Annotated in this window: 36 protein-coding genes and 5 pseudogenes; 33 read left to right on the top strand and 8 right to left on the bottom strand. The window is 40.4% G+C overall.

The genetic code is table 11. The features are described from left to right. Nucleotides 1–194 precede the first annotated feature (194 nt). The gene (locus HNQ34_RS00195; RefSeq protein WP_183250770.1) at nucleotides 195–863 is read left to right on the top strand and encodes a DUF2642 domain-containing protein; all 669 of its coding nucleotides are present in this window, start codon (nucleotides 195–197) and stop codon (nucleotides 861–863) included. Between the two features lie 33 nt (nucleotides 864–896). On the opposite strand, the gene HNQ34_RS00190 is transcribed toward HNQ34_RS00195, so the two are convergent. After that, the gene (locus HNQ34_RS00190) at nucleotides 897–2,219 is read right to left on the bottom strand and encodes an arsenic transporter (RefSeq protein ID WP_312856083.1); all 1,323 of its coding nucleotides are present in this window, start codon (nucleotides 2,217–2,219) and stop codon (nucleotides 897–899) included. 374 nt (nucleotides 2,220–2,593) lie between these two features. On the opposite strand from HNQ34_RS00190, the gene HNQ34_RS00185 reads away from it, so the two are divergent. The 10 genes from HNQ34_RS00185 to HNQ34_RS00140 all read left to right on the top strand — a co-directional run bounded on the left by HNQ34_RS00185 (nucleotide 2,594) and on the right by HNQ34_RS00140 (nucleotide 11,100). After that, entirely contained in the window at nucleotides 2,594–2,794 is a 201-nt protein-coding gene (locus HNQ34_RS00185) for a cold-shock protein (protein WP_183250769.1), read from the top strand. A 259-nt stretch (nucleotides 2,795–3,053) separates the two neighbouring features. Next, nucleotides 3,054–3,449 carry a gamma-glutamylcyclotransferase family protein gene (locus tag HNQ34_RS00180; protein ID WP_183250768.1) on the top strand — a complete coding sequence of 132 codons (396 nt, stop codon included), beginning with the start codon at nucleotides 3,054–3,056 and terminating at the stop codon, nucleotides 3,447–3,449. A 270-nt stretch (nucleotides 3,450–3,719) separates the two neighbouring features. Further along, on the top strand, nucleotides 3,720–3,953 hold the full coding sequence (locus HNQ34_RS00175; protein ID WP_183250767.1) for a hypothetical protein: 234 nt from the start codon (nucleotides 3,720–3,722) through the stop codon (nucleotides 3,951–3,953). After that, nucleotides 3,940–4,509: a DUF6036 family nucleotidyltransferase gene (locus HNQ34_RS00170; protein ID WP_183250766.1), complete on the top strand. Its 570-nt coding sequence runs from the start codon at nucleotides 3,940–3,942 to the stop codon at nucleotides 4,507–4,509. The genes HNQ34_RS00175 and HNQ34_RS00170 overlap by 14 nt, the downstream gene beginning before the upstream one ends. 260 nt (nucleotides 4,510–4,769) lie before the next feature. Beyond that, entirely contained in the window at nucleotides 4,770–6,134 is a 1,365-nt protein-coding gene (gene glnA, locus HNQ34_RS00165; protein ID WP_183250765.1) for a type I glutamate--ammonia ligase, read from the top strand. 499 nt (nucleotides 6,135–6,633) lie between these two features. Then, on the top strand, nucleotides 6,634–7,596 hold the full coding sequence (locus HNQ34_RS00160) for an MBL fold metallo-hydrolase (protein WP_183250764.1): 963 nt from the start codon (nucleotides 6,634–6,636) through the stop codon (nucleotides 7,594–7,596). Nucleotides 7,597–7,757: 161 nt separating this feature from the next. Continuing rightward, nucleotides 7,758–8,552: an SGNH/GDSL hydrolase family protein gene (locus HNQ34_RS00155; protein WP_183250763.1), complete on the top strand. Its 795-nt coding sequence runs from the start codon at nucleotides 7,758–7,760 to the stop codon at nucleotides 8,550–8,552. After that, nucleotides 8,549–9,457 (top strand): ABC transporter ATP-binding protein, encoded by a 909-nt coding sequence (locus tag HNQ34_RS00150; protein WP_183250762.1) that lies wholly within the window; start codon nucleotides 8,549–8,551, stop codon nucleotides 9,455–9,457. The genes HNQ34_RS00155 and HNQ34_RS00150 overlap by 4 nt, the downstream gene beginning before the upstream one ends. Next, nucleotides 9,450–10,430 (top strand): ABC transporter permease, encoded by a 981-nt coding sequence (locus HNQ34_RS00145; protein ID WP_183250761.1) that lies wholly within the window; start codon nucleotides 9,450–9,452, stop codon nucleotides 10,428–10,430. The genes HNQ34_RS00150 and HNQ34_RS00145 overlap by 8 nt, the downstream gene beginning before the upstream one ends. 49 nt (nucleotides 10,431–10,479) lie before the next feature. After that, on the top strand, nucleotides 10,480–11,100 hold the full coding sequence (locus HNQ34_RS00140) for an NUDIX hydrolase (RefSeq protein ID WP_312856082.1): 621 nt from the start codon (nucleotides 10,480–10,482) through the stop codon (nucleotides 11,098–11,100). Between the two features lie 48 nt (nucleotides 11,101–11,148). Here the strand turns inward: HNQ34_RS00140 and HNQ34_RS00135 are convergent, their stop codons facing one another. Then, nucleotides 11,149–12,033 carry a DMT family transporter gene (locus tag HNQ34_RS00135; RefSeq protein ID WP_183250759.1) on the bottom strand — a complete coding sequence of 295 codons (885 nt, stop codon included), beginning with the start codon at nucleotides 12,031–12,033 and terminating at the stop codon, nucleotides 11,149–11,151. Between the two features lie 124 nt (nucleotides 12,034–12,157). Between HNQ34_RS00135 and HNQ34_RS00130 the strand changes: the two genes are divergently transcribed. The 4 genes and pseudogenes from HNQ34_RS00130 to HNQ34_RS00115 all read left to right on the top strand — a co-directional run bounded on the left by HNQ34_RS00130 (nucleotide 12,158) and on the right by HNQ34_RS00115 (nucleotide 14,267). After that, the gene (locus HNQ34_RS00130) at nucleotides 12,158–13,045 is read left to right on the top strand and encodes a LysR family transcriptional regulator (protein ID WP_183250758.1); all 888 of its coding nucleotides are present in this window, start codon (nucleotides 12,158–12,160) and stop codon (nucleotides 13,043–13,045) included. Nucleotides 13,046–13,147: 102 nt separating this feature from the next. Continuing rightward, nucleotides 13,148–13,576 (top strand): annotated as a pseudogene (locus tag HNQ34_RS00125) (SRPBCC family protein). A 1-nt stretch (nucleotide 13,577) separates the two neighbouring features. Next, entirely contained in the window at nucleotides 13,578–13,949 is a 372-nt protein-coding gene (locus tag HNQ34_RS00120) for an ArsR/SmtB family transcription factor (RefSeq protein ID WP_183250757.1), read from the top strand. Nucleotides 13,950–14,000: 51 nt separating this feature from the next. Next, nucleotides 14,001–14,267, top strand: coding sequence for an iron-sulfur cluster biosynthesis family protein (locus tag HNQ34_RS00115; RefSeq protein WP_183250756.1), 267 nt, complete (start codon nucleotides 14,001–14,003; stop codon nucleotides 14,265–14,267). A 165-nt stretch (nucleotides 14,268–14,432) separates the two neighbouring features. On the opposite strand, the pseudogene HNQ34_RS00110 reads toward HNQ34_RS00115, so the two are convergent. Together HNQ34_RS00110 and HNQ34_RS00105 are read right to left on the bottom strand one after the other, a co-directional pair. Then, nucleotides 14,433–14,876: pseudogene (locus tag HNQ34_RS00110) on the bottom strand (putative iron-sulfur cluster-binding metallochaperone); the annotation flags it as partial. A 73-nt stretch (nucleotides 14,877–14,949) separates the two neighbouring features. Continuing rightward, nucleotides 14,950–15,175, bottom strand: a pseudogene (locus HNQ34_RS00105) (fructosamine kinase family protein); the annotation flags it as partial. Nucleotides 15,176–15,326: 151 nt separating this feature from the next. On the opposite strand from HNQ34_RS00105, the gene HNQ34_RS00100 reads away from it, so the two are divergent. Continuing rightward, nucleotides 15,327–15,878 (top strand): DJ-1/PfpI family protein, encoded by a 552-nt coding sequence (locus tag HNQ34_RS00100; RefSeq protein ID WP_183250754.1) that lies wholly within the window; start codon nucleotides 15,327–15,329, stop codon nucleotides 15,876–15,878. A 104-nt stretch (nucleotides 15,879–15,982) separates the two neighbouring features. Here the strand turns inward: HNQ34_RS00100 and HNQ34_RS00095 are convergent, their stop codons facing one another. Both HNQ34_RS00095 and HNQ34_RS00090 read right to left on the bottom strand, forming a co-directional pair. Next, nucleotides 15,983–16,879, bottom strand: a complete 897-nt coding sequence (locus tag HNQ34_RS00095) for a DMT family transporter (RefSeq protein WP_183250753.1) — start codon at nucleotides 16,877–16,879, stop codon at nucleotides 15,983–15,985. A 184-nt stretch (nucleotides 16,880–17,063) separates the two neighbouring features. Beyond that, nucleotides 17,064–17,837: an SDR family NAD(P)-dependent oxidoreductase gene (locus tag HNQ34_RS00090; protein WP_183250752.1), complete on the bottom strand. Its 774-nt coding sequence runs from the start codon at nucleotides 17,835–17,837 to the stop codon at nucleotides 17,064–17,066. A 328-nt stretch (nucleotides 17,838–18,165) separates the two neighbouring features. On the opposite strand from HNQ34_RS00090, the gene HNQ34_RS00085 reads away from it, so the two are divergent. The 4 genes from HNQ34_RS00085 to HNQ34_RS00070 all read left to right on the top strand — a co-directional run bounded on the left by HNQ34_RS00085 (nucleotide 18,166) and on the right by HNQ34_RS00070 (nucleotide 23,510). Further along, a complete protein-coding gene (locus HNQ34_RS00085) occupies nucleotides 18,166–21,009 on the top strand; it encodes a 2-oxoglutarate dehydrogenase E1 component (protein WP_183250751.1) in 2,844 nt (947 codons plus the stop codon). 23 nt (nucleotides 21,010–21,032) lie between these two features. After that, a complete protein-coding gene (gene odhB, locus HNQ34_RS00080; RefSeq protein WP_183250750.1) occupies nucleotides 21,033–22,265 on the top strand; it encodes a 2-oxoglutarate dehydrogenase complex dihydrolipoyllysine-residue succinyltransferase in 1,233 nt (410 codons plus the stop codon). A 55-nt stretch (nucleotides 22,266–22,320) separates the two neighbouring features. Beyond that, nucleotides 22,321–23,100: an NAD-dependent protein deacylase gene (locus HNQ34_RS00075; RefSeq protein ID WP_183250749.1), complete on the top strand. Its 780-nt coding sequence runs from the start codon at nucleotides 22,321–22,323 to the stop codon at nucleotides 23,098–23,100. 128 nt (nucleotides 23,101–23,228) lie between these two features. After that, on the top strand, nucleotides 23,229–23,510 hold the full coding sequence (locus tag HNQ34_RS00070; protein ID WP_246363619.1) for an alpha/beta hydrolase: 282 nt from the start codon (nucleotides 23,229–23,231) through the stop codon (nucleotides 23,508–23,510). A 112-nt stretch (nucleotides 23,511–23,622) separates the two neighbouring features. Here HNQ34_RS00070 and HNQ34_RS00065 read toward each other — a convergent pair whose 3' ends face one another. Both HNQ34_RS00065 and HNQ34_RS00060 read right to left on the bottom strand, forming a co-directional pair. Further along, a complete protein-coding gene (locus HNQ34_RS00065; RefSeq protein ID WP_183250748.1) occupies nucleotides 23,623–24,192 on the bottom strand; it encodes a Uma2 family endonuclease in 570 nt (189 codons plus the stop codon). Nucleotides 24,193–24,280: 88 nt separating this feature from the next. Continuing rightward, nucleotides 24,281–24,672: pseudogene (locus HNQ34_RS00060) on the bottom strand (IS110 family transposase); the annotation flags it as partial. 82 nt (nucleotides 24,673–24,754) lie between these two features. Between HNQ34_RS00060 and HNQ34_RS00055 the strand changes: the two are divergent. The 13 genes and pseudogenes from HNQ34_RS00055 to HNQ34_RS00005 all read left to right on the top strand — a co-directional run. Continuing rightward, nucleotides 24,755–25,105 (top strand): annotated as a pseudogene (locus HNQ34_RS00055) (DUF4351 domain-containing protein); the annotation flags it as partial. Between the two features lie 492 nt (nucleotides 25,106–25,597). Beyond that, nucleotides 25,598–28,831: a helicase-related protein gene (locus tag HNQ34_RS00050; RefSeq protein WP_183250747.1), complete on the top strand. Its 3,234-nt coding sequence runs from the start codon at nucleotides 25,598–25,600 to the stop codon at nucleotides 28,829–28,831. Between the two features lie 5 nt (nucleotides 28,832–28,836). Further along, the gene (locus tag HNQ34_RS00045) at nucleotides 28,837–29,598 is read left to right on the top strand and encodes a DUF4391 domain-containing protein (RefSeq protein WP_183250746.1); all 762 of its coding nucleotides are present in this window, start codon (nucleotides 28,837–28,839) and stop codon (nucleotides 29,596–29,598) included. Nucleotides 29,599–29,611: 13 nt separating this feature from the next. Further along, nucleotides 29,612–31,438, top strand: a complete 1,827-nt coding sequence (locus HNQ34_RS00040) for a site-specific DNA-methyltransferase (RefSeq protein ID WP_183250745.1) — start codon at nucleotides 29,612–29,614, stop codon at nucleotides 31,436–31,438. A 3-nt stretch (nucleotides 31,439–31,441) separates the two neighbouring features. After that, nucleotides 31,442–34,393, top strand: a complete 2,952-nt coding sequence (locus tag HNQ34_RS00035; RefSeq protein ID WP_183250744.1) for a type III restriction-modification system endonuclease — start codon at nucleotides 31,442–31,444, stop codon at nucleotides 34,391–34,393. Nucleotides 34,394–34,735: 342 nt separating this feature from the next. After that, a complete protein-coding gene (locus HNQ34_RS00030; protein WP_183250743.1) occupies nucleotides 34,736–36,040 on the top strand; it encodes an SIR2 family protein in 1,305 nt (434 codons plus the stop codon). Beyond that, nucleotides 36,028–38,115 carry an ATP-binding protein gene (locus tag HNQ34_RS00025; protein WP_183250742.1) on the top strand — a complete coding sequence of 696 codons (2,088 nt, stop codon included), beginning with the start codon at nucleotides 36,028–36,030 and terminating at the stop codon, nucleotides 38,113–38,115. Before HNQ34_RS00030 ends, HNQ34_RS00025 begins: the two co-directional genes overlap by 13 nt. A gap of 183 nt (nucleotides 38,116–38,298) precedes the next feature. Continuing rightward, nucleotides 38,299–40,323 carry a DUF262 domain-containing protein gene (locus HNQ34_RS00020; RefSeq protein ID WP_183250741.1) on the top strand — a complete coding sequence of 675 codons (2,025 nt, stop codon included), beginning with the start codon at nucleotides 38,299–38,301 and terminating at the stop codon, nucleotides 40,321–40,323. 289 nt (nucleotides 40,324–40,612) lie between these two features. Then, on the top strand, nucleotides 40,613–40,771 hold the full coding sequence (locus HNQ34_RS17335; RefSeq protein WP_312856073.1) for a PD-(D/E)XK nuclease family transposase: 159 nt from the start codon (nucleotides 40,613–40,615) through the stop codon (nucleotides 40,769–40,771). 23 nt (nucleotides 40,772–40,794) lie between these two features. Continuing rightward, nucleotides 40,795–40,965, top strand: a complete 171-nt coding sequence (locus HNQ34_RS17330) for an Rpn family recombination-promoting nuclease/putative transposase (RefSeq protein ID WP_246363617.1) — start codon at nucleotides 40,795–40,797, stop codon at nucleotides 40,963–40,965. A 227-nt stretch (nucleotides 40,966–41,192) separates the two neighbouring features. Further along, nucleotides 41,193–41,756: an NYN domain-containing protein gene (locus HNQ34_RS00010; protein WP_221277216.1), complete on the top strand. Its 564-nt coding sequence runs from the start codon at nucleotides 41,193–41,195 to the stop codon at nucleotides 41,754–41,756. Between the two features lie 234 nt (nucleotides 41,757–41,990). Beyond that, the gene (locus HNQ34_RS17980) at nucleotides 41,991–42,221 is read left to right on the top strand and encodes a hypothetical protein (RefSeq protein WP_458294266.1); all 231 of its coding nucleotides are present in this window, start codon (nucleotides 41,991–41,993) and stop codon (nucleotides 42,219–42,221) included. Further along, a complete protein-coding gene (locus HNQ34_RS00005; protein WP_409978342.1) occupies nucleotides 42,142–42,606 on the top strand; it encodes an IS630 family transposase in 465 nt (154 codons plus the stop codon). The genes HNQ34_RS17980 and HNQ34_RS00005 overlap by 80 nt, the downstream gene beginning before the upstream one ends. The last annotated feature ends 128 nt before the right edge of the window (nucleotides 42,607–42,734 follow it).

Here is a 42,734-nt window from a genome sequence, read left to right as displayed (position 1 = left end):
AAAAAGAAGAGAAAAAGGACGAAGAAAAGGACAAAGATGAGAAGAAAAAAGATGATGACAAGGATGAAAAAAAGAAAAAGGATGAAGAAAAAAACAAAGACGAGAAACGGAAAAAACAAGAGAAAGATGACAAGCATGATAAATAAAGTATGCCGTATGTTCGTCACTCGTTTGAAGTAAAAAGGATGGGGAACATGGATCAATTAAAATCATTACTTGGAAAACAAATAAAACTAGAAGTTTCTGGAGGAACGATTGTTCAAGGGGTGCTTGTTGATTTTGGTATTGATATTGTCGTGATTTATACAGGAAAAGAGTATTTGTACATTCCTCACTTGCATATTCATCACATTAAGCTTCATATTGACCCAACTATTCAAATCACAAGTCCTTTTCCAGAAGTTCCTTTGCACAACGAAGAAACGATGATTTCATATCGAAAAACATTATTGAACGCCAAAAGCCGTTTTGTGGAAATTTATGTAATTGGAAACAAATCAATCCACGGCTATATTACGAGCGTGTTAAATGATTATTTTGTGTTCTATTCTCCTGTATATAAAACGATGCTCATTTCGCTTAATCATTTAAAATGGTTCACTCCTTATCAAAAAAACATCACTCCTTACACATTAGGAAACGACGTATTGCCCGTACAGCCGACTTCTCTTGCCTTACAACGATCGTTAGAAGAACAGCTGAAAAAAATGGAAGGCCATTTAGTCATTTTTGATTTAGGGGATCACCCAATGAAAATCGGGCTGTTAAAACAAGTGCAAAACAACATTGTCCAGCTTGTCACCGCCAGCGGGGAATCGGTCTATTGGAAAGTGATTCACTTAAAAACTGTTCATTTTCCATAAACAAAAATCCCTCCTTTGACAAGGAGGGGTTCTTTAAATAAAAAGAAGGGAAACCCAAAGATACAGCATTACAAGCGTCAACACTACAGTAGGAGGAATCACAAGCAACGTGATTTTTATATAAGTCGACCAAAGAATGTGGTAGTGATATTTTTTTAAAATATGCATCCATAATAAAGTCGCTAACGTCCCTGTTGGCAAAAGCAATGAACCGATATCACTTCCGATAATCATAGCTAAATAGGCAACTTTTAAAATATCAGGCTCTATATTCATTTCTGTCAATGTCAACGTTCCAATCATTAACGCAGGATGGTTATTAAATACGTTCGATAAAATGGATAACGTGCTTCCTATAATGAAAGTTGACTGAAATAGGTTCGCAACATGTGGCTGCAATAGCTGCACTAAATAATATCCAAAGCCAATATGATTTAACCCATAAATAATGACATACATCCCAAACGCAAACACGAGTATATGCCAAGGTGCTTTGACTAACAAATCATACGGTTTCATCTTTAAAGCGTACCATCGCCAGCCTAACAACATAAACGACCCTGCGAGTGCGACGATTTCGACAGGAATGTGCATATAAGAAGCAACAAACAAGCTGATTCGAACGATTAAAACAAATAAGAGGATTAGCTTCATTTTCTTTTCCGACACTTTCATATAATCATGGACGGAACGATTTTTGAGAGGATGATGAAAGAACGAACGGGGCGTGATCGGAACAGTCATCGGGGGCAGCGTTTTTGGAATCTCGTTGTGAAAGACTAGAAATAACATACCTAGCAAAAAAAACAGTCCAAACATCGAAGGTACAAACATCATCGCTGTTTGTAAATATAAATTCATGTTGATCATTTTTAAGGAAATTAAATTCACCATATTGCTAACACCAATCGGAGCACTTGAGGCGGTCGCAATCAGTGCCCCGCTCATTAAATACGGGAGTTTTTCGTGTTTTTTTAGTTGAAAGCTATTTAAAAGCAATAACAAAATAGGGGTAGTAATCATGATGCTTCCGTCATTGTTAAAAAAAATCGTCATGAGAAAGCAAAGTGCATTCGTGTACCAAAACAGCCGAATGCCGGAACCGTTTGCCCGATTGGCAAGAATCGTAGCGATCCAGTGAAAAAAGCCGATGCTTTCTAAAACAAGCGCCATCACAAGAGTCGAAATAATTGTGATCGCTGCCCCGCTCACTTTTGTGCTAATGTCGATAAGATTTGAAATGTTAACCGCTCCGCCGACGATCACCATCACTGCACCGATCGTGGCTGGAATCGCTTCATTGATTCCTTTTGGCCTCCAATAAATAAACATCATCGTGAAGAAAAAGGCGAAGATCGTCATTACTGTCGTCATCCCAATCCCCCCTTTCTTTCCTGCTGTTTCAAAAATTTTTCATTTGTAACCATTCCTTTCAAACGTTTATATGGCGCGTTTGTACTGTATATATATGTGTCTTAAACAGAACTTGTACTACGCGATTCTCACAATTTCTACAAAATCCACATTCGTTCGCTATTGACTTTTGTAAATTTATCGTGTACTATTTACTAAGTACCATTCAGTTCGTTATATCAAGGATCGTTGTAAGTCGTGCCTCATCGGAAGAGAAGGCCCTCTTAGCAAGCCTTCCTTACGATGATGGCACGGCTTTTATGTTTTTATGAGTAATGAATGATGGTCAATCTTTAATTTGTTTTGGAGGAATTCACATGAACACAGGTACAGTAAAGTGGTTTAATGCAGAAAAAGGATTTGGATTTATCGAAATGGATGGCGGCAACGATGTATTCGTTCATTTTACCGCGATTCAAGGCGATGGCTTTAAAACGCTGGAAGAAGGACAAAAAGTGACATTCGATATTATCGACGGAAACCGTGGTCCGCAAGCGGCGAACGTACGAAAAGGATAAAAACTTGGTTACGAAAAGTGGTTCTGCTTTTGGCAGAACCGCTTTTTTTTTGGCATCTTAGGAAAACGGAATTCACACTGGCGCAGCTTCGGAGCTGTAAGGATGGATGAGAGGTAGGGCTTCCATTGTTTTACGTTTTTCGGTATGGTAATAATGGGTGAATCACCCTAGTAGAATATTCGGTTATCAAGGAACAAGTTTTTAAATGGAAATTCGATTAAAAAATCTTTCTAAACTTACTATACGAGGGGGAAGAAGGATGAGTGAACGAACGTATCGCGTATTTGTTTACGGTACGCTGCTGGTCGGCGAAGCCAATCATCATATCGCAGCTCCTTATTTGCAAAAGGTGCAACCCGGAAAAGTAAAAGGGCAGCTTTATGATGTCGGAGCGTATCCTGCGCTTGTTATTAGCGAAGAGGGAGAGGTCGTTGGTGAATGGCTGACGGTGACAGAAGAAGGAATCAAACAAATGGACATGTTGGAAGATTATGAAGAAGGCCGCGACAATAATGAATACGAGCGCGTTTGGATCAAAGACTGCGAGCAAGACATCGAAGGATATGTATACGTCTATACACGTGAAAAAGCAGCGCACCTTCCTCTTATCGAATCGGGTTCGTGGAGGGCGCATTGCAAGGCGAAGAAACAGTAAGAGGATGTCCCAAAAGTGACGGGACATCCTTTTTTACACTATATGCATACACTACATATACGTATGAATAACAACGAAAAAATCTATATGTTGTGTTCCGTTTAAGGGAAGGCGACCTTTTCAGTCAGCCTCTTTATTTTTTGTTGATCCTCACCGATATGTGACAGTGTATGCTCAAGCAGAAGGAATTCCGATGGAAAAGAAAAGGATTTGATATAAGGAAATTTTGATATAATAAGAATATAGCTAAAACCTTGGAGTGATTATTCGATGAAGAAAGTAGATTTTTCCGAATTAAATCAATGGATTTTTGAGAAAAAAAGCCATGTGGATCGGACAATATTAAGAACAAAAGCACCGGAGAGGAAAATACGTACCAGACCCCGCACTGCAGACGAAATAAAAATATTGGATGATCTATGTATGAAACGTTGGAAAAAAGCTGAAGAGGAAGGAAAGGTTAAATATTTAAAAGAGCGAGTGTGGTATTATGAATTCGATTGAAGAAGCAAAACAAAAAATTCGATTACTTGCCGCAAAAAACTCGTTTGAAAAAATGGTACAAGTAACGGCTATTTTGACAAAATTATTGGAACCTTATCGTATACGTCCCATTATTGTTGGTGGGTTAGCAGTAGAGATCTATACTAGAAGTGACTACACTACAGTTGACATTGATATCATTGTCAGCGATCGGAGACTTGCTAATGATATTCTTATTCAATTAGGGTTCATTCCAGAGGGACGTCATTGGTATCACGAGGAATTAATGGTAAGCATTGAAATTCCAAACGATATGTTAGAAGATGCTGATTATGATAAAATTATTGAGTTACAGATAGATGATCATTTAAAGGTATACGTCATTGGAATTGAAGATATTATTTTAGATAGACTACGAGCTTGCGTTCATTGGAAATCCACTTCTGATTGCGAATGGGGAAGAAGAATGCTTTTTCTTCATTTTGAACGGTTAGATTTAGATTATATGAGAAAAACAGCAAAAGTCGATCAAACAGTAGAACGTTTAGAGAAATGGATCAAGTCATACACAATGTAATAAAACCAACCTGATGTAGAAAGGTTGGTTTTACTATTTTTATAAAAAAATAAGCATAAATATGCATTTGTAACCAATGAAGGGTTTTGGAAGATATTTCTTATCAATAAAACGAATCAAACTTTTAGAATGAAAACGTTTTCTAAAAAAATTATAAAAATACAGAAAGATTTCTAAAAAAGGTATTGTCAAAATTGAAATGTTTCAATATAATAGAATCATGTTATAAAACTATACGTACGAATGTGAGGTTATGTGACATGTCTAAAGTTGTATCTTCTCAAACAAACGATCAGACAGCGGTTCTTGAGCAAATTAAAGAAACAATCAAACAAAAACATGTAGAACTTTTACATTTACAATTTGTAGACATTGAAGGCGTTTTAAAGCATGTGACGGTAACAGCTGAGCAACTGGACGATGTGGTGGAAGGAAAAATTATGTTCGACGGCTCTTCCATCAAAGGTTTTTCTCCGATCAACCGTTCAGACCTTTACCTTCTTCCTGATTTAAATACGTTCGCCGTATTGCCTTGGACAGTCGAAGAAGGATATGCGGAAGCGCGTTTCCTTTGTTCGGTAACAAATCCCGACGGAACATTGTTTGAGGGCGATCCGCGTAACGTATTGAAAAAAACAGTTGAACGTGCGGCGCAAAAAGGCTATACCATTTCAGTTGGTCCAGAGTTAGAGTTTTTCTTATTTAAAACAGATGAAAACGGAAATCCGACGACACAACCGCAAGATAACGGCGGATATTTTGAACCATCGCCAAAAGATCTTGGTGAGCGCGTTCGTTTAGAAATTTACCGCGCATTAAAAGCAATGGGCTTTACGATTGAAGCATCTCATCACGAAGTGGCAGAAGGCCAACATGAAATCAACTTCAAATATGCGGATGCGTTAGGTTCAGCAGATAACGCTACGACATACAAATGGGTCGTGAAAACGATCGCGAGCAAATACGGGCTTCACGCGACATTTATGCCAAAACCGGTGTTTGGCATTAACGGATCTGGTATGCATGTTAACATGTCTTTATTTAAAGACGGCGAAAATGCGTTCTTTGATCCGAGCGATGAAAACCAACTTTCGGAAACAGCCTACCAATTTATCGCTGGTTTATTGAAAAACGTGAAAAGCTTTGCTGCGGTAACTAACCCGTTAGTCAACTCGTACAAACGTCTTGTGCCGGGCTATGAAGCGCCGTGCTACATCGCTTGGTCAGCGTCGAACCGTTCAGCGCTCATTCGTATTCCAGCGAAGCGCGGTTTAGCAACTCGCGTCGAGCTTCGTTGCCCAGATCCATCATCGAACCCATACTTAGCGTTTGCGATTATCGCTGCGGCAGGTCTTGATGGGGTAGAGAAAGGATTGCAAGCGCCAGCTCCAATCGACGAAGATATTTTCCACATGACAGAAGAGCGCCGTGCGGAACTTGGCATCGAAAATCTTCCTGGCAGCTTAGGAAAAGCAATCGAAGAGTTTGAGAACGGCACGATCGGCCGCAATACGTTAGGCGATCATGTTTTCGGTGAATATGTGGCAATGAAAAAAGCAGAATGGGACAGCTACCGCACAGCTGTACACGCTTGGGAAATCGAACAATATCAAGCGAAATTCTAAAAAGAGAACGGCCACTGAAAAGATTGTAAAGTCAATCTTTTCAGTGGCTTTTTTTATGAACTTACTATATTACGTTTATTTGTATAGTTAGATGTGCTGATTAACCACTAAAAACTAGTTGATATCGCTATATTCCTAGCTTTTCTGCCGTAGTCGGCTAAGCTCAGCTTGCCGACTGGGCATGCGTACAGCATGCCCTCCTCGAACAATGAACACTTTGCGGGGCCCGTCGACGTTCTTGTTCGAGGAAAGAGGCAGAAAAGCTTGTGTTCAGCCATATGATTCTATGTTTTTTAGTAAAATAATGGATAATCAACACTAGTGTAGCAGAATAATAAAAAATTAATCACCACTCAATTAGTATGAGACATAAACGATAAATGATAATTAGCCTCCCTTGGTAATGCAATCGTTTATGTCTTTTTTTATTTGTTATTATAGAGATTATCTCTTTAATTTGGTAAAATATTCTGTAAATATAAAAACAGGAGATGGTATGATGCATAAACCCGTTGATTTAGGTCATGGCATTTCATTGATCGATTTGTTTGATTTAGGGGTTGCTAAGCGCACCGGTACATATGTGTTTCACGAAGAAGAGTTGACGATTATTGAAACGAGCGCAAGTCCATCTATACCTCATTTGTTGAAAGGGTTAGAAGCTTTAGGATTGAATGCTGCGGACATTCGAAACATCATCGTGACCCATATTCATTTGGACCATGCCGGCGGGGCAGGTTTGCTGTTGGAAAAATGCCCAAATGCCCGCGTCATCGTTCATCCAAGAGGGAAGCGGCATTTAGCCGATCCTTCAAGGCTCATTCAAGGGGCGAAAGCAGTATATGGCGAAAAGTTTGACGAATTGTTCGAGCCAATTGTACCGATTCCGGAAGATCGATTAATTGTCAAAGAAGATGGAGATACGCTGCAGCTTAGCGAACATCGCACGTTAACATTTTTCGATACACCGGGGCATGCGAATCATCATTTCTCTATTTATGATTCCCTCAGCAACGGAATTTTCACGGGGGACACGGTTGGAGTGTTTTATCCCCAACTGCTTGAATACGGAGTAGAGCTTTACTTGCCTTCGACTTCGCCAAACCAGTTTGATCCAAATGTTATGCTTCACTCAGCAAAGCGGCTAGAGGAAATGAAGCCGGACCGGATTTATTTCGGGCATTTTGGCGTGTCCGAACATCCAAGTGCAGTATTTGAGCAATTGCGCTACTGGCTTCCAAAATTTGTAGAGGCGGGCGAACGAGTCATGAATGAACAATCTCTCGCTTCGTTTGAAGAAAAAACAAAAGCGGTCACGAAGGAATTTTTGGAACTTGTGCAACCTTACTTGGATGAGCGTTGCGTGCCGCGCCACGCCGACGTTTACCAAGTCATCCATCTGGATTTAAGCGTTTGTGCGATGGGAATGGTTGATTATTGGCAAAAACGATTCGCCGAATGAAAGCGGTTGCGATATGCGCCGCTTTTTTTGATAAGAAAATCTTGAATCCCTGTCTAGATTCGGCTTCCAACCTCAGCTTTTCTTAATGGTGTATGATTATGCTTATAATAAGAAAGTGGTGTATGATGAAAATAACAGTTGTTTTCAGAAAGGGTGATTGTGTGAACAGCAACATCGTCAAAATCATTGCCATTCTTTCAATCGTCGCAAGCGGACTATGGATCTTTGGACTTGGCGTAATGGTTCAAGATCAATTTTTTCATAAAGCGACTCCGCTTCGAAAAGAAATTACTAGTCAAACAGAAACCGCCAACGATCAACAGCTCCATCTTGTTGCGCTTGGCGACTCATTAACGCGCGGCACCGGTGACGAAACAGGGAAAGGATATGTCGGATATATTTTGGACGAGCTGCGCACGAAAACGAAACAACCGATCCAAGTGACTAATTTAGCGATTAAAGGACAGCGATCCGCAGGACTTGTCAAACAGCTTCAACAAGCCGAAGTCCAGCGCCAACTCAAACAGGCGGATTTTGTTTTCATGACAATCGGCGGAAACGATTTATTTCAAGGAGGGGAAACGATCCGAAACTTTTCGATCGCCCGTATCAACCAAACGAAAGCATCTTACCTTCGAAATTTAGATGCGATTTTCCGAACGATTCGAACCGTCAATCCGCAGGCGATTGTTTTTTATATTAGCCTTTACAACCCGTTTAATCAGTTAAACAACGCCAAAACAACGTCTGCAATCGTGCGCCAATGGAATTATGATTCAGCGGAAGTAGCGGCACGCTATCCAAACATCATTGCGGTGCCAACATACGATTTATTCGAACTTCATGCGAACGAGTATCTTTACAGCGATCAGTTTCACCCGAACAAGGAAGGATACAAGCTCATCGGTGAACGGGTGGCCTCACTTATTACGTTCACGAAAGGGGAAAGAAAATGACAGACACATTGGTTGTTCAAGGTTTACGAAAAACAATCGGAAAAAAAGAGATCATTAAAGGGCTTTCTTTCACATTGCGCGAAGGGGAAGTGTTCGGTTTTTTAGGCCCTAACGGAGCGGGAAAAACGACCACGATCCGCATGCTTGTCGGTTTAATCAAACCGACATCTGGTCATATTTCCATTTGCGGGTATGATCTACGCCGCCAATTTTCGCAAGCGATTCGCCATATTGGCTGCATCGTTGAAAATCCGGAGTTATATCCTTATTTGAGCGGGTGGGAAAATCTTGAACATTTTGCGCGCATGGTGCCTAACATCCCGAAAGAACGGATTAGCGAAGTCGTGGAACTCGTCGGATTGCAAAACCGTATCCATGACCGCGTCCGCACGTATTCGTTAGGAATGCGGCAACGGCTTGGCATCGCACAAGCGCTATTAGGGAATCCGAAAGTGCTGATTTTAGATGAACCGACGAACGGACTAGACCCTGCCGGCATTCGCGAAATGCGGGAATTTATTCGGTTTTTAGCGGAGAAAGAAGGATTAAGTGTGCTCGTGTCTTCCCATTTATTAAGCGAAATTCAACTCATGTGTGACCGAGTAGCGATTATGTCCAAAGGAGAAATTATTCGCATCGACACTGTCGAAAATTTATTAAAGGAACAGGCCCGCGTCTATTGGAAAGCAGCGCCGCTTGATCAGGCAAAAAAAATATTAGCGGAACAAACGACCGTGCTAGGTGAAAAAGACGACGCGATTGTCACGTTTTACGAAGCGGGTCAATTGTCTGCTTGGAACGAAAAGCTCGTGCAAGCAGGCATCCGTGTCAGTGAAATTCAACCGAAACTGCCGACGCTTGAAGATTTATTCATTGAACTGACGGGAGGTGAGACGATTGATTAATCTCGTGTACAACGAAATGTTGAAAATTGTCCGCAAAAAACGGCTTTTCATTATTGCGGCCATTATCGCCGTACTTGTCGGGCTTTTTACATATGCGCAATTGAAACACGTCCAAGAAGTGCAAAAACGGTTGGGAACCAATGATTGGCGCACGCAGCTTCAACAGCAAATTATCGATACGCAAAACCGGCTGAATTCAAGCGGCATCTCGGAAGAATGGCGCAAATTTTTACAAATTCGCCTTCAGCAACAACAATACTACTTAGACCACAATATTAATCCATCGGCACCAGGCGCTCCGACGTTTATGCGAATGTTTGTTGAAAACTCGATTGAATTGTTTCTTCCGTTGATGGTCATGGTGGTGGTCGCCGACTTAGTATCGTCAGAGGCAAGCGGAGGGACGATTAAGTTGTTGCTGACGAGGCCTGTGAAAAGATGGAAAATATTATTAAGTAAATACATCGCTATGCTTTTATCGGTTTCTTTTATCGTATTGTCGCTTGTCTTCCTTTCTTATCTCATTTCTGGAACTGTATTTGGATATAGCGGCTGGAATTTGCCTTTGCTAACAGGATTTGCAGTGCACGGTGAAGAATTAGATACAACAAACGTTCATTTGCTTTCACAATGGAAATATTTACTTATCGAGCTTGGGCTCGCTTGGTTTGTGGCGATAGTAGTCGGAACATTGACGTTTATGTTGTCGGTGTTGATGAGGAGCACGGCCGCTGTCATGGGTATTATGTTAGCCGCGCTCATTTCTGGCGCCATTTTATCGAACATGGTTTCTTCTTGGAAATCGGCGAAATATTTATTTATGGTCAATCTTCGTTTGACCGACTACATCAGCGGAACTGCACCACCTATCGATGGCATGACGCTTGGATTTTCGATGAGCGTCTTAGCCATTTGGGGAATAGCTGCTTTATTCATTTCTTTTCTCGTCTTTACGAAACGCGATGTCTATTAATGTCTTCCCTCTCGCTCTGAAGGGGAGAAGGAAGGTGGTAGAAAGAGGGATTGATATGGAACAGATTATCCAAAAATTGCAACATCGAACACCTTCGCCTATCGGAATGAACGAGTTCGTAAAATACGCGGTGCTTTTACCGCTCATCGAAAAAAATGATGAGATTCATATTTTATTTGAAGTGCGCTCTTTTCAATTGCGAAGACAGCCGGGGGAAATTTGTTTTCCCGGCGGGAAAGTGGACGCATGTGACCGGAATGAACAAGAAGCGGCGATTCGGGAAACGTGTGAAGAGTTGGGGGTGGAGAAATCATCCATTTCCAACGTCTTCCCGCTCGATTATCTCATTTCCCCGTTCGGCATGATTGTTTATCCATTTGTCGCTAGCCTGTCTCGGTCTCATCTCATTAAGCCGAATCACGAAGAAGTCGCGGAAATCTTTACCGTACCGCTATCATTTTTCCAACAAACGCAGCCGGAAGTATACCACGTTCATTTTCAAGCGCAGCCCGAACCGAATTTTCCGTTCGACAAAATTCCAGACGGAAAAAACTACCGTTGGCGCCCGCGGCAAATCGAGGAATATTTTTATTATTACGAAGATAAGGTTATTTGGGGCTTAACCGCCAAAATCGTTCATCATTTTATTGATGTCATTCGTTCCGAGTGACGGAATCCACCCCCTTGAAGTAAAGGAGGTGGATTTTTCGCGTGCTTTTCAAATTTTTTTTATCGAAATTTTATTTAGACTCTGCTTTTCCATCTGAACTTCAGCATATAAAACGCCTGCGAGCACGAACGTGGCCCCTACATACCCTTTTAATGATAAAATTTCCCCTAAAAACCAGTATCCGAATAGCGCTGCAAAAACGGGCTCCAGCGAAAAAATGAGACCGGCATGGGTAGCGGTTGTATATTTTTGCGCAACAGTTTGTACGACAAAGCCAATCGCGCTGCACAATACGCTCAATGATAAAATAGCAAACCAAGCTTCTCTATGCGCCGGAAGTGTTGGTGATTCGCTTAAAAAGGAAACGAGCATGCCGAGCGCTCCGCAAACGCCAAGCTGCAATACGCCAAGCGCAACCGAATCATCGTTTCGAGTCAACTGTCCTGTCACGATAATATGGGTTGCATAACATATAGCCGCTAATATACACAGTAAGTCTCCAAGTTTCATCGTGAATCCGCCCTTTAATGTTAAAAGAGCAATTCCGATCATGGCCAAACAAACTCCGATCACAACCCGTTTTGCAGGCTTTTTTTTGAGCAAAATTGCAGAAAATAATGGAACGAGGATCACCGTTAAACTTACTAAAAAGCCTGCATGGGAAGTGGATGTCGATTGAACTCCGACTGTAACAAAAGCAAAGACGGAAAATAAAACCGTGCCTAAGATTAAAGCGTTTTTGATCGTTTGTATATTGATTTGCAGCAAACGTTTATAAAATATAATGCCCGATAAAAAGAACGCAATCATAAAGCGCAAGGCAATTAAGTTAAAAGGCTGGACATAATCAAGCCCCATCTTCATGAACAAATAAGACGCCCCCCAAAATACAGTCACTACTGCCAACATCAGATTCGCCTTTGTTTGACGCATCGTTGGATCATCCCCTCGTAGAACAGATTGTTTGTTGAATAGTATACATGTACCATTGACATAAGAAAAATGAATATTTATCATCTATTAAATGAAAAAAATTCATATAAAAAGAGGGAGAACGATGTCGCTTACGAAATTGGAAGTGTTTCACACGATTGTGGAAGCAGGGAGCCTTTCAAAAGCAGCAGAAGCGCTCGGTTTGACGCAATCAGCGGTCAGCCATGCCATCGCGAGTTTAGAAGCAGAATGGGGATTTCTCTTGCTGCAAAGAGACCGTTCCGGAGTGCGTTTGACTAGCAATGGGGAACACGTATTAAAAATTGTTCGTGAGATTTTACATTGGAACGAACAACTAAAACAGCAAGTCGCCGCGATTAACGGATTAGAAACTGGTACGGTACGAATTGGCACCTTTACGAGCGTTTCCACACAATGGCTGCCTGGGGTGATCCAAATGTTTCACACGAAGCATCCTTCGATTGACATCAAATGGTTCGAAGGAGATTACGACGAAATTCATGATTGGATTTCCAACGGGGTAGTTGATTTTGGTTTTTTATCTGTATCAGCTTCAAAATCGCTCGAAACGATTCCTCTCAAAAAAGATCGGATGGTTTGCATCGTTCCTAAAGATCATCCTTTCTCCGCGCAGGAGGTTGTTGCGCTTCATCAAATTGAGGAAGAGGAGTTTATTATGCCAAAGTGGGGGAGCGACCATGATGTAAGAAGAATGTTAAAGGAAAACAGGATATCGCCGAAAATAAAGTATGAAGTCGTCGAAGAACAAGCGATTATGGCGATGGTCGAGCACGGACTCGGCATTAGTATTCTTCCGGAAATGGTTTTATTTCGCATGCCGGAACGCATCCGCGTCATCGATTTAGAAGGGGACCATTACCGGACGATCGGCATTGCGGCAGCTTCGTTCAAACATCTTTCACCGGCCGCCAAAAAGTTGATCGATTGCGTCAAATCGTGGCTAAAAGCGCAATGCTTATTCGACTTTTAAATCAAACATGATTGCCGAGAAATTTGACGTGAAACGAAAATGTTTCATATAATCAAAAACGAAACTATTTGGTTTCATAAAATCTATTTGGAGGAAACCACCATGACACTAGAGAAAACTCAACCTACACTACCTGACATTCGGCAAACGGTCGTATTCCGCGCCCTGATTCAAAAAGTGTGGCAGGCGGTTGCTACCTCGGAAGGTTTGGCTGCTTGGTTTATGCCGAATGACTTTTAAGCAGTTGTAGGACATCACTTTCATTTGAATGCCGGCCCTTTTGGCATGTCCCCTTGCCAAGTAACAGAAGTCGATCCACCTTACCGACTTTCGTTCCGCTGGGGCAAAGATTGGACGGTTACGTTTGAACTGAAAGAATTGGGGGAACAAACGGAATTGACGCTCATTCATTCCGGATGGGATCTGGACAAAGTGACCGAATTCGGAGAAGCTCATACGATTGTACGCGACCGAATGGATCATGGATGGAAAAAGCTTCTCCAATCTTTAGGTGCTTATGTAGAGGTTTAATATGGCAGCTTTATCGCAAAAGCATGATGTTTTTCATGCCATTGCTGATCCTACTCGGCGCAAGTTGCTGCAATTGTTGGCGGACGGGGAATGGTCCGTGACTGCCATCAGCAAACAATTCCCGATCAGCCGGACCGCTGTTTCGAAACATTTACGCATTTTAGCAGAAGCAGGGCTTGTCCAAAAGCGAAAAACCGGCCGGGAAACGCGGTATCGTCTAGATCCGAATCCCTTGTGTGAACTGAAACAATGGCTGTCTTTTTATGAACAGTTTTGGGAAAACAAACTGGCGATGCTTCAACATTATGTAGAAATAGAAAAACATGTTGCAGAAGTTACTGATATGAACAAATACAAGAAAAATAAACAATGAAAGCAGAACAACTGGTAATCTACTTTGACGACCATAAAGGAGAATTTTGATATGACGATCACTACTCAAGCTAAATATGCGTTAGAAGAAATATTGAAAGAATACGGGAAAGAAGGAATTCGCTTGTCCATAACCAACGGGGATGGCGATCCTGAAATAGCACTATCACTAGACGAACCACAACCGACCGATCGCATTGAAACGATTAACGGCATTCAAGTGGCAATGGACGAGCAGGCTATGGCCATTCTCGAAAACATTATGCTTGATGTCGAAGAGACGGAAGAAGGGCTTCAACTTATTTTAGTCGGACTGTAATGCAATAAAAAAACAGGGGCTAACATTCAGGCTCCCTGTTTTTTTGTTATTTCAACGTTTTTAGGCAAGAAGTCCCCCGCCTCAATCGTGCAAACGATAGGTAGAGGGAGTTGCTTTTTTCTTTTTGTGAAAGAAACATTCGTTCGTATTCGGTGTATGGTTCGTGTTTACGGTTTTCATAAATGCCGCAACATTCCCTAAACAGCAAGAGCCTTGTGGATTGTTCACTTCACAGCCGCACCGACCCGCTTGAACTTGTTCGCGAATATGATCAGTCGGGCGTTCGTTGTCTTGCATCGCTTCGATGATCCGTTCCCGTGTCCAATTAAAGCAATAGCAAACCGGCACATCCAACCCTTCATCCTTTTGGTACACACGCACTTTTAGCATATCTTTACTAAACGTTTTTGAGTGACTGAAATAGACTACTTCGCATGACGGATTAGAGCAAAAAGCGTAACATTCTTCATGGTTGATCGTTTCTAATGAGGTTGGTTTGAGTAATGATTTTAGCGTAATCAACGGAACACGCTTTCCCTTGAGATGACAAACGGGACAATTCGTCATGATTGACGATTCATTGACTGGCATTTGACAGCAGCTTTCCATAGTCCATCGCTCCCTACGTTATTTTAACTCTATTATAATCCATTGTACAAAGCAACATAACCCAATTGATTCGTTATTTGCCCGCATATCGCCGCCAAACGTGGTCGACCTTACTGTCATACGTTTCTCCAAATAAGTTCAAATGCACAAGCAAGTAAAAAAGTTGGTACAGTTGCTTTCGATCATGATAGTCGGAAGAGAGTGACATACGTTCGCCCATCAAACAATTCGGTAAAAGCGATTTCAAATTCGTAATGTCCGTAAAAACCAGCGGGATCAACTAAATAAGAAACACCGTTTTAAATCCAAATTGTGTCCCGAAGATCACCGTACAACAACAAAATAAAAATTTCCTGTATCGTCATATTTCGACAAACATTTTTCTTTCGCTTTTTCCGTTTTTTTATTATGATAGAAATGTATACAAAAATAGGTAAGGGAGGCGTCACCATGAGCAAAAATGTATTGATTGTAGCGGGCGATGCGGTAGAGGCATTAGAGGTGTATTATCCATATTATCGTTTGCTTGAAGAAGGCTATCATGTAACGATTGCTGCGCCGAAGAAAAAGAAACTGCATACAGTGGTCCATGATTTTGCCGATTGGGATACGTATGTTGAAAAGCAAGGGTATTTGATTGAGGCACATGCAGCGTTTGCCAACATTGATCCATCTCAATACGACGGATTAGTTATTCCAGGCGGACGCGCACCGGAGTATATTCGTTTGGATGCGGATCTTCAACGGATTGTTAGACACTTTTTTGAAGCAAATAAACCGATCGCAGCTATTTGCCATGCATCCCTCATTTTTGAAACGATGCCAGATGTGCTAAAAGGGCGAAGTTTAACTGCTTACATCGCATGCAAACCAGGTGTTGAGGCATTAGGTGCAACCTATGTATCGGACAACACGACTCACGTCGACCAAAATCTCGTTTCTGCTCATGCTTGGCCAGACTTACCAGTTTTCATGCGCGAATTCATTCGTTTGCTTCAATAGTGATTTAAAAGACGCTGAATCGCAAATGGAATACAATAATGTTGCTCGATGATATAGATAACAGAAGGGTGCCTACCACTTTGAGGCACCCTTCTGTATTTAGTTTAAGCGGTGGCATCTTTAGAGTTTGAAACTTCTGTCTTTGGAACATTCGTGGCCAGATACACTCCCATTAGCACAAACACACCACCGATGAGTTGTGGGACTGAAATCGTTTCGCCTAATAAAAACGTAATCATAGCGGTAAACAGAGTAATGAAATTCAAATAAACGCCCGCATAACTCGGCCCGACTTTTTTGACAGACGTGTTCCAAAACAGAAATGAGAGAACCGACGGAAAAAGGCTAATGTAGCTAATGCCAATAATTCCGCGTTTGCTTAATCCGCTCAGCGGAAATTCATCAAAGAAAAGAAACGGAATCAACAAAACGATGCTAAAAAACGCAGAACAAGTCGTTGCCGTAATCGGGGGAACGGCCAATCTTTTTCCAATAATCGAGTAAAGCGCCCACACGACACCGGCAATAAGCATCATCAAATCGCCGCGATTATAGCTTGTTTGGAAAATCCACTCCAAGTGCCCTTTTGTTAAAATAAATAAGACACCGATGAGCGAAACGACAAACCCGATCATATTGATCCATGTTATTCGTTCTTTTAAAAGAAAATACGATAAAATGACGATAATCGCCGGATTCAATGCGTTGACGATGGCGGCGTTCATTGGTGATGTGTACTCAAGCGCTCCGTATAAAAGTAAGTTATAGCCGATAATACCGAGAATGCCAGTGATAAGCAGCGGCAACCACCATTGTTTGAACACTTCGCGATAACGCGGCCGCTCTAGCTTATAAGAGATCGGAAGAAGAAATACAAACGCCACACTCCACCGAATAAACGTCAGCCACAAAGGTCCTGTTTCTTCAATCACATACTTTCCAAACACATAATTGCCTGCCCAAAACAAATTGGCTAATACTAAAAAGAGTTTCTCACGCATTTCGTTTCGCTCCTATTCCATTTTTTGATATGTTTTATTGTACTAAATTTTGCTTCGTTTTAGATAAAAAATGGTATGAGAAGAATGTTTCATGAAAGAAGAAATTTATCGTTTTGTATAAGCTGCAAAAAGGCTAGAGACTTCAACGCTCCAGCCTTTTTTGTGGACGTTTCCCTATGTATGATTAAAATCCGTGGATAGTCATTCCGCCATCAACAAATAAAGTTTGTCCGGTTACATAGCTCCCTGCATCCGATGCTAAAAATACAGCGGGACCAACAAGCTCAGGCAATTCGCCGATTCGCTTCAAAGGAGTGACAGCCAAAATATCGTTCACATACTGTTGATTCTGAAGCAATTTTTCTGTTAGTGGGGTTTTAAAGTACCAAGGACCGATGGAATTCACATTAATTCCGAATTTGCCCCACTCGAATGCCAATACTTTAGTCATTTGAATTAATGCTGCTTTTGTTGCCGCATAAACGACTCCTGTACGCAGCGCAACATGCCCAGCGACCGATGAAATGTTAATGATTCTTCCACCGCTTCCTTGATCTTTTATGATTGCCCCAACTTCTTGTGACATCATAAACGCTGATTTCAAGTTCGTATTCATAATCGTTTCCCATTCGGCATCTGTTACTTCTAGGGCAGGAGTGCGAATATTCATTCCGGCATTATTGACTAAAATGTCGATTTGTCCCGCCTGTTTTTTTATTTCTGTTACCGCTTCTTGTACCGCTCCACGGTTCGTTACATCTGCAGGGATAACATACGCTTTTTTCCCGAATTTTTCGATTTCAAATGCAGTCCGTTCTAAATCTTCTTTTGTCCGCGACAAGATGGCGACATCTGCGCCAGCCTCGGCAAATCCAATGGCAATGGCTTTTCCGATTCCTCTCCCCGCACCGGTTACAATAGCGGTCTTACCGTCTAAACGAAATGAAGGCAAAAACATCAAAAACTCCTCCTTATTTTTCTTTGAGATCTACAAAGATTGTATCAAAATAATCTTCTCACATGTAACGATAATTTGCGTGTGCTCAACTTTTTGTACTGAAAAGTAAGAAAAATAACAAAAATCAAGTTATTTGGATTTTCATCGAAACAGTAGTAAAATGGAAATGCAATCGGTTTATCACTATGAATATGTTGTAAAATAAAATCCACCGTTTTTTGAAATCATAACCAATCCCTTATTGTGTAATACTCTTTTCATATGGGAACTGATAAAAAACGGCATTTATCGTGTAAAGCGATTTATTTGCTTTGGAGGGTATTCAAACATGAACACGAATGAAAGTTTCAGAAATCCATGGGAAAAGTTTCACGGTCCAAATCTTGGATACGTCATGGAAATGTACGAGCGGTATTTACAAGATCCAAGTCAGGTTGATCCAGAGTTGAAAGACTTGTTTGACCGCTGGGGACCGCCTGAAATACAGGATGTGAACGATGCTGTTGATCAGAAATATTTTGCGCAGCACACTAATGTACGTGCGAACTTATTAGAAAAATATGTTCAGGCAATCAAACTGGCTGATTATATCCGTACTTTCGGGCATTTAGATGCTCAAATCAATCCGTTGGAAACGTCTGAAAAAGATTCGAACCATCTTGATCTTCAACAGTTCGGGCTAACGGAAGAAGATTTAAAATCGATTCCTGCTTCGATTATTAGTGCGTATTTGCCTAGCCATATGCAAAATGGGCTTGAAGCGATTCAATATTTAAAAACGGTTTATACATCGAAACTAGCGTTTGAATTTGGACATGTTCAAAATATTGAGGAAAAAAATTGGCTATTACAAATGGTCGAGTCAGGCAGCTATATCCCTTCGATCTCGAATGCGAAGAAAATGGAACTGTTAAAACGGCTCACGGAAGTGGAAGTGTTTGAACAATTTTTGCACCGGACATTCGTCGGTCAAAAACGTTTTTCAATTGAAGGGGTTGATACGCTAGTACCATTGCTTGATGAGATTATTTCAGAATCTGTACAAGCAGGGACAAAAACGATTAACATTGGAATGGCTCATCGCGGACGGCTAAATGTGCTGGCACACGTATTAGGCAAACCTTATGAAATGATTTTCGCAGAATTCCAACATGCGCCGAATAAAGATTTAATTCCATCTGAAGGATCGATCGGAATTACGTACGGATGGACGGGCGACGTCAAATATCATTTAGGGTTGGACCGAAAAATCAAGAAGGAGAATACCGTTCGCGCGGTTATTACATTAGCTAACAACCCAAGCCATTTAGAATTTGTCAATCCTGTTGTGGTCGGTTATACGCGTGCTGCTCAAGAAACCCGTAGCGCACCCGGCTTCCCTAAACAAGATGAAAATCAATCGCTCGCGATTTTAATTCATGGCGATGCGGCGTTTCCAGGACAAGGAGTCGTGGCGGAAACGTTAAACTTAAGCCGGTTAAAAGGCTATCAAACAGGCGGTACGATCCATATCATCGCCAACAATATGATCGGATTTACGACAGAAAGTGAAGATTCTCGTTCCACGAAATATGCGAGCGATTTAGCGAAAGGATTCGAAATTCCGATTGTTCATGTGAATGCCGATGACCCGGAAGCGGTGCTTGCAGCAGCTCATTTTGCTGTGATTTACCGGCAAACGTTTAAGAAAGACTTTTTAATCGATTTAATTGGATATCGCCGTCACGGTCATAATGAAATGGATGAACCTGCTGCGACGAATCCATTAATGTATCAAACCATTCGTAAACATCCGACTGTTCGCAATCTTTATAAGAACCGTCTTAAACAGCAAGGGATCATTCGATCAACGGACGAGGTGGATCGCTTTACAGAAGAAATAGAGAAGAGACTGCAAGCAGCTTATGAGAAAGTAGCGAATGTCCAAGAAGAACTCGATTACGAAATGAATCCGCCGGAAGTAGCGGAAAAAGGGATTTCAAACATCGATACAACGGTGCCTGTTCATGTGCTTGAACGAGTAAATCATGAACTTGTACAATGGCCAGAGAATTTTCACGTATTTAATAAGTTGGAACGAATTTTGCAGCGGCGCATTACCGCTTTTCAAGAGAACAAGATCGATTGGGCCCATGCGGAAGCGTTAGCCTTTGCCACGATTCTGCAAGATGGCATTCCGATCCGGCTGACAGGGCAAGATTCGGAGAGAGGAACGTTCGCCCAACGTCACCTTGTTTTACATGATGAAAAAACAGGAAAAATCTTTTCGCCGCTACATCATTTATCAAGCAGCAAAGCATCTTTTGCGATTCATAATAGCCCGCTGTCTGAGACGAGTGTGCTTGGGTTTGAATACGGATATAATGTCTTTGCTCCTGAAACATTAGTGCTATGGGAAGCGCAATTCGGCGATTTTGCGAACTCTGCCCAAGTCATTATTGACCAGTTTATCTCATCAGGAAGAGCGAAATGGGGACAAAAATCTGGTCTTGTGATGTTGCTTCCGCACGGATACGAAGGACAAGGACCTGAGCATTCAAGCGCCCGTTTGGAACGGTTTTTGACATTAGCGGCTGAAAATAACTGGACTGTCGCGAATATGACAAAATCATCACAATACTTCCATATTTTGCGCCGTCAAGCGTTGATTTTACAAAAAGAAGAAGTGCGGCCGCTGATCATTATGTCGCCGAAAAGCTTATTGCGTCATCCGTTAGTTGTGTCAAAAGCAGCGGATTTGAGCGAGGGAAGTTTCCAACCAGTGTTGCCACAACCAGGATTAGGACATGCTCCAGAAAAAGTCGAACGGCTAATCCTATGTTCGGGTAAAATCGCAATTGATTTAGCGGAAAAATTAGAAGAAATACAAGATAAAGACTGGTTCCATATTTTACGGGTAGAGGAGTTGTATCCGTTCCCAATGGAAGAAATTGCCCGTTACATGAAACAGTTCCCGAATTTAAAAGAAATGGTGTGGGTACAAGAAGAACCGAAAAATATGGGAGCTTGGAACTTTGTCGAACCTCGCTTGCTTACATTAGCCCCTGCGGGAGTCCAAGTTGCTTATGTCGGACGCAGAAGACGGTCCAGCACGGCAGAAGGCGACCCAATTGTTCATAAAAAAGAACAAGCGCGCATTATAAACCAAGCCTTCACGCGCTCGCAACTATAAAAATGGCGAAAGGAGATAGAACAGTGGCAGAAATTAAAGTACCGGAATTAGCAGAATCGATTACGGAAGGAACGATTTCCCGATGGCTTAAACAACCGGGAGATTTTATCCATAAAGGGGAGCCGATTGTAGAGTTAGAAACCGATAAGGTGAATGTAGAATTAATGGCGGAAGCGTCAGGGATTATTGCTCAATTGTTATTTCATGAAGGAGATACCGTCCGTGTAGGGGATACAATCGCCATTGTATCAGAAGGAGCGGAAACAAACGCTCCACAAGCAGAAGAAACGCCGCAACAGGGCCAACCGACCGCTGCAAAAGAAGAGCCGGTCAAGGAAGAACCTGCCGCAAAACCAACGCAACGACCGATCGCTTCACCAGCAGCAAGAAAGCTGGCCCGTGAAAAAGGCATTGATTTATCCAAAGTAACGCCGGTTGATCCGCTAGGCCGCATCCGTAAACATGATGTAGAAGCGTACTCGAATCAGCCAGTTCCATCGTCACCTGCACTAGAAGCAGCCAAACCGGCGATGCCGAACGCATTTGAGCTAGAAAAGCCAGTCGAGCGAATCCGCATGTCCCGACGCCGCCAAACGATTGCGAAACGGTTGGTGGAAGTTCAACACACCGCAGCGATGCTGACAACATTTAACGAGATTGACATGACGGCCATTATCAACTTGCGCAATCGTCGCAAAGATGCGTTTTATCAAGAACATGATGTGCGGCTTGGCTTTATGTCGTTCTTCACGAAAGCCGTCGTCGCAGCATTAAAAAAATATCCGCTGCTAAATGCCGAAATTCAAGGCGATGAAATTATCGTGAAAAAATACTATGATATCGGGGTAGCCGTATCGACAGACGAAGGGCTAGTCGTTCCTGTCGTACGCGACGCGGACAAGAAAAATTTTGCTGAGATTGAGCGGGAGATTTTACATTTAGCAACAAAAGCGCGTGAAAATAAATTAAGCTTAAAAGATCTGCAAGGAGGCACATTTACGATTACTAACGGCGGCGTGTTTGGTTCGTTACTGTCGACGCCTATTTTAAACGGGCCGCAAGTCGGCATTTTAGGCATGCATAAAATCCAACTTCGCCCTGTCGCCATCGACGAAGAGCGCATGGAAAACCGCCCGATGATGTATGTGGCGCTATCCTACGACCACCGCATTATCGACGGCAAAGAAGCGGTCGGCTTTTTAGTGAAAGTAAAAGAGCTTCTTGAAGATCCGGAGCAGTTATTGTTAGAATCATGAGGGGAGTTCCCTCATGATTTTTATTTACACATAAAATACTTGGTAGGAGGAGAAGATGGACGTTACGAAAGAGTTGGCAGTGCGAATCGCTCGTGCAAATATGATTGCAGTGTTGACGGGGGCAGGAATGAGCACGGAATCGGGCATTCCTGATTTTCGCAGCGAAAATGGGATTTATGCGCAAGAAGAAGATGTCGAATACTATTTGTCTGAATACTACTTTGCCAAAAATCCAGTTGATTTTTGGCAGCGTTTTAAGCGGATGTTTTCGTTAAAACTGATGGGAAAGTTTGCACCAAATGCAGGTCATTTGTTTCTTCGCCAATTAGAAGAAATGGGAAAGCAGGTGACAATTTTAACGCAAAATATTGACGGATTACATAAGAAAGCAGGGAGCACGAACGTCATTGAATTGCACGGCACCTTGCAGACAGCAACATGTCCCGCATGTGGCGCAAAGTATGACTTGGCGTTTATTAATTCCAAAGATGTCCCGTCTTGCAAACGGGGAACATGCGGCGAAATCCTTAAGCCGGATGTCGTTCTGTTTGGCGGCGTAGTGCCAAGAATCGATGAGGCGTTCGCCGCAGCAGCGAAAAGCGAGCTTTTGCTGGCGATGGGCACAAGCCTTGAAGTAACACCCGTCAACCAAATTCCGCTTTACGTTGCTGCTGAATCCCCTTCTACGTACAAAGCCATCATTAATAAAACACCAACAAGGATGGATCACGCATTTGAACTAGTCATTCACGGCGGGATCGGGGACACGGTGGCAAAATTGCGTTCATATATTTCGTGGTGCCTGTCACGCCCCGAGGATTGTCGAGATTTGTAGAAACAGAGAGTCATAGCATGGCTCTCTGTTTTTGTATGTGCGCTCCTCATGATGGCAAGGACGAGAAGAGGGACTGAAAGGAGGCATGAAACAAAAAGAGCGGGAAATGATTGAAAAAGGGATGAGCATTGCCGAGATTGCAATCGGCCTTACAGATTGTTTTCTATCGCTATGCAGAGAAGTATGGCATTTGCGCTGATCAAATTGCCGTTGCTGGCAATAGTGCCGGCGGGAATCTTGCCACTGTTCGCGCGATGACGGATGCGGAGTTCGATTATTTGCGATTGGAAGTTGAAGCATATGCACGAAAACTGGCGAAATTTAGCGTGAAAACAAAAATGATTCCGTACAAAGGGATCTTTATTGATAAAATCGGCATTTATCCCCTAGATAGAAGATTGTATCAATGAAATAAAACGTTTATTTGATGAGTAAAAAAGAAGCTGGCGAAAAATTTTCTATTTTTTTACATATTCATTCCAATTTCACCAAATGTTTGAGTACCCCAGTAAACATTTGCCATTATTTCACTTCAACATTCAAGATCGAGTCAAGCGGAATTGCTAAATCCGGATACAAAAAAGACGTTAACACATCCTTAGGACCGAATACCGCCCGTTTTTGAAAACGCCCCTCTTCCAAGCCGATCACTTCAATCGTCCGATTGCTTGGGTCCACCATCCAGTACTCTTTCACCCCATTTGCTTCATACAAATGATACTTGTGATTTCGGTCTCTAATTCCCGTGCTGGCCGACAACACCTCGATAACTATGTCAGGCGCGCCCTTTACCCGATTTTTCGTAATTCGATTCGAGTCACAAACAACGAATAAGTCCGGCTGTACAACCGTTTGCGCCTCCTCTTCATCGCGGTCTGTATCGAATTGAACGTCAAATGGAGACAAGATGACTCGGCATCCGCATGCTTTGAAGTAAGGAGCTAAGGCGAGATGCAGCTCGCCAACGACATATTGATGATCATACGACGGGGACGCAAGCAAGTAAGGAACGCCGTCAATCAGCTCCCAATTCCCTTCCCAATGTTGGATATCTTTATATGAATACAGACGATCATGTTGTTCTTTTTGCATCTCTTCCACATCCTTTTTTGCCTTTTTTTATATTATATCACAACGGAAAGGCGCTAAGATACGTGCCTATCACGCCCCAAAATCGTGTACTCTTTCTTCGGACCAAACTGCGTCGATATCGAACTAATTCTCGCAGTTCTCGTTGTGCTCGGTCAGGAATATAACTTCCTTTCAACAATCCATGCCGAAGCAAGTTGGCGATTCACTTGGCATCCTTCATATCCGTCTTCCGTCCCGTCCAGAAACCGCTTTAATGTGCTGGGCTTTGACGACAAGCGTTTCGATTTGTTCCAGTTCAAGCAAATTGTACAACGGTTTCCAGTACACATTTGCCGATTCCATCGCCACGTGCGTCACACCTATTTCTTTCAACCAGTTCACAAACTCCAGCAATTCATCGGTCATGGTACCGAATGTTCGAATTGCTTTTCCTTCAAGGGTGATGGTACAAGCAGTAATCGATTTTTTATGCACGTCTATTCCACAACAACGTTCATCATCCTTGGCGAGGAGACCCCCACTTCAACGACCAAAGGGAGTAAGTGGGGGAGGAACCCAATCGCAAAAACAATTTTTACGCATGCTTGTACGGATGGAATTAGACGAAGCGAAAAAACGATTACTGTTTGGCTTTTTTGAAACATATGTGAAGCTATCGGATGAAGAAGAACAACGACTGCGAAGCGAGGTGAATGAAATGGAGACGAAAGAAAAAGAACAAGTGCTGGAACTGATTATTTCGTATGAACAAAAAGCGTTGGAAAAGGGAAGAGAAGAAGGGAGCAAACAAGGAATGAGACAGGGGATGAAGCATCTTGTCCAAACGATGGCGAGAAAAGGAATGAGTGTAAAAGATATTGCGAACGTCACAGACCTTGCGGAAGAAGAAATGCAGCAAATGCTGAGGAATAAAGAGTTTGTTCGCCATTTCACAACTGTCGTCGGCTTCCAATCTCGGATCGTCGGCAGTTTGTTTTTTTATGTTTTAGAATAGAAGCGAATACAAATCTAATATTCTAAGGGAAAATCCGTAGCGGGAGGGGCTATGGATTTTTTTGTTTTACCACTATGCAATCGGCGACGTTACAATGATGGTGTGAAAATGTGTCTTGACACGTCATATTTTTGTTGTATAATCATGCGTAGAATAAACGCTGTCGTTCATATGGATGACAGGTCAAGAAGGGGAGCGGCATCGTGTCGCTCCTTTTGTTTTTATTGATGAAATGCCCCCTTCCTTGGCAATGAGGGAGGGGGACTGCTTTTTATTATAGTTGTAGAGTTTTTTCTCGTATTGACGCACGCTTCCGACTGATTTCGACAGTTTTTGTCATCTTTATTTTGATACAATAAAACCATGTCGAAATAGGTTTTATAACTAACAAATAAGGAGTTCCGATGTTACATGTCCAAAGGAATGATTGATAACAAACAACGTGGTTTAGTGGGGGATGTGCTCAAAAAGCATATGCAAAAAGGGAGCAAACTTTCTGTTGCGGCAGCTCATTTCACGTTATATGCTTTTGTAGAGCTAAAAAAGGAGCTTTCACAAATCGAAGAGTTTCGTTTCATTTTTACGGAACCAGCCTTTGTGAGAGGGGATTATTTAGCAAACGAAAAAATCGCAAAAAACGAAACATTGTTGTACGGTGTGGAAGAAGAGCAAAAATATAAAGCGGAGCTAAACCAAGCATACATAGCAAAAGAGTTTGCGAAATGGTTGAAGCAAAAAGCGAAAATAAAATCGGTTACTACGCGCAAAATTGAAGGCGGGCTATACCATGTCCAAAATAAAGACGGAACGCAAATTGGATTGGTCGGTGGCGCTCCTTTTTCGAGCCCAGGGCTAGGCTACAGCAACTCGTCCAACATGTATATTAACACGATTACGGATGATGAAAAAGAGAATATTGAATTAATACGCCAGTTTGATGACATTTGGAAAAATGAGTATGCCTTGCAAGATGTAAAGGAGCAAATTTTGCGCCAATTAGAGGTATTGTACCAAGAGCACACGCCCGAATTTATTTATTTTGTTACACTTTACAATCTTTTTAAAGATTTTCTGCAAGAAACGCGCGATTACAGCACGTTACAAACGAAAACGGGCTTTGAAAAGACAACGATTTGGAATAAACTTTATGACTTTCAGCGCGATGGTGTGGTTGGAGCGATTAATAAAATTGAAACGTATGGGGGCTGCATTATTGCTGATAGCGTCGGATTAGGAAAAACATTTGAAGCATTGGCAATCATTAAATATTACGAATTACGAAATCATCGCGTTCTTGTGCTTGCACCAAAAAAACTACGCGAAAACTGGGAAATTTACCGTGCGAATGACAAACGAAATATTTTGCTCGAAGACCGCTTCTCTTATGATTTGCTAAATCATACCGATCTGTCGCGCAAAGGCGGATATAGCGGAAACATTAATTTAGAATACGTCAACTGGGGAAATTACGATTTAGTCGTCATTGATGAATCGCACAATTTCCGTAACAATGACCCGCGGAAAAGCCATATTACTCGCTATTCACGTTTAATGAACGATATTATTAAAGCGGGCGTGAAAACAAAAGTGTTGATGCTTTCCGCAACCCCTGTTAACAACAAACTGGACGATTTAAAAAACCAAATTGCTTTTATTACAGAAGGAAATGATAAAGCATTAGCGGAAACCGCCAATATCAAAAGCATTAACCAAACGATTCGCCGTGCACAATCGCAATTTAAAAAATGGAGTAACTTACCCGAAGAAGAACGAACGACAGAACGACTATTGGATATGCTGAGCTGGGACTATTTTACGTTGCTTGATTCACTAACGATTGCTCGCTCGCGCCGTCATATTGAAAAATATTATAATGTAAACGCGATCGGGAAATTCCCGCAACGGTTAAAGCCGATCAATATAAAAGAGACGATTGATGCAAATCATGAATTCCCATCGCTCTCTATCATTAATAACGACATTTTACGTTTGCGGTTTGCGCTTTATTCACCGATGAAATACATTTTACCGCATAAGCAGGCGTTTTATCACGAAAAATACGACACGAAAGTCGCCAATGGACGTGTGTTTAAACAAACAGACCGTGAAAACAACCTCGTCTACTTAATGAAAACGAACTTATTAAAGCGTTTAGAAAGCAGCATCTACTCTTTCTCGCTAACATTAAAAAGCATTATTGAACAAATTGATGCTCAGTTGTCTAAAATCGAGATCGAAGCTACTAACATTGGCGAGTTCGCTGAGATTGACATGGAAGACGATGAATTGGAAGAAGCATTTGTCGGGGCAAAAGTGAAAATCGCCCTGCGTGATATCGATCGTATCCGTTGGAAGCAAGATTTACTATATGATCGTACCATTCTACAAAAGTTGTTGGATTATGCTAGCCAAGTTACACCAGAACGCGATCAAAAAATGTTGACGCTTAAAAAGATGATTCAACAGAAAATCGCACACCCAATCAATGGACAAAACAAAAAGATACTTATTTTTACAGCGTTTGCTGATACCGCAAAATACTTATATGAACATTTGCATCGCTGGATTCGGCACGAGTTCCATCTTCACTGTGCAGTAGTGACAGGGAAAGACCGGCCGAAAACGACGTTTCCGATGCAAAAAACGGACTTTAATAACGTTTTAATGCATTTCTCTCCTGCGTCGAAAGAGAGAAGAAAGCTAATGCCCGATATGACAGACGAAATTGACATTTTAATTGCGACAGACTGTATTTCAGAAGGGCAAAACTTGCAAGACTGTGATTATTTAATTAACTACGATATTCACTGGAATCCGGTGCGCATTATTCAACGGTTTGGCCGAATTGACCGAATTGGAAGCAAAAACGAGCAAATTCAGCTTGTGAACTTTTGGCCGCCAATAGAGCTGGACGAGTACATTAATCTTGTCAGCAGAGTAAAAGAAAAGATGGCAATTCTCGATATTTCATCGACCGGGGAAGAAGATGTCCTTTCTAGCAACAGCAACGAAATGAAAGACCTTGAGTATCGGAGAAAACAACTGGAAAAACTACAAAGCGAAGTAATAGATTTAGAAGATATTTCTGGAAACATTTCGCTAACCGACTTTACGATGGATGATTTTCGCATGGACTTATTGAATTTTATGAAACAAAACAAAGAAATGATCGAAACAGCACCTTTCGGACTGTTTAGTATGACAACCAATAAAAATGAAAAACTAAGAGACGACATTCATCCAGGGGTTATTTTTTGTTTAAAGCAAATCAATCATTTTACGACTACCCATGAACAAAACGCCCTTCACCCGTACTACTTAGTGTATATGAAAGAAAATGGAGAAGTATTATACAACCACGTCCATGTGAAAAAAATTTTGGATTTGTACCGGTCATTATGCCACGGAAAGGACGAAGTAGAAAGCCAGCTATATGTAGCGTTTTATGAAGAAACGAAAAACGGAAAAGAGATGGGCGTATATAAACAATTGCTTGAACAAGCGGTAGAAGAGATTGTCGGAAAAATCGATCAACATGCAACGTTGAACATTTTCAGCTTAGGAAATTTAGATCAACTGATGACAACAGCCAATACGAATTTACAAGATTTTGAAATCGTTTCTTATCTTATTATCAAAGGGTGAGAATGATGGCTGGAGTTGCGTTTTATCAAATGATTGGTTTGGATTCTCACGTTCGTCCGCTTCACAAAAAATTGGATAAAAAAACGTTTTACGATTTTGCGGATTTAAACAAAAAAGAAAAAGACTATGTTACGAAATATGTGGAGCGGATCGAGTTAACGTATGTATTAACGCCAAGCAACATGAATATCCAGCCGTTCATTAATGAAGAGTACCATTACGAAGGGGTTATGTTTATTACCATTCGGCTAAGGGAAGAAGCAAAAGATAACCATGTTTCAACGATTAGTGAAGTGATTCAAGGCGCGCTTCCGAATCCGGTTGTCATCATGTTTACGAAAAAAGAAAACATCCAAGTCCATACGTGTATAAAGCGGCGAAACAAAGTGGACCAGTCACAGGCGGTTTTAGAACAACAAGCTTACACTCCGTGGTTTCCGCTCAATGAAACGAATGAAACCGTTCGGCAGTTTATCGCTTCCGTACATATGAAAAACGTATCATTTGCGCATTTCTTTCAGTTTTATCAAGATATTCACCGTGCTGTCCAAGCGTTTCAACATGTCGATGCAGTTGGCGCGTTTTATATCGCAGCAAACGAACAATCGCAGCAACTGATCGCACAAATCAAGCAACTAGAAACAGAAATCGCTGCGTGGAAAGCGAAGCTAAAAAAAGAAACGCAATTTAATCGCAAAGTAGAAATGAACATGAAAATTCACGAATTAACAACGCAAATCGAACAATTAAAACAACGATTAAAATGAAAGGGGAAAAACGATGGAAAAGCTAGACGGAAAATCGATGGATTTAGTGCAAACAAACATCGAAGCATTAAAGAAGCTATTCCCAGAAGTCGTGACGGAAGGAAAAATCGATTTTCAGAAACTAAAGCTTGTGCTTGGCGAAGAAATTGAAAAAAGAAACGAGCGATACGAATTTACATGGCACGGCAAGACACAAGCAATGCAACTCGCGCAAACGCCGTCCACTGGAACGCTCAGACCAGACAAACAATCAAGCAAAAACTGGGACACGACGGACAATCTTTATATTGAAGGGGATAACCTCGAAGTATTGAAGCTATTGCAAAAATCATACTTTGGCAAAATTAAAATGATCTACATCGACCCGCCATACAACACCGGAAAAGACTTTGTTTATAAAGACGACTTCCGCGATAACATTAAAAACTACAAAGAAATGACGCAGCAAACAACAAAAGCCAATACGGAAACAAACGGACGGTATCATACCGATTGGTTGAATATGATGTACCCGCGGCTAAAACTGGCGAGGAATTTGTTAAGGGAGGATGGGGTTATTTTTATTAGTATTGATGATACAGAAGTAGGAAACCTAAGAAAAGTTTGTGATGAAATTTTTGGAGAACAAAATTTTTTAGGTGTATTAATATGGAAAAGCCGCCAAATAGTTGATAGTCGTAATAAAACAGGTCTATCAAATGATCATGAGTATGTAGTTGTTTTTTGCAAAAATATCGAACAGTTTAGTTTGAAAGGTAAGTTGATTGATATATCTAAATATTCGAATCCGGACAATGACCCAAGAGGTCCTTGGATGAGCAATAGTATTCTTGGACTTGCTAATTCATCACAAAGACCTAATTTGCATTACCCTATTTTTGAACCGAAAACTGGTAGGAAATTTGTGCCACCGGAAGATAGTGGATGGAGATATTCAAAAGAAACTATGCAACAAAAAATCGATGAGGGGCGAATTATTTTTCCTATCAAAGATGATGGTAGACCTCGTGAGAAAAAGTATTTATCAGAACTTGGTAGCAGATTCACAGGTTTTTCATCCGTATTAACAGATGAGGTTGGTTTTACATTAAATGGTAGTAGAGAGGTTCGCGAAATATTTGGAGGAAAGTATTTTGATTTTCCTAAGCCAGTTTCACTGGTAAAGAGCATATTAGAGCAAAGTAGTGAAAAAAATTCGATAATTCTCGATTTCTTCTCCGGTTCTGCCACTACTGCCCATGCGGTGATGCAACTAAATGCCGAAGATGGTGGAAATCGTAAATTCATTATGGTTCAGCTACCAGAGCCAACTGCTGAAAATTCAGAAGCATATAAAGCCGGTTATAAAAACATTTGCGAGATCGGGAAAGAACGCATTCGCCGCGCAGGGGAAAAGATTGTTCAGGAGACAGGAAAAAACGATTTGGATATAGGTTTTAAAGTGTTTACGCTCGATTCATCGAATATTAAAACGTGGGATCCAGATTTCGAAAACTTGAAACAAGACCTTTTTGATTACAAGGATAATATGAAAGAAGACCGAACAAAAGAAGACTTGTTATACGAGATTTTACTAAAAATAGGTCTGCCGCTGACGACGCCGATTGAAGAAATCGACTACAACGGCAAAACGATTTACAACGTCGGTTTCGGGGCGGTGCTCCTATGCTTAGAAAATGACATTGATTTAGACATTGTCCACGAAATGATGAAACATAAGTCTGAACATTTATCGCCGAAAGTCATTTTTAAAGAATCGGGCTTTATGAACGACTCGGTGAAAATAAACGCCATTCAAACATTGAAAAAGAACGGAATCAATGATGTAAGGAGTGTGTAGGAAATGAAGCTAAAGTTTCATGGAGATTTAACCTACCAAAAACAAGCGATTGATTCCGTCGTCCAGATTTTTAAGGGACAAGAGCTGAGCCAGTCAAATTTTACTGTTTCGTATGGGCCAAATGCCGGAATGATTCAAACGGCGCTCGGGATAGGAAATCGTTTAGACCTTACGTCGGATGAAATCTTAAAAAACGTTCAAGACGTTCAACTGAAAAACGGCTTGCCGCGTAGCGAGAAGTTAGACGGTATGAATTTCACGATCGAAATGGAAACAGGAACAGGGAAAACGTATGTGTACTTGCGAACGATTTATGAATTAAATAAACATTACGGTTTTACAAAGTTTGTCATCGTTGTACCGTCGGTCGCCATTCGCGAAGGCGTTTATAAATCGCTACAAATAACAAGAGATCATTTTAATGAACTATATGACAACAAGCCGCTAGAATATTTCATTTACGATTCACAAAAATTGGACCGCGTCCGCAATTTTGCGACCGCTACGACGATTCAAGTGATGGTTATTAATATTGATGCTTTTCGCAAAAGCTTTGAAGATCCCGAAAAAGAAGATAAGGCAAACGTCATCCACCGTCCGAACGATCGCTTAAACGGATATCGGCCGATTCAATTTATTCAAGAAACGAACCCGATTGTTATTATCGACGAACCACAAAGCGTCGATACGACGCCAAAGTCAAAAGAGGCGATTGCGTCACTCAACCCATTATGCACGTTGCGTTATTCGGCAACGCATGTCGATAAATACAATATGATTTACCGATTAGATGCGGTCGATGCTTACAACCAAAAACTTGTTAAGCGAATTGAAGTCATGTCCGTTCGCTCCGAGCCATCGTTTAATGTACCTTATATAAAGTTGGTAGATGTGAAGGAACGAAAAGCAACGATTGAGCTCGATGTTGAAGCGCGAGGGAAAGTGAAGCGAACGACGAAAACGGTGAAATATGGCGATGACTTATATGACATTTCTGGAGAGCGCGACATATATCGTGGTTATATTGTTGAGCAAATTGACTGGACGCCGGGAAACGAGTCGATTGAAGTCAACGGTCATTATTTGCGAATCGGCGATGTCATTGGCGATATGGATGACGATACGATTAAACGATACCAAATTCGCAAAACGATTGAAGAGCATTTAGATAAAGAATTGCGCTTACGCCATCGTGGCATTAAAGTGCTTAGTTTATTTTTCATTGATAAAGTAGCGAACTATCGGGACTACGATCAAGATGGCAACCCGATAAAAGGGAAATACGCCGTGATGTTTGAAGAAGAGTATCAGAAACTCATTCAAAAACCAAAATATCGTACATTGTTTAACGATATTGACGTTGATATCCCGATTGAAAAAGTGCATAACGGCTATTTTGCGCAAGATAAAAAAGGAAGGCTAAAAGATACGAAAGGGAATACAGAAGCGGATACAGATGTATATAACCTTATTATGAAAGACAAAGAACGGTTGTTAAGTTTGGACGAGCCACTTCGCTTTATTTTCTCGCACTCCGCTCTGCGTGAAGGTTGGGACAACCCAAACGTATTTCAAATTTGTACATTAAAAGATTCAGCGGGAACGTACGTATCACGCCGCCAAGAAATCGGGCGCGGGCTGCGCTTAGCCGTGAATCAAAACGGTGAACGAGTGCAAGATGACAGTGTGAACATATTAACAGTGATGGCAAATGAATCGTATGAAGAGTTTGTCGCTTCTTTGCAAAAAGAAATGGAAGAAGAAACAGGCGTGACTTTTGGAAAGATCGAAAAACACATATTTGCCAAATTAACGTATATCGATCCAAATACAGAAGAACCGATGCAAATGGGCTACGATTTATCGGCTAAGTTGTACGAAGAGCTGAAGCAGCATGGATATATTGACGCTAAAGGAAAAGCAAAGCCGGAGCTAAAAGAAGCGATAGATAATGATACATTAAAGATGAGCGATGAGTTTCAGCCTTGGAAGCAAGCGATTTTGCATGAAATAAACCATTACTTGCAGCACTTGCCGATTAAAGATGCGACGAAAAAGAAAAGAGTGCAATTAAATAAGCAAGTGTTTTTTGGTGAAGAGTTTCGCCAACTTTGGGAGCGAATTAAATATAAGACGGTCTACTCCGTTCAAATCGACAGCGATCAACTCATTCAAAAAAGCATAACGAGCATTCAAAACATGCCGCGTATTGAAAAAATTCGTATTATCAGCCGAAAAGATCAATTGGCGATTGACCGCGTGGAAGGAGTGCAGTTGGAAACCGTCAGTGAGCGAGTGGAAGACTATGTTACCGCTCACCATACGTTGCCAGACATTATTACCGAACTGCAAAACCGCACGAATTTAACGCGAAAAACGATTGTTGAAATTTTGACGGGCTGCGACCGTCTCGATGACTTTAAAAACAATCCGCAAAAGTTTATGGAAGAAGTCACAAAAGTCATTCAGCGTGAAATGAAATTGCTTTTAAAAGACGGTGTGAAATATTACAAAATCGGCGATGATGCGTATTATGCCGTCGAGCTGTTTGAAAATGAAGAGCTGCTTGCGTATTTAAACAACAATGCGATTCGTAGTGAAAAATCGTTGTTTGATCATATCGTCTACGATTCGGATATCGAAGCGAGTTTTGCACAGCGATTTGAAAAGGACGAACATGTCAAAGTATATGTCAAACTGCCACATTGGTTTAAAATCGACACGCCAATTGGTGCATACAACCCTGACTGGGCGCTTGTAGTCGACAAAGACGGCGAAGAAAAACTATACTTCGTCCTCGAAACAAAAGGAACCGACTGGGAAGGCGCACTCCGCCCAGAAGAAGCGGCAAAAATCGACTTTGCCCGCAAACACTTCCAAGCGATCCATACAAACGTCGAATTCATCGGACCAGAGAAAGATGTTAATGAATTTATGCTCCGAGCAATGAGCTGATAGGACGGATTAGACAGGAGTTGATAAAACTTCTGTCTTTTTTTAATTTTGTGACAAGGTTCGACAGGATTTTTGGGTGATTTGTAGTATTTTAAGGAATGTGGTAGTGACTATAGTCGAGTACTTGAATCCGTGATAGCTTCTTTATCATAAGTACTCAAGCATTTCGTTATATCCAAAATTTTATTTTTTTCCATCAACTTATTCGATTAAGGTATGTATAGGGATTTCTGGATAATTACGCCTTGTTTTTACCGTGTGTTTAGTTTTTCGTTTGTAGGTAAATTTAGGATAATTGATTTGCTCATCTACAATCAATTATAGAAACATTGGGGGATTTTTATGGAAAATAATATCAACTGGGATTTAAGTAATATTCTTAAAATAAATAGAAAGGAAATGTCTTTTGAAAGAAATGAAGAAATCCATATAGGACAATTAAGAAAAGAAATAGAACCATGGCTATCAGCTCTATTCCAAAGTGAACATATGTCTGCGCTTTTTGGAGCCGGTTTAACAATTGCAGTAACAAACTTAGCAAATTGCAGTTCACAAGGGATGAACAGAATTATGTTTAATGGTGAGTATTCCGAATATATAACGAAATATGCAGATAAATCAGCCGAAGCTATGGAGAGAGGCTATGCAAATTTTGAAGATGATCTTAGAACTGCTAACGAATTGCTTAAAGGACTAAAGATTATCGATGAGCAAAAAGCAACAAAACTAGAGATCGAAATTTCGGCTCAGTTAAGTACATTTTTAAAGAATATTATTAAAACTGAACATGATTTTCTTAATAGCGTTTCGAAGTCCTATTTTGCTCTAAATTATTTAAAGTCTTTCTTAATTAGCTTTTCAAGTCGCACTCCGACAAGGGATAGATTGCATATATTTACAACTAACTATGATCGGTTTATTGAATTCGGTTGTGATAGTGCTGGCATAATGATGATAGATCGATTTGTCGGAAAAGTAAGACCTATATTTAGGTCAGGGAGGTTTGAATTGGATTATTTTTATAATCCACCAGGGTTAAGAGGAGAGCCTAGATTTGTTGAGGGAGTAGTACGTTTTACTAAATTGCATGGCTCAATTGATTGGATATCGGAGGACAAGATTATCAGAAAATTACCTGTAGATTTCGGAGATAAAGACTATTCTGAGAAGATAAATTCTTATGAGCATTTGGCTATATACCCAAACTCTTCGAAGGATATCGAGACAGACTACTATCCATACGCAGATTTGTTTCGAGATTTTTCAAGTGCCATTTGTAAACCGAACTCTGTTATTGTTACATATGGATACAGTTTTGGTGACTTACATATAAATAGAATTATTGAAGATATGCTTTCCATACCTTCTACGCATATTGTCATTATCTCATATGACGATTCGTATAAAAGAATTCGAAAGTTTTACGAGAGAAATAATCCAGCACAATTTACACTGTTGATAGGAAATCATTTTGGAGATCTTAAAACTCTTGTCGATCATTATCTGCCGAAAGCTGCTATAGATAGAATCTCTATCAGAAGCAACGAAATTCAGGAAAAGCGTGGCGATAGGACTCAGAACGCTGAGTCTTATGATGGGCAACATCTTGATAAAGTAGAGGGGAGAGAGTCCAAATGCTCTACTTAGATTATGATTTATTTAGGAATTTAACAGTTGGAACAGTAGAATCTGTATCTCCAAATCAAATTAGGGTTGTAATAGAAAATAGGGCGCCACAAAGTACCGCTCTTAATACAGGTACCCCAACTATATTTCCAAGAATAAATGGGTTTGTGCTTATTCCAAACGAAAGTGGTGCATTAGTTTGTATTATTTCATGGGTTGGGATTGAATCACAAACAATCAGTAATGCAAGTCATAATACTATAATAAATCTCCCATATCCTTTAAGAAAAATGGTAACAAATCCACTGGGTGTTTTAAAATATAATGATGAGGAGAATTATGAATTTGAGCGGGGAGTTTATAATTATCCGTCTGTTGGTGACCCTGTTGTTATACCTACCCCGGAACAATTAGAATCTATAATTACCAACAAAGATGAAAACGCAAATGTTGTTATTGGTACGGCACCTATTGCTGCCAATTCAGTAATAAAAGTAAATCCAGACAAGTTGTTTGGTCGTCATTTGGCGGTATTAGGTAATACTGGGAGTGGAAAGTCTTGTTCAGTAGCTGGACTAATTCGTTGGTCTTTGGAGGCTGCAAAAGAAAATAAAAAGAAAAAAGAAAAACCTATTAACTCAAGATTCTTAATCCTTGATACAAATGGCGAGTATTTAAATACTTTTGATGATATATGTAATGTTAGAAAATTTAAGGTTAAGATTATTGAAAGTGACATGAAAGAATTTGAACAATTACGTGTTCCTTCTTGGATGTGGAACAGCGCTGAATGGAGTTCAATAGCGCAGGCAAGTAGCAAGACTCAAAGGCCTATTTTACGAAGAGCACTAAGGGAACTAAGAAATGGAAATTTTTGTAGTAAAAACGAAATTGAAAAGATTAGAAGATATTTCACAAGTTTACAAATTATATTAAAAAATGATTACAATAGCGGGCTGTCAGCATTTGCTGAGAAGCCAGGAAAAAACGAATTTGGAAGAAAACTTCTTAGGGTTGCGGATGACGCTAAATACTATTTGTCAACTTATACTACTATAGATAATCGATATGTGGAAGGATTAAAAGCGCTTAGTGAGCAATTAAACAATATTGCGTTAAAGAAGAGAAAAAATTTTGTTAACAAAAATGGAGAAGAACAAGAATATTTTGACTCTTTCTATGTCAGCGATGTTGAAAATGCTATTAATGCAGTCGATGATTTTTTGAAACTATTTGGTGAAATACAAATCTATGAAGGTCCTAATGAGGATTCACCAGTACCATTTAGGCTCGAAAGTCTGGCAGATCATATTGAAACAATAGCAGAGGAGAAAAATGTACTACAATATCTTGATTTTTTAGTAATGCGAATTCGCACGATGATTTCTGATTTAAGAATGGGCTCAATTATAAACACTACAGATGAAGTTACACTAGAGAGATGGTTGCGGGACTATATCGGTGCTAGTGAAGCGGAGAATGGGGAAATAGCGATAATCGATCTTTCACTTGTTCCTGTAGATATTCTTCATCTTGTTGTGGCAGTAATTTCACGTATAGTATTTGAAGCGTTGCAACGATATCGAAGACTAAACGGAGAGGCTTTACCGACTGTATTAGTATTGGAAGAAGCCCACAACTATATAAGTAAGCTTAACAATAATGGCGAGGAAGAATTTTCACAAACAATTATGTGTTGTAAAATTTTTGAAAAAATCGCGAGAGAAGGAAGGAAGTTTGGGTTAGGATTATTGATTTCATCACAGAGACCTTCAGAATTATCTCAAACAATACTCTCTCAATGTAATACGTTCTTACTTCATAGGATAGTAAACGATAAAGATCAAGAACTTGTAAAAAGGCTTGTTCCAGATAATCTTGGTGCGATGCTCTCAGAGCTACCAGTGTTACCTACAAGAAAAGCAATAATCCTTGGATGGGCAGCTCCAATACCAATACTCGTTGAAATGAGGGAGCTGTCAAAAGAAAAACAACCACATTCGTCTGATCCTGATTTTTGGGATGTTTGGACTGATCAAAAAGAACGAAAAATTGATTGGGAAAAAATATCTAAAGAATGGCAGGAAGAAAATTAATTGATCTCGGTGCACTTTCACCTGCCGAAATTATTCAGGAACATCGCGGAAATCCAGTTCAGAATTTGGCACCCCCTACACATGGACAGATTATCCGAGCATATGTGATTAAGTAGCATATCAAATAAACTGGAAATTCGATTAAAAAATCTTTCTAAACATACTATACGAGGAGGATTCAAAGTGATTGCTCCACAACAGACAGAATCAATAAAAAATTTAGTTGAAAATATACATAAAGAAAATATCTTGTTGCCAGAATTTCAAAGAGACTTCGTATGGGAGTTAGGTAAAACATGTGAGCTTTTTGATTCTTTGGTTAGAGATATTTTTATAGGTTCTATAATATATGGTAAACCTTCTTTCGAAATAACGGTTAGAGAAATAGATAAAAGACCTAGAAAGGGAGAAGGTAGTCGAAAAAAGCTTGTAACCAAGTTTTTTGATAAAGAGGACATTCAACGAATGACTCAAATTAATAACTTTAGGCTTATACTCGATGGTCAGCAAAGAGCTACTTCTATCTATAGAGCTCTAACAGGAGTTGACGAAGTTTGGTTTATTGCAAAAAATGAAGAGGAACTCGAAACATCTATTCGTGAAAAAGAGTTTAGAGAAAGAACATTGGAGGAAATGTTATTCGAATTTAGCCTTCAAGAAGACGAAGATAGGCTCTCTATAAAGTTATCAGATGCTTTTTTAATATCAAAAGGCGATATATTGGATGATGATATTAAGGAGAATTATTTTGGGAAATTATCCTTCATTGCGGGTATGGATGAAGAAGAATTGAAACTAGCTTTTAGAAAATATCGAATGATATGCGTAAAGCTAGGTGAACTATTCAATAGTGAAAAATTACTTTCATATTATTTGTTAAATATGAATACGGAGAAATTTGCTCTCTTTTTCGAACGAAGCAATAGCAAAGGTATTCAACTTAACTTTATAGATATTTTGGCAGCTAAGTTATACAAAGGATTTAATTTAAGACAAAAAATTGAGGAACTAGAATCAAGCTTCCCAAATTATCATTTTAATCGAGAAATAATCGTTCGTACTATTTCCTATATTGTAAGTAATGGCAAGGAAGTTGATCGAAATTATATTCTATCTAATTTAAACTATGAACATTTCAATATGTATTGGGATGAGGTTTGTAACTGTTATAGAAAAGTCCTTGATTTTCTTTTTAAAGAGAGATTTATAATTTCTCAAAAATGGATGCCGTATGAAAACATGTTGATACCTTTAATTATTTTTTTGCGCTCTATCCATAAAACTGATTTTTCTCAGATGAACGAAAATCAACACGAATTTATTAAATACTGGTATTGGTCATCAATCTTTGCTCAACGGTATTCTTCAGGCTCTAATGAAGCTATAATTCAAGATGCATCTATTCTTTCTAATATTGCTCAAAATAAGAAGATAAGCGATAAAGCTTTTTTTAGTCGCCTAAAAATTCAAATCACTTCGCTCGAAGATATCTTGTCTTTCTCTAAAAAAGGAAATGTTATTTATAAAGGAATTTTAAACCTTATAAATTTTGCATCGAAAGGTTTAATAGATTGGAGCAATTCAAGTCAGCTACACTTAAATAGCAAGTTAGAAGATCATCATATCTTCCCTAAAGAATACATTAAAAATAAATTTAAAGATAATGAGCAAATATTATCACTAATAGATTGTGTAGCGAACAGGACATTGATTCCTAAAATCACAAACATAAAAATTGGAAAGAAATCTCCATCACAATATCTTAAAGAATTGATGAAAATTAATCCAAATATTGTAGAGAGCTTAAAAAATCATTTAATACCTATAGAAATAATAGATGGTGTCTATGATGACTTTTATATTGTATTTTTAGAAAAAAGAGCGGAATCAATTTTCAAATTGATTGAGAAATATATTATAGCAAAAGAACAAAAAATAGTAGATCTCTTCTATCAACCACCAAAAACAAAAGGGAATATAAAAATATTCGCTAGTTATTATAATAAAAAAGTGGAAGCTATATTTGATATTGAGACTCAACAAGTGCATTACAATGGTGAAGTTTTATCTGTTTCAGCCGCTGCAGATAAAGCAAAATATAATTTAAGCGGTAAGGATAATACTTCTACGAATGGATGGAAATTTTGGAAGTATATAAATGATCAAAATCAAGAAAGATATATAGATGATTTTAGAAAATATAAATAATTAATGGTTCGGTACTGTCACGCCCCGAGGATTGTCGAGATTTGTAGAAACAGAGAGTCATAAGCATGGCTCTCTGTTTTTGCATGTGCGCTCCTCAAAATCTGTTCCCTTGCCAAACAAATAAACGCAAAATTCATTTTCCCCTCATTAAAAGCCAATTTCCCCGGCTCTCTTCGCTTTTTTGTGAGGAAAATCTACCGGAAAATTGAATTTTCCGCGTTTGTTTTTTTCTCTCTTTCCGTTGTAATCAATCTGTACCCGCTACATTCCCCTCGAAAGGATGACCCTCGTGAAATACCTCGATTTGAAAATGGACTTTATGTTCAAGCAATTGTTTGGTCATCCGAGTCGTAAGTCGATTATGATCGCCTTTTTAAACGCCCTGTTGCATCGGACAGGTGACGACCGGATCGTCGAGTCGATGTCCAATTCGAAAACACTGAGCTGACGAAAGAAACGGAAGATGGGAAAATGAGCCGGCTGGACGTATTGGTACTAACGGATCGCGGCGAACGGATCAACGTCGAAATTCAAGTTGTTTACCAGCACGATATGCCGGAACGCATGCTTACTGAGCGCGGCTGTTTTCGTCCTCTCTTTCGAAAGGAGAACCGTATTCCGTTTTTCCACCGACAATTATGATCGACATCCTTTTTACATGAAACGGACCGTTTTCACACCTTCCCATCGGCTAAGAGGAAGAACAGTTCCTCTAAAGCCCTCATCTTTAGTAAAATATTTCTTGACATGCCCTTTTTTTTATGCATAATTGTACATAGAATAAACGCTGTCGTTCATACGGATGACAGGTCAAGAATGGGAGCGGCATCGTGTCGCTCCTTTTGTTTTCATTTGGGGGAGGGATTTTTTTGTATTCACGGATTGCCCTGTTTATTGATGGAGGGTATCTTGACAATGTATTAAAATGGCATGGAAAAGCAAAAATTGACTACAGCAAGCTTGCCGCAATCATGGCTAACGATCACTTGCTTCTAAGAACATACTACTACCACTGCCTTCCATATCAATCACCAAATCCATCTCCAGAGGAAAAAGAGTATTTCTCAAATGCCCAAAGTTTTTTCAAAAGATTGAACAGGCTAGACAGCTTCACTGTTCGGGAAGGGAAACTAGCATTTCGTGGAATTGACGATCGTGGCTTTCCGGTGTTTGAGCAAAAGCGCATTGATGTTATGTTAGCAACAGACTTAGTGATGCATAGCACAAAGAAATTAATCACTCATGCGGCACTTTTAACGGGGGACAGCGACTTTTTGCCTGCGTTGCAAATTGCCCAGTCAGAAGGAGTGCATGTGACTCTTTATTATTCAGATGAAAGTGATGACATCCGACCTCACGATGAGCTGCTAGACCTTGTTGATGATCGAAAAGTGATCAATGCGGAATTCATCAACAGCATTAAAAGGGGATGAATTTTTGGCTGGTTGCCTATCAAACGATGAAAATGCGAGCAGTACCTAGCACTGTTTGCTTATTCCTTTGAACAAATTTTCCATACAATAAAAGAATATACGTTTGAACGTAAGCGATAGTTATTGCGCCTGTCATACTATATAAATGCACTTTAGAAGGTTAACATCCGTATAACCTTTCCCTATCTTGACCATCGCTCCTAAGAACTTGATCGGAAAAGGAGCGGATGCAAGATGAAACGATTGAAAATTACGAATGACCATGGATGGACGCCACAGAAACTTCGTCAAAAGGAACGGACGATGAAAAATGCCTCGTTACGTCAACGTGTCACGGCAGTTCGTCTCGTGATGGAAGGATATATTGCGCACCACTTGATCAGAGATAGGAAAGCAAAAACAAATTCCTACTTATGGTCATCACGCCCAAGTTTCCGTATTTGGCGCAGTGAACGTTCACAATAGAGAAACCGTTTTGCATCGTGCAGCATCCGCCACTGCCACGACGTTTTTAGATTTCTTACGTATGTTAGCCAATCGTTATCCAGAGAAGCTTATCATATTAGTGCTCGACAATGCGCGTATTCATCATGCCGAGATGGTGAAAGACTATTTGAGCGAAGAAGGACATCCGTTTCATTTTATCTTTTTGCCACCGTATTCTCCACAGCTAAACCCGATTGAACGGTTGTGGAAATGGCTGAAGGATGCGGTGATTGCGAATGTGTTTCATAAAGATCAAAACGATATGGATCACGCGATTACCCGATTTGCAGATTACATCTCCCAGCACTACAACGCTTGGGGTGCACAGCGTGAAACAGAGGTTAACTTTTTAAGTTGGATATAATAGCACCACGGTTTTAAGAGATTATACCTAACTACCCGTGGTGCTAGTTGAGCGCTAGCGCTCAACTAGCCCGAGTGTTACAAGCGAATACACCAACAATATGCCATCTAGTGCCACTTCAAACCCTG

Origin of the sequence: Anoxybacteroides tepidamans (assembly GCF_014201465.1) — a bacterium.
Taxonomy (GTDB): domain Bacteria; phylum Bacillota; class Bacilli; order Bacillales; family Anoxybacillaceae; genus Anoxybacteroides; species Anoxybacteroides tepidamans.
This window is presented reverse-complemented; position numbering and strand designations above follow the sequence as displayed.

Excerpts from the sequence above, each read along its gene's own strand:
- HNQ34_RS00065 (WP_183250748.1), bottom strand. The coding sequence starts at position 24,192 with ATGCAAAAAGAACAACATGATCGTCTGTATTCATATAAAGATATCCAA.
- HNQ34_RS00160 (WP_183250764.1), top strand. The coding sequence starts at position 6,634 with ATGCATAAACCCGTTGATTTAGGTCATGGCATTTCATTGATCGATTTG.
- HNQ34_RS00175 (WP_183250767.1), top strand. The coding sequence starts at position 3,720 with ATGAAGAAAGTAGATTTTTCCGAATTAAATCAATGGATTTTTGAGAAA.
- HNQ34_RS00120 (WP_183250757.1), top strand. The coding sequence starts at position 13,578 with ATGGCAGCTTTATCGCAAAAGCATGATGTTTTTCATGCCATTGCTGAT.
- HNQ34_RS00040 (WP_183250745.1), top strand. The coding sequence starts at position 29,612 with ATGGAAAAGCTAGACGGAAAATCGATGGATTTAGTGCAAACAAACATC.
- HNQ34_RS00025 (WP_183250742.1), top strand. The coding sequence starts at position 36,028 with ATGCTCTACTTAGATTATGATTTATTTAGGAATTTAACAGTTGGAACA.
- HNQ34_RS00135 (WP_183250759.1), bottom strand. The coding sequence starts at position 12,033 with ATGCGTCAAACAAAGGCGAATCTGATGTTGGCAGTAGTGACTGTATTT.
- HNQ34_RS00075 (WP_183250749.1), top strand. The coding sequence starts at position 22,321 with ATGGACGTTACGAAAGAGTTGGCAGTGCGAATCGCTCGTGCAAATATG.
- HNQ34_RS00090 (WP_183250752.1), bottom strand. The coding sequence starts at position 17,837 with ATGTTTTTGCCTTCATTTCGTTTAGACGGTAAGACCGCTATTGTAACC.
- HNQ34_RS17980 (WP_458294266.1), top strand. The coding sequence starts at position 41,991 with ATGAAACGATTGAAAATTACGAATGACCATGGATGGACGCCACAGAAA.
- HNQ34_RS00045 (WP_183250746.1), top strand. The coding sequence starts at position 28,837 with ATGGCTGGAGTTGCGTTTTATCAAATGATTGGTTTGGATTCTCACGTT.
- HNQ34_RS00030 (WP_183250743.1), top strand. The coding sequence starts at position 34,736 with ATGGAAAATAATATCAACTGGGATTTAAGTAATATTCTTAAAATAAAT.
- glnA (WP_183250765.1), top strand. The coding sequence starts at position 4,770 with ATGTCTAAAGTTGTATCTTCTCAAACAAACGATCAGACAGCGGTTCTT.
- HNQ34_RS00035 (WP_183250744.1), top strand. The coding sequence starts at position 31,442 with ATGAAGCTAAAGTTTCATGGAGATTTAACCTACCAAAAACAAGCGATT.
- HNQ34_RS00130 (WP_183250758.1), top strand. The coding sequence starts at position 12,158 with ATGTCGCTTACGAAATTGGAAGTGTTTCACACGATTGTGGAAGCAGGG.
- HNQ34_RS00100 (WP_183250754.1), top strand. The coding sequence starts at position 15,327 with ATGAGCAAAAATGTATTGATTGTAGCGGGCGATGCGGTAGAGGCATTA.
- HNQ34_RS00150 (WP_183250762.1), top strand. The coding sequence starts at position 8,549 with ATGACAGACACATTGGTTGTTCAAGGTTTACGAAAAACAATCGGAAAA.
- HNQ34_RS17330 (WP_246363617.1), top strand. The coding sequence starts at position 40,795 with ATGAGCCGGCTGGACGTATTGGTACTAACGGATCGCGGCGAACGGATC.
- HNQ34_RS00050 (WP_183250747.1), top strand. The coding sequence starts at position 25,598 with ATGTCCAAAGGAATGATTGATAACAAACAACGTGGTTTAGTGGGGGAT.
- HNQ34_RS00095 (WP_183250753.1), bottom strand. The coding sequence starts at position 16,879 with ATGCGTGAGAAACTCTTTTTAGTATTAGCCAATTTGTTTTGGGCAGGC.
- HNQ34_RS00185 (WP_183250769.1), top strand. The coding sequence starts at position 2,594 with ATGAACACAGGTACAGTAAAGTGGTTTAATGCAGAAAAAGGATTTGGA.
- HNQ34_RS00195 (WP_183250770.1), top strand. The coding sequence starts at position 195 with ATGGATCAATTAAAATCATTACTTGGAAAACAAATAAAACTAGAAGTT.
- HNQ34_RS00180 (WP_183250768.1), top strand. The coding sequence starts at position 3,054 with ATGAGTGAACGAACGTATCGCGTATTTGTTTACGGTACGCTGCTGGTC.
- HNQ34_RS00115 (WP_183250756.1), top strand. The coding sequence starts at position 14,001 with ATGACGATCACTACTCAAGCTAAATATGCGTTAGAAGAAATATTGAAA.
- HNQ34_RS00085 (WP_183250751.1), top strand. The coding sequence starts at position 18,166 with ATGAACACGAATGAAAGTTTCAGAAATCCATGGGAAAAGTTTCACGGT.
- HNQ34_RS00170 (WP_183250766.1), top strand. The coding sequence starts at position 3,940 with ATGAATTCGATTGAAGAAGCAAAACAAAAAATTCGATTACTTGCCGCA.